Source organism: Bacillus sp. BC05(2025), from assembly GCF_056725905.1.
In genome coordinates, this window is the sequence record NZ_JBWYRA010000003.1 from 115,344 (window position 1) to 173,014 (window position 57,671).

At 36.0% G+C, this 57,671-nt stretch carries 59 protein-coding genes, 1 tRNA gene, 1 pseudogene and 2 riboswitches (2 of these 63 cut by a window edge); of the genes and pseudogenes, 46 read left to right on the forward strand and 15 right to left on the reverse strand.

Translation table 11 applies throughout. From position 1 onward, the window contains the following. The 14 genes from ACZ76X_RS11235 to ACZ76X_RS11300 form a co-directional block, all read left to right on the forward strand. Window positions 1-624: the 3' portion of an HD family phosphohydrolase gene (locus ACZ76X_RS11235; protein ID WP_078417920.1), read on the forward strand. 1,521 nt of this gene lie to the left of the window's left edge; 624 of the gene's 2,145 nt are visible here — the last part of the coding sequence; its start codon lies off the left edge, out of view; its stop codon occupies window positions 622-624. Next, a complete protein-coding gene (gene ybeY / locus ACZ76X_RS11240; RefSeq protein ID WP_098667272.1) occupies window positions 621-1,091 on the forward strand; it encodes an rRNA maturation RNase YbeY in 471 nt (156 codons plus the stop codon). Before ACZ76X_RS11235 ends, ybeY begins: the two co-directional genes overlap by 4 nt. Then, window positions 1,088-1,441 (forward strand): diacylglycerol kinase family protein, encoded by a 354-nt coding sequence (locus ACZ76X_RS11245; protein WP_479850502.1) that lies wholly within the window; start codon window positions 1,088-1,090, stop codon window positions 1,439-1,441. Before ybeY ends, ACZ76X_RS11245 begins: the two co-directional genes overlap by 4 nt. A gap of 98 nt (window positions 1,442-1,539) precedes the next feature. Continuing rightward, window positions 1,540-1,938, forward strand: coding sequence for a cytidine deaminase (locus ACZ76X_RS11250; RefSeq protein ID WP_098127816.1), 399 nt, complete (start codon window positions 1,540-1,542; stop codon window positions 1,936-1,938). After that, complete coding sequence (gene era / locus ACZ76X_RS11255) at window positions 1,931-2,836, forward strand: GTPase Era (protein ID WP_001080241.1); 906 nt, start codon at window positions 1,931-1,933, stop codon at window positions 2,834-2,836. Before ACZ76X_RS11250 ends, era begins: the two co-directional genes overlap by 8 nt. Before the next feature lie 176 nt (window positions 2,837-3,012). Next, complete coding sequence (locus tag ACZ76X_RS11260; RefSeq protein WP_000883923.1) at window positions 3,013-3,156, forward strand: YqzL family protein; 144 nt, start codon at window positions 3,013-3,015, stop codon at window positions 3,154-3,156. 33 nt (window positions 3,157-3,189) lie between these two features. Next, on the forward strand, window positions 3,190-3,936 hold the full coding sequence (recO, locus tag ACZ76X_RS11265; RefSeq protein WP_000487010.1) for a DNA repair protein RecO: 747 nt from the start codon (window positions 3,190-3,192) through the stop codon (window positions 3,934-3,936). Between the two features lie 107 nt (window positions 3,937-4,043). Further along, window positions 4,044-4,676: a transcriptional regulator CcpN gene (gene ccpN / locus ACZ76X_RS11270; RefSeq protein WP_000583759.1), complete on the forward strand. Its 633-nt coding sequence runs from the start codon at window positions 4,044-4,046 to the stop codon at window positions 4,674-4,676. A 29-nt stretch (window positions 4,677-4,705) separates the two neighbouring features. Beyond that, window positions 4,706-5,518 carry a pyruvate, water dikinase regulatory protein gene (locus ACZ76X_RS11275; RefSeq protein WP_000368943.1) on the forward strand — a complete coding sequence of 271 codons (813 nt, stop codon included), beginning with the start codon at window positions 4,706-4,708 and terminating at the stop codon, window positions 5,516-5,518. 853 nt (window positions 5,519-6,371) lie between these two features. Then, window positions 6,372-8,168, forward strand: a complete 1,797-nt coding sequence (gene dnaG / locus ACZ76X_RS11280) for a DNA primase (RefSeq protein ID WP_479850503.1) — start codon at window positions 6,372-6,374, stop codon at window positions 8,166-8,168. A 59-nt stretch (window positions 8,169-8,227) separates the two neighbouring features. Further along, a complete protein-coding gene (gene rpoD / locus ACZ76X_RS11285) occupies window positions 8,228-9,355 on the forward strand; it encodes an RNA polymerase sigma factor RpoD (RefSeq protein ID WP_000764060.1) in 1,128 nt (375 codons plus the stop codon). A gap of 385 nt (window positions 9,356-9,740) precedes the next feature. Beyond that, window positions 9,741-10,097, forward strand: a complete 357-nt coding sequence (cccA, locus tag ACZ76X_RS11290) for a cytochrome c550 (protein ID WP_000828145.1) — start codon at window positions 9,741-9,743, stop codon at window positions 10,095-10,097. Between the two features lie 165 nt (window positions 10,098-10,262). Beyond that, complete coding sequence (locus ACZ76X_RS11295; protein ID WP_479850504.1) at window positions 10,263-10,970, forward strand: tRNA (adenine(22)-N(1))-methyltransferase; 708 nt, start codon at window positions 10,263-10,265, stop codon at window positions 10,968-10,970. Further along, the gene (locus tag ACZ76X_RS11300; protein WP_479850505.1) at window positions 10,967-12,088 is read left to right on the forward strand and encodes a Nif3-like dinuclear metal center hexameric protein; all 1,122 of its coding nucleotides are present in this window, start codon (window positions 10,967-10,969) and stop codon (window positions 12,086-12,088) included. Before ACZ76X_RS11295 ends, ACZ76X_RS11300 begins: the two co-directional genes overlap by 4 nt. Before the next feature lie 40 nt (window positions 12,089-12,128). On the opposite strand, the gene ACZ76X_RS11305 is transcribed toward ACZ76X_RS11300, so the two are convergent. Together ACZ76X_RS11305 and vrrA are read right to left on the reverse strand one after the other, a co-directional pair. Next, complete coding sequence (locus ACZ76X_RS11305) at window positions 12,129-13,079, reverse strand: 4-hydroxy-3-methylbut-2-enyl diphosphate reductase (RefSeq protein WP_000706669.1); 951 nt, start codon at window positions 13,077-13,079, stop codon at window positions 12,129-12,131. 89 nt (window positions 13,080-13,168) lie between these two features. Further along, window positions 13,169-13,918 carry a VrrA/YqfQ family protein gene (gene vrrA, locus ACZ76X_RS11310; RefSeq protein WP_479850742.1) on the reverse strand — a complete coding sequence of 250 codons (750 nt, stop codon included), beginning with the start codon at window positions 13,916-13,918 and terminating at the stop codon, window positions 13,169-13,171. A 180-nt stretch (window positions 13,919-14,098) separates the two neighbouring features. Here vrrA and ACZ76X_RS11315 point away from each other — a divergent pair, with 180 nt between their 5' ends. Then, window positions 14,099-15,409 carry a DEAD/DEAH box helicase gene (locus ACZ76X_RS11315; RefSeq protein WP_098667278.1) on the forward strand — a complete coding sequence of 437 codons (1,311 nt, stop codon included), beginning with the start codon at window positions 14,099-14,101 and terminating at the stop codon, window positions 15,407-15,409. Window positions 15,410-15,543: 134 nt separating this feature from the next. Continuing rightward, window positions 15,544-16,440, forward strand: coding sequence for a deoxyribonuclease IV (locus ACZ76X_RS11320; protein ID WP_098667279.1), 897 nt, complete (start codon window positions 15,544-15,546; stop codon window positions 16,438-16,440). A 26-nt stretch (window positions 16,441-16,466) separates the two neighbouring features. Here the strand turns inward: ACZ76X_RS11320 and ACZ76X_RS11325 are convergent, their stop codons facing one another. Continuing rightward, complete coding sequence (locus ACZ76X_RS11325; RefSeq protein WP_001048963.1) at window positions 16,467-16,721, reverse strand: DUF2624 domain-containing protein; 255 nt, start codon at window positions 16,719-16,721, stop codon at window positions 16,467-16,469. A gap of 150 nt (window positions 16,722-16,871) precedes the next feature. Between ACZ76X_RS11325 and ACZ76X_RS11330 the strand changes: the two genes are divergently transcribed. From ACZ76X_RS11330 to ACZ76X_RS11345, 4 genes are all read left to right on the forward strand, one after another. Further along, window positions 16,872-17,750 (forward strand): YitT family protein, encoded by an 879-nt coding sequence (locus tag ACZ76X_RS11330; RefSeq protein ID WP_000435958.1) that lies wholly within the window; start codon window positions 16,872-16,874, stop codon window positions 17,748-17,750. A gap of 241 nt (window positions 17,751-17,991) precedes the next feature. Continuing rightward, the gene (locus ACZ76X_RS11335; protein WP_001059655.1) at window positions 17,992-18,762 is read left to right on the forward strand and encodes a metal ABC transporter ATP-binding protein; all 771 of its coding nucleotides are present in this window, start codon (window positions 17,992-17,994) and stop codon (window positions 18,760-18,762) included. Continuing rightward, on the forward strand, window positions 18,762-19,595 hold the full coding sequence (locus ACZ76X_RS11340; protein ID WP_098667280.1) for a metal ABC transporter permease: 834 nt from the start codon (window positions 18,762-18,764) through the stop codon (window positions 19,593-19,595). Before ACZ76X_RS11335 ends, ACZ76X_RS11340 begins: the two co-directional genes overlap by 1 nt. A 13-nt stretch (window positions 19,596-19,608) precedes the next feature. After that, window positions 19,609-20,022 carry a Fur family transcriptional regulator gene (locus ACZ76X_RS11345; RefSeq protein ID WP_001054512.1) on the forward strand — a complete coding sequence of 138 codons (414 nt, stop codon included), beginning with the start codon at window positions 19,609-19,611 and terminating at the stop codon, window positions 20,020-20,022. A 79-nt stretch (window positions 20,023-20,101) separates the two neighbouring features. Here the strand turns inward: ACZ76X_RS11345 and ispG are convergent, their stop codons facing one another. The 3 genes from ispG to ACZ76X_RS11360 all read right to left on the reverse strand — a co-directional run bounded on the left by ispG (window position 20,102) and on the right by ACZ76X_RS11360 (window position 22,553). Further along, window positions 20,102-21,205: a flavodoxin-dependent (E)-4-hydroxy-3-methylbut-2-enyl-diphosphate synthase gene (gene ispG, locus ACZ76X_RS11350; RefSeq protein ID WP_011040674.1), complete on the reverse strand. Its 1,104-nt coding sequence runs from the start codon at window positions 21,203-21,205 to the stop codon at window positions 20,102-20,104. 164 nt (window positions 21,206-21,369) lie between these two features. Beyond that, window positions 21,370-21,735, reverse strand: a complete 366-nt coding sequence (locus ACZ76X_RS11355; RefSeq protein WP_098667281.1) for a hypothetical protein — start codon at window positions 21,733-21,735, stop codon at window positions 21,370-21,372. Window positions 21,736-21,788: 53 nt separating this feature from the next. Continuing rightward, window positions 21,789-22,553, reverse strand: a complete 765-nt coding sequence (locus ACZ76X_RS11360; protein ID WP_000021903.1) for a DUF1189 domain-containing protein — start codon at window positions 22,551-22,553, stop codon at window positions 21,789-21,791. A gap of 242 nt (window positions 22,554-22,795) precedes the next feature. Between ACZ76X_RS11360 and ACZ76X_RS11365 the strand changes: the two genes are divergently transcribed. The 14 genes from ACZ76X_RS11365 (at window position 22,796) to glcK (ending at window position 37,010) form a co-directional block, all read left to right on the forward strand. After that, a tRNA-Ile gene (locus tag ACZ76X_RS11365) sits at window positions 22,796-22,869 on the forward strand. A 221-nt stretch (window positions 22,870-23,090) separates the two neighbouring features. Next, window positions 23,091-23,702 (forward strand): superoxide dismutase [Mn], encoded by a 612-nt coding sequence (sodA, locus tag ACZ76X_RS11370; RefSeq protein WP_001052031.1) that lies wholly within the window; start codon window positions 23,091-23,093, stop codon window positions 23,700-23,702. A gap of 116 nt (window positions 23,703-23,818) precedes the next feature. Further along, the gene (locus tag ACZ76X_RS11375; RefSeq protein WP_306183958.1) at window positions 23,819-25,096 is read left to right on the forward strand and encodes an MFS transporter; all 1,278 of its coding nucleotides are present in this window, start codon (window positions 23,819-23,821) and stop codon (window positions 25,094-25,096) included. 109 nt (window positions 25,097-25,205) lie between these two features. Continuing rightward, a complete protein-coding gene (locus ACZ76X_RS11380; RefSeq protein ID WP_479850506.1) occupies window positions 25,206-27,332 on the forward strand; it encodes a peptidoglycan D,D-transpeptidase FtsI family protein in 2,127 nt (708 codons plus the stop codon). 332 nt (window positions 27,333-27,664) lie between these two features. Then, window positions 27,665-28,582, forward strand: a complete 918-nt coding sequence (gene phoX / locus ACZ76X_RS11385) for a phosphate ABC transporter substrate-binding protein PhoX (protein WP_479850507.1) — start codon at window positions 27,665-27,667, stop codon at window positions 28,580-28,582. Window positions 28,583-28,609: 27 nt separating this feature from the next. Continuing rightward, window positions 28,610-29,560: a phosphate ABC transporter permease subunit PstC gene (gene pstC / locus ACZ76X_RS11390; RefSeq protein ID WP_479850508.1), complete on the forward strand. Its 951-nt coding sequence runs from the start codon at window positions 28,610-28,612 to the stop codon at window positions 29,558-29,560. Window position 29,561: 1 nt separating this feature from the next. Continuing rightward, on the forward strand, window positions 29,562-30,428 hold the full coding sequence (gene pstA / locus ACZ76X_RS11395; protein WP_098298818.1) for a phosphate ABC transporter permease PstA: 867 nt from the start codon (window positions 29,562-29,564) through the stop codon (window positions 30,426-30,428). A 28-nt stretch (window positions 30,429-30,456) separates the two neighbouring features. Next, the gene (gene pstB / locus ACZ76X_RS11400) at window positions 30,457-31,272 is read left to right on the forward strand and encodes a phosphate ABC transporter ATP-binding protein (protein WP_098667288.1); all 816 of its coding nucleotides are present in this window, start codon (window positions 30,457-30,459) and stop codon (window positions 31,270-31,272) included. A gap of 160 nt (window positions 31,273-31,432) precedes the next feature. Next, on the forward strand, window positions 31,433-32,089 hold the full coding sequence (gene phoU, locus ACZ76X_RS11405) for a phosphate signaling complex protein PhoU (protein ID WP_098667526.1): 657 nt from the start codon (window positions 31,433-31,435) through the stop codon (window positions 32,087-32,089). A gap of 357 nt (window positions 32,090-32,446) precedes the next feature. Then, on the forward strand, window positions 32,447-34,801 hold the full coding sequence (locus ACZ76X_RS11410; RefSeq protein WP_479850509.1) for a sugar phosphate nucleotidyltransferase: 2,355 nt from the start codon (window positions 32,447-32,449) through the stop codon (window positions 34,799-34,801). A 69-nt stretch (window positions 34,802-34,870) separates the two neighbouring features. Beyond that, window positions 34,871-35,020 (forward strand): 50S ribosomal protein L33, encoded by a 150-nt coding sequence (gene rpmG / locus ACZ76X_RS11415; RefSeq protein ID WP_001265616.1) that lies wholly within the window; start codon window positions 34,871-34,873, stop codon window positions 35,018-35,020. A 104-nt stretch (window positions 35,021-35,124) separates the two neighbouring features. Further along, window positions 35,125-35,703 (forward strand): 5-formyltetrahydrofolate cyclo-ligase, encoded by a 579-nt coding sequence (locus ACZ76X_RS11420; RefSeq protein WP_479850510.1) that lies wholly within the window; start codon window positions 35,125-35,127, stop codon window positions 35,701-35,703. A 103-nt stretch (window positions 35,704-35,806) separates the two neighbouring features. Next, a complete protein-coding gene (locus ACZ76X_RS11425) occupies window positions 35,807-36,007 on the forward strand; it encodes a YqgQ family protein (protein ID WP_000253699.1) in 201 nt (66 codons plus the stop codon). Window positions 36,008-36,026: 19 nt separating this feature from the next. Further along, window positions 36,027-37,010, forward strand: coding sequence for a glucokinase (gene glcK / locus ACZ76X_RS11430; RefSeq protein WP_000391706.1), 984 nt, complete (start codon window positions 36,027-36,029; stop codon window positions 37,008-37,010). 80 nt (window positions 37,011-37,090) lie between these two features. Here the strand turns inward: glcK and ACZ76X_RS11435 are convergent, their stop codons facing one another. Then, window positions 37,091-37,264 carry a DUF2759 domain-containing protein gene (locus ACZ76X_RS11435; protein WP_000524846.1) on the reverse strand — a complete coding sequence of 58 codons (174 nt, stop codon included), beginning with the start codon at window positions 37,262-37,264 and terminating at the stop codon, window positions 37,091-37,093. A 170-nt stretch (window positions 37,265-37,434) separates the two neighbouring features. Between ACZ76X_RS11435 and ACZ76X_RS11440 the strand changes: the two genes are divergently transcribed. Continuing rightward, window positions 37,435-38,064 (forward strand): MBL fold metallo-hydrolase, encoded by a 630-nt coding sequence (locus tag ACZ76X_RS11440; RefSeq protein WP_479850511.1) that lies wholly within the window; start codon window positions 37,435-37,437, stop codon window positions 38,062-38,064. Window positions 38,065-38,073: 9 nt separating this feature from the next. Beyond that, window positions 38,074-39,186 (forward strand): class I SAM-dependent methyltransferase, encoded by a 1,113-nt coding sequence (locus ACZ76X_RS11445; RefSeq protein ID WP_479850512.1) that lies wholly within the window; start codon window positions 38,074-38,076, stop codon window positions 39,184-39,186. A 151-nt stretch (window positions 39,187-39,337) separates the two neighbouring features. Here the strand turns inward: ACZ76X_RS11445 and ACZ76X_RS11450 are convergent, their stop codons facing one another. The 4 genes and pseudogenes from ACZ76X_RS11450 to metI all read right to left on the reverse strand — a co-directional run bounded on the left by ACZ76X_RS11450 (window position 39,338) and on the right by metI (window position 42,989). After that, entirely contained in the window at window positions 39,338-39,628 is a 291-nt protein-coding gene (locus tag ACZ76X_RS11450) for an ArsR/SmtB family transcription factor (protein ID WP_000894375.1), read from the reverse strand. 433 nt (window positions 39,629-40,061) lie between these two features. Further along, window positions 40,062-40,576 (reverse strand): annotated as a pseudogene (locus ACZ76X_RS11455) (cysteine hydrolase family protein). Window positions 40,577-40,716: 140 nt separating this feature from the next. Beyond that, window positions 40,717-41,880 (reverse strand): cystathionine beta-lyase, encoded by a 1,164-nt coding sequence (metC, locus tag ACZ76X_RS11460; protein ID WP_479850513.1) that lies wholly within the window; start codon window positions 41,878-41,880, stop codon window positions 40,717-40,719. Continuing rightward, window positions 41,877-42,989 (reverse strand): cystathionine gamma-synthase/O-acetylhomoserine thiolyase, encoded by a 1,113-nt coding sequence (gene metI / locus ACZ76X_RS11465; protein WP_342715742.1) that lies wholly within the window; start codon window positions 42,987-42,989, stop codon window positions 41,877-41,879. The genes metC and metI overlap by 4 nt, the downstream gene beginning before the upstream one ends. Before the next feature lie 241 nt (window positions 42,990-43,230). Next, window positions 43,231-43,340: riboswitch (SAM riboswitch) on the reverse strand. A 203-nt stretch (window positions 43,341-43,543) separates the two neighbouring features. Then, a riboswitch (SAM riboswitch) is annotated at window positions 43,544-43,653 on the forward strand. A gap of 70 nt (window positions 43,654-43,723) precedes the next feature. Between metI and ACZ76X_RS11470 the strand changes: the two genes are divergently transcribed. The 6 genes from ACZ76X_RS11470 to ACZ76X_RS11495 all read left to right on the forward strand — a co-directional run bounded on the left by ACZ76X_RS11470 (window position 43,724) and on the right by ACZ76X_RS11495 (window position 51,577). Next, a complete protein-coding gene (locus ACZ76X_RS11470) occupies window positions 43,724-45,559 on the forward strand; it encodes a bifunctional homocysteine S-methyltransferase/methylenetetrahydrofolate reductase (protein WP_479850514.1) in 1,836 nt (611 codons plus the stop codon). Continuing rightward, window positions 45,556-48,954, forward strand: a complete 3,399-nt coding sequence (gene metH, locus ACZ76X_RS11475; protein WP_479850515.1) for a methionine synthase — start codon at window positions 45,556-45,558, stop codon at window positions 48,952-48,954. Before ACZ76X_RS11470 ends, metH begins: the two co-directional genes overlap by 4 nt. Before the next feature lie 18 nt (window positions 48,955-48,972). After that, window positions 48,973-50,031, forward strand: a complete 1,059-nt coding sequence (gene murG / locus ACZ76X_RS11480) for an undecaprenyldiphospho-muramoylpentapeptide beta-N-acetylglucosaminyltransferase (RefSeq protein ID WP_479850516.1) — start codon at window positions 48,973-48,975, stop codon at window positions 50,029-50,031. Between the two features lie 246 nt (window positions 50,032-50,277). Next, window positions 50,278-50,538: a DUF3966 domain-containing protein gene (locus ACZ76X_RS11485; protein WP_000817964.1), complete on the forward strand. Its 261-nt coding sequence runs from the start codon at window positions 50,278-50,280 to the stop codon at window positions 50,536-50,538. 96 nt (window positions 50,539-50,634) lie between these two features. After that, window positions 50,635-51,009 (forward strand): nucleoside 2-deoxyribosyltransferase, encoded by a 375-nt coding sequence (locus ACZ76X_RS11490; protein WP_479850517.1) that lies wholly within the window; start codon window positions 50,635-50,637, stop codon window positions 51,007-51,009. Between the two features lie 79 nt (window positions 51,010-51,088). After that, a complete protein-coding gene (locus ACZ76X_RS11495; protein ID WP_479850518.1) occupies window positions 51,089-51,577 on the forward strand; it encodes a hypothetical protein in 489 nt (162 codons plus the stop codon). Window positions 51,578-51,613: 36 nt separating this feature from the next. Here the strand turns inward: ACZ76X_RS11495 and ACZ76X_RS11500 are convergent, their stop codons facing one another. Continuing rightward, window positions 51,614-51,925 (reverse strand): hypothetical protein, encoded by a 312-nt coding sequence (locus tag ACZ76X_RS11500; RefSeq protein WP_001093241.1) that lies wholly within the window; start codon window positions 51,923-51,925, stop codon window positions 51,614-51,616. A 252-nt stretch (window positions 51,926-52,177) separates the two neighbouring features. Here ACZ76X_RS11500 and ACZ76X_RS11505 point away from each other — a divergent pair, with 252 nt between their 5' ends. Next, window positions 52,178-52,393 carry a DUF3912 family protein gene (locus ACZ76X_RS11505; protein WP_479850519.1) on the forward strand — a complete coding sequence of 72 codons (216 nt, stop codon included), beginning with the start codon at window positions 52,178-52,180 and terminating at the stop codon, window positions 52,391-52,393. An 87-nt stretch (window positions 52,394-52,480) separates the two neighbouring features. Next, a complete protein-coding gene (locus ACZ76X_RS11510) occupies window positions 52,481-52,888 on the forward strand; it encodes a hypothetical protein (RefSeq protein WP_479850520.1) in 408 nt (135 codons plus the stop codon). A gap of 231 nt (window positions 52,889-53,119) precedes the next feature. Here ACZ76X_RS11510 and ACZ76X_RS11515 read toward each other — a convergent pair whose 3' ends face one another. From ACZ76X_RS11515 to ACZ76X_RS11525, 3 genes are all read right to left on the reverse strand, one after another. Beyond that, window positions 53,120-54,514, reverse strand: a complete 1,395-nt coding sequence (locus tag ACZ76X_RS11515) for an L-cystine transporter (protein ID WP_001094339.1) — start codon at window positions 54,512-54,514, stop codon at window positions 53,120-53,122. 107 nt (window positions 54,515-54,621) lie between these two features. Next, the gene (locus ACZ76X_RS11520; protein ID WP_000440714.1) at window positions 54,622-54,864 is read right to left on the reverse strand and encodes a DUF2626 domain-containing protein; all 243 of its coding nucleotides are present in this window, start codon (window positions 54,862-54,864) and stop codon (window positions 54,622-54,624) included. Between the two features lie 125 nt (window positions 54,865-54,989). After that, window positions 54,990-55,685 carry a helix-turn-helix transcriptional regulator gene (locus tag ACZ76X_RS11525; RefSeq protein WP_479850521.1) on the reverse strand — a complete coding sequence of 232 codons (696 nt, stop codon included), beginning with the start codon at window positions 55,683-55,685 and terminating at the stop codon, window positions 54,990-54,992. Window positions 55,686-55,890: 205 nt separating this feature from the next. Here ACZ76X_RS11525 and comGA point away from each other — a divergent pair, with 205 nt between their 5' ends. Both comGA and comGB read left to right on the forward strand, forming a co-directional pair. Then, on the forward strand, window positions 55,891-56,934 hold the full coding sequence (gene comGA, locus ACZ76X_RS11530; protein WP_098667305.1) for a competence protein ComGA: 1,044 nt from the start codon (window positions 55,891-55,893) through the stop codon (window positions 56,932-56,934). Further along, window positions 56,927-57,671, forward strand: the 5' portion of a protein-coding gene (comGB, locus tag ACZ76X_RS11535) for a competence type IV pilus assembly protein ComGB (protein WP_479850522.1). It continues 287 nt past the right edge of the window; the window shows 745 of its 1,032 coding nt (coding positions 1-745); it begins with the start codon at window positions 56,927-56,929; the stop codon falls past the right edge of the window. The genes comGA and comGB overlap by 8 nt, the downstream gene beginning before the upstream one ends.

Consider the following 57,671-nt stretch of genomic DNA (forward strand, 5'->3'; position numbering starts at 1 on the left):
GTAGCGAATCTCTCTGAGGCGGCTTGTGAAGCTGTTGGAGCAAATGGTGTATTAGCACGTGTAGGGGCATATTATCATGACGTAGGAAAAACAGTACAACCGCAATTCTTTATTGAAAACCAGATGGGAATTGAAAATCCGCATGATAAATTAGATCCTGTGACGAGTAAAGATATTATCATTGCTCATGTAACAGATGGAGTGAAAATGCTCGAAGAATACCATATACCGCAAGAAATTATTGATATTGCTGGACAACACCATGGTACAACGCTCCTTAAATATTTTTATTATAAAGCGATTAAAGAAGATAAAGAAAAATATACAGAAGAGATGTTCCGATATCCGGGATCAAAAGCAACTTCTAAAGAATCGGCAATCGTTGGTATTGCTGATAGTGTTGAAGCGGCGGTACGTTCTATGAATCACCCAACGCCAGACCAAATTAATAATTTAGTACAAAGTATTATTAAAGATCGCCTGCAAGATGGGCAATTTAGTGAATGTGATTTGACATTTAAGGAACTACAAATCGTTGGAAAAACGTTATGTGAAACGTTAAATGGTATTTTCCATTCGCGTATTACATATCCGGAACTACCGGAAGAAAAGGAGAAAGAATGAGTTTATTAATTGATTTCATTGATGAAACAGAAGAAGTGAAAGAAGAATATGTGAATTTAATTCGTGAGATATTAGGAAAAGCAGCTCAAATGGAAAAAATAGAGGATGGTGCGGAGGTATCAGTGACATTTGTAGATAATGAACGGATTCGCGAGATTAATCGTGATTACCGAGATAAAGATCAGCCTACTGATGTCATTTCCTTTGCTATGGAAGAAATGGGAGAAGGGGAAATGGAAATTGTGGGCGCAGAAATGCCACGTATGTTAGGTGACCTTATTATTTCTATTCCGAGAGCGAAAGAACAAGCTGAAGAGTATGGACATTCTTTTGATCGTGAACTTGGCTTTTTAGCGTTACATGGCTTTTTACATTTGCTTGGTTATGACCACATGACAGAAGAGGATGAAAAAGAAATGTTTGGAAGACAAAAAGAAATTTTAGAAGCATTTGGATTAGGACGATGAAAAAAGGAAAACTTATAGATAGTTTTGGATATGCTATAGCAGGTGTATTCTTTTGTCTTCGTCATGAACGAAATATGAAAATTCATTATGTAGCCGCAGTCATTGTTATATGCTGCGGCTTTTATTTCCATATTACGAAGGTAGAGTGGATGGTGCTACTTGTTGTAATAGGAATTGTAATGAGTTTAGAGATGGTAAATACGGCTGTGGAAAAAACAGTAGATTTAGCGACTACCGATATACATCCGTTTGCGAAAATTGCAAAGGATGTCGCAGCGGGAGCGGTTTTATTGTTTGCGATAATAGCTGTTATAATTGGTGCTATTATCTTTTTACCGTATGTGGTATAGTTGCATTCCAAAGCTTTATTAAGCTTTGGAAGTGCCGTAAAGGCCTTTTATGAGAGAGTGTATCTATTCACATTTGTGAACAGGAAGGATGCGGGAATATGAATAGTAAACAATTAATTCAAGAAGCAATCGAAGCGCGTAAACAAGCGTACGTACCATATTCTAAATTTCAAGTAGGCGCAGCATTATTAACACAGGATGGAAAAGTATATCGTGGATGTAATGTTGAGAATGCATCATATGGTTTATGTAACTGTGCAGAAAGAACAGCTTTATTTAAGGCGGTTTCTGAAGGAGATAAAGAGTTTGCAGCTATCGCAATTGTGGCGGATACAAAACGTCCAGTACCTCCTTGTGGAGCATGTCGACAAGTTATGGTAGAATTATGTAAACAGGATACGAAAGTATACCTATCAAATTTACATGGTGACGTTCAAGAGACAACAGTCGGAGAATTGTTACCAGGAGCATTTTTAGCGGAGGATTTACATGAATAGAAAAGGTTATAAATCAGGTTTTGTCTCTATTATTGGCAGACCGAATGTTGGGAAATCTACATTTTTAAATCGTATTATCGGCCAAAAGATTGCTATTATGAGTGATAAGCCACAAACAACTCGTAATAAAATTCAAGGCGTATATACAGAAAATGATTCACAAGTAATTTTCATCGATACACCAGGAATACATAAACCGAAACATAAACTAGGCGACTTTATGGTGAAGATGGCGCAAACGACATTAAAAGAAGTTGATATCGTTCTGTTTATGGTGAATGCGGTCGAAGGATTTGGTCGTGGTGAGGAATTCATCATTGAGAAGTTAAAAGAAACGAAACAACCAGTATTTTTAGTTATTAATAAAATTGACCAAGTTCACCCAGAACAATTATTAGAGTTAATCGATCAATATCGCAAATTACATGATTTTGCAGAGATTGTACCAATTTCTGCATTAGACGGTAATAACGTGGAAGCTCTAATTGGAACAATTAAAAAGTATTTACCAGAAGGACCACAATACTACCCAGATAATCAAGTAACGGATCATCCGGAGAGATTTATTATTGCAGAGCTTATTCGTGAGAAAGTACTACATTTAACACGTGAAGAAGTGCCGCATTCTGTGGCTGTTGTTATCGATGCAATTCAAAAACGCGAAGGCGGGGCAGTTTATATCAATGCAACGATTGTTGTGGAACGTCCGTCGCAAAAAGGGATTATTATCGGAAAACAAGGGAAGATGTTAAAAGAAGTCGGTAAGCGAGCGCGTTTTGATATTGAAGCATTACTTGGTTCTAAAGTATTTTTAGAAGTATGGGTAAAAGTGCAAAAAGATTGGCGAAATAAAATGTCTCAGCTTCGTGACCTTGGTTTCCGCGAAGACGAGTATTAAAATAGAGTAAAGCTGTAATCAGCGGATGTTTTGTTCATCCGCTGATTATTGGTTTTTATGAGTTTTGATAAATTAGGAAAAATTTTTCTCACATGAAAATGGACAAAATGGGTCAATTTAATAACAACAAAGGAAATTGGTTTATAGGCTACGCTTATTGAGAAAGGTGGATTCTTATGCTAGATTTTACCTGGAAGTTTTTCTCCAAAACAGGAAGCATTGAGACGTATTTGCTTTTGAAAGAAATGGAAAAAGACGTAAACGATGAGATGGATCAACATGACGAGGAGCTAGCGCATCTAGACTCTCCAATTTCTTGACCCGTTTTGTTCAAACCTTGGATGGTGACGAACATGTTTCAAAAAGTTGAGGGCATCGTTATCCGTACGACAGATTACGGAGAAACGAACAAGATTGTTACAATATTCTCAAGAGAATTGGGTAAGGTAAGTGCGATGGCAAGAGGGGCGAAAAAACCGAAAAGCCGGTTAGCATCTGTTTCGCAACTTATGACACATGGGCATTTTCTTATTCAAATGGGATCTGGACTTGGAACTTTGCAACAAGGCGAGATTATTTCAACTATGAAAGAAATTCGCGAGGATATATTTTTAACTGCTTATGCATCATTTATTGTTGAGTTAACTGATAAAGCAACAGAAGATAAAAAACATAATCCATATTTATTTGAAATGTTATATCAAACGTTGCATTATATGTGTGAGGGTGTTGATCCAGAAGTATTATCATTAATTTATCAAACGAAAATGCTTCCAGTATTAGGGATGCGCCCGTACTTTGATACATGTGCGATTTGTCATCAAGAAACAGATTTTGTCGCCTTCTCTGTCAGAGAAGGCGGTTTTCTGTGCTCGCGTCATGCTGAACAAGACCAGTATCGTATACCAGTGGGGGAAGCCGTTCATAAATTATTACGTCTTTTCTACCACTTCGATTTACATAGACTTGGCAATGTATCAGTGAAGGATAGTACAAAAAAACAAATGCGTTTAGTATTGAATACATATTATGATGAATATTGCGGAATTTATTTGAAATCAAGGCGTTTCTTAGAACAACTTGATAAGTTTCAAATATAATTTGGGACCGTATACGGTCCTTTTTACATCCTTTCTTTTTCGAATAGCATATTTAGTATATAATATTTAAGAGATAGTATAACTTTTTTCGTTGTGCATTAAAGGTGGTGATTATCATAGAGCTGAATAAAAGACAAGAACATATCATTCAGATTGTAAAAGATCACGGTCCTATTACAGGGGAGTCAATTGCTGCGCAATTGGGATTAACACGTGCCACGCTAAGACCAGACTTAGCAATTTTAACGATGGCTGGTTATTTAGAAGCACGTCCACGCGTAGGTTATTTTTATACGGGTAAAACTGGGGGACAGCTATTATCTGAAGCTGTTAAGAAAATTAAAGTACAAGATTATCAATCTAGACCAGTTGTAATTGATAAAAATGTATCAGTATACGATGCGATTTGTACTATGTTTTTAGAGGATGTAGGTACATTATTCGTTGTAGATCAATCGACTCTATTAGTTGGCGTTGTATCTCGTAAAGATTTATTACGAGCTAGCTTAGGAAAGCAGGATTTAACCTCTCTTCCGGTTAATATTATCATGACAAGGATGCCAAACATTGCAATGTGTCGTAGAGAAGATTCTTTATATGATATTGCGATGGAATTAATAGAAAGACAGATTGATGCGATGCCAGTTGTAAAAGATACGAAACAAGGTTTAGAAGTGGTTGGACGAATTACAAAAACAAATATTACACGTGCGTTTGTAAACTTAGTAAATAACGAATAAGTGTAATTTGTTTAAAGTGAGGTAATGTAATGGATAATAAAATCGTATATGTCGTATCTGACTCTGTAGGAGAAACGGCTGATTTGGTTGTTCGAGCAGCAATGGGTCAATTCCCATTTGCTCCTGATATTAGACGTGTACCGTATGTAGAAGATACAGGGACGTTAAAAGAAGTGATTTCGATTGCTAAGAGCAATCAAGCGCTTATTTGTTTTACGTTAGTAAAACCTGACATGCGCCAGTATTTAGTGACAGAGGCTGCAAAAGAAGGTGTAGAGGCATATGATATTATCGGGCCTCTGATCGATCAAATTGAAGAAATTACAGGGCAAGTGCCGAGATATGAGCCAGGTGTTGTTCGTAGATTAGATGAAGAATACTTTAAAAAGATTGAAGCGATTGAGTTTGCGGTAAAATATGATGATGGTAGAGATGCACGTGGTATTTTGAAAGCAGATATCGTGCTAATTGGGATTTCGCGTACATCAAAAACGCCACTTTCTCAATATTTAGCTCATAACAAACGTTTGAAAGTTGCCAATGTACCACTCGTACCAGAAGTAGATCCGCCTGAAGAATTATATCAAGTGGCTAAAGAAAAATGCTTTGGTTTGAAAATTACACCAGAAAAGTTGAATCATATTCGAAAAGAGCGATTGAAATCACTTGGACTAAGTGACGGTGCAACATATGCCAATATTAATCGTATTAAAGAAGAAATTGATCACTTTGAGAATGTAGTTAGTAAAATAAATTGTCAAGTAATTGATGTATCGAACAAAGCGATTGAAGAAACAGCTAACATTATTGTGAATGCAGTGCAAAACCAAAAAATGTTTTAGCACATTTACCAAAGGTGAATGTGCTTTTTTCGCTCGTGAGAAAAGCAGTGCCTGCTGATTTCGTAATAGATGATAGCGGAGTGGTTATACTTATATTCTTCCCTCTTTTTATTATGTTACAGGCAGGGTTTCGTTATCCTAAAATAGAAGATGAAAAAATAAAGGGATATGTAGCGTAGTTGAAGAAAATATATTATAATAAAAAATTGTGATAAAAACCTATATTTTACGTTTAGACTTTAATTTTTCAGAATAAACTAGGGATAGGATTTACGAAAAGACATGTAATTACGTTAAATCGACAAAATCTATACAAGAAAACGCACATTATGGAAGGATTCGCAGAAGGGATGTAGAATACAGAAATATGCAAAACATCAATATGGTATTAGTTGATGCAAATGCACATACTGTGAATGCTGAAAATTGTGCAAGTTGGGACGAAATTTCATGTCGAAATTTTGTTTGTCACATCATATGCTCATCGTTTAAGGAAGCGGCAAGGGAATTTGGATCTATGTAGATGCTGAAAAAGTGCAAGATGACATTTATAAATGTATCAACATGTAAAAGAAACAGATCTCGTGATCACATAGGATAGGGCGCTTGCTAGTCTTCTTGTGAAAAGGTGCATATGTATTGTCTCAAAGAAGATGCATTTGTAACAGATGAGCAAATGGATACAATTTTATATAGTAGGTACGTATCTGCGAAGTTACGCAGAAAAGGTCTGAAAAATCGCTTGATAACGTGATCGGCAACACTTTCTAATAAGTTTAGAAAAAATATTGTCGAATTATAAAGGAATTTTTTAATTTATATCGAATACAAAATACGACACGGAGATGGATTTATGGGGAACAGAATTCCCGAAGAAGTTGTTGAACAGATTCGGACGTCATCCGATATTGTCGAAGTAATTGGTGAATACGTTCAACTTAGAAAACAGGGGCGTAACTATTTCGGCCTTTGTCCGTTTCATGGTGAGAATTCTCCTTCATTTTCTGTTTCATCTGATAAGCAAATTTTTCATTGCTTCGGATGTGGAGAAGGTGGAAATGTATTTTCTTTTCTAATGAAAATGGAAGGACTGGCTTTTACCGAGGCTGTTCAAAAGCTAGGTGAAAGAAATGGAATTGCGGTTGCAGGGTATACATCAGGGCAAGGACAACAAGAAGACATATCTGATGACACTGTCATCATGCAACAGGCTCATGAACTTTTGAAAAAGTATTATCACCATTTATTAGTAAATACAGAAGAAGGAAATGAAGCACTTTTGTATTTGTTAAAACGTGGTATTACAAAAGAGATGATTGAGAAGTTTGAAATTGGTTATGCATCACCTGCTTGGGATGCAGCGACGAAAATTTTACAAAAAAGAGGTTTATCGCTGTCTAGTATGGAACAAGCTGGTCTTCTCATAAGAAGCGAGAAAGATGGTAGTCATTATGATCGCTTCCGTGGAAGAGTTATGTTTCCGATCTATACGTTACAAGGTAAAGTGATAGCGTTTAGTGGAAGGGCATTAGGAGACGATACTCCGAAATATTTAAATAGCCCAGAAACACCAATTTTTCACAAAAGTAAATTGTTGTATAACTTCCACCAAGCAAGGCCGTTTATTAGAAAACGTGGACAAGTGGTTCTTTTTGAAGGATATGCTGACGTACTAGCTGCGGTGAAAAGTGGTGTGGAAGAAGCTGTTGCGACAATGGGGACAGCTTTAACTGAAGAACAAGCAAAACTTCTGCGACGTAACGTTGAAACTGTTGTTCTTTGCTATGATGGTGATAAAGCAGGGCGAGAAGCAACGATGAAAGCTGGGCAATTATTGTTGCAAGTTGGTTGCCAAGTGAAAGTTACATCCTTGCCAGATAAGCTTGATCCTGATGAATATGTGCAACAATATGGGACAACTGCTTTTGAAAATCTTGTGAAATCAAGTATAAGTTTTGTTGGTTTTAAAATAAATTATTTGCGTTTAGGGAAAAATTTGCAAGATGAGTCTGGCAAAGAAGAGTATGTGAAAAGTGTTTTAAAAGAGTTATCGTTGTTACAAGATGCGATGCAGGCAGAATCATATTTGAAGTCATTATCGCAAGAATTTTCGTATTCAATGGAAACACTTTTGAATCAATTGCACCAATATCGCAAAGAACAAAAGGTACAGCAAAAACAAGTAAAGCAGGTTTCTAAGCCGTCTCAAATTGTTCAAACAAAACCAAAGTTAACAGGTTTTGAAAGGGCAGAAAGAGAAATTATTTACCATATGTTGCAAAGTCCAGAAGTGGCCGTTCGTATGGAATCACACATAGAAGATTTTCATACAGAAGAACATAAAGGGATTTTATATGAACTATACGCATATTATGAAAAGGGAAATGAACCTTCAGTCGGAACATTTTTAAGTTGGCTCTCTGATGAAAAGTTGAAAAATATTATTACTGATATTTCGACGGATGAATTTATTAATCCAGAATACACAGAAGAAGTGTTACAAGGCCATTTGGAGACGCTTAGACGTCATCAAGAAAAACTTGAAAAGATGGAAATCATCTTCAAGATAAAACAAATGGAAAAAACAGATCCTGTAGAGGCTGCTAAATATTATGTAGCATATTTACAAAATCAAAAAGCGAGAAAATAGCTTTTTTGATAAATTTTTAGTATAATGAATGTTTGTATCTCGCGTAAGGAGGGGAACAGATGGCTGACAAACCAGCTCGTTCTAAACAAATTGAAACTGAAATGACCCTTGAGCAAGTGAAAGAACAACTCACTGAGCTCGGAAAAAAACGTGGCGTTCTTACATATGAAGAGATTGCAGAACGCATGAATGGATTTGAAATTGAATCCGATCAAATGGATGAATACTATGAATATTTAGGTGAACAAGGGATTGACTTAGTTGGCGACAATGACAACGACGAAGGCCCTAATAATCGCCAAATAGCAAAATCGGAAGAAGAATTCGACCTCAATGATTTAAGTGTACCACCAGGGGTTAAAATCAACGATCCCGTTCGTATGTATTTAAAAGAAATTGGTCGTGTAGATTTACTATCTGCAGAAGAAGAAATTCGACTTGCAACGCGTATTGAAGAAGGCGATGAAGAAGCGAAACGTCGTCTTGCAGAAGCAAACTTACGTCTTGTAGTAAGTATTGCAAAGCGCTACGTGGGCCGTGGTATGCTTTTCTTAGACTTAATCCAAGAAGGGAATATGGGTCTAATTAAAGCGGTTGAAAAGTTCGACTATCGTAAAGGTTTCAAATTTAGTACGTATGCAACTTGGTGGATTCGCCAAGCAATTACACGTGCGATTGCAGACCAAGCAAGAACAATTCGTATCCCAGTTCATATGGTTGAAACGATTAATAAGTTAATTCGTGTACAACGTCAATTATTACAAGATTTAGGACGCGAACCATCTCCTGAAGAGATTGGTGAAGAAATGGATCTTGCTCCAGAAAAAGTACGCGAAATCTTAAAAATTGCACAGGAGCCAGTTTCTCTTGAAACACCAATTGGTGAAGAAGATGACTCCCATTTAGGTGATTTCATTGAAGACCAAGAAGCAACATCGCCTGCGGACCATGCAGCGTATGAATTGCTAAAAGAACAGTTAGAAGATGTGTTAGATACACTAACAGATCGTGAAGAAAATGTTCTACGTCTTCGTTTTGGTTTAGATGATGGACGAACTCGTACGCTTGAAGAAGTTGGGAAAGTATTCGGCGTAACGAGAGAACGTATCCGTCAAATTGAAGCAAAAGCACTTCGTAAATTAAGACATCCAAGCCGTAGTAAGCGTCTTAAGGATTTCTTAGAATAGGCTACCTTTAAGTTTACTTCACCTTTGTGAAGTAAACTTTTTTATTTTGTTAATTTTTGTTAAACTTTAGCTGTCGGCAACGATTACAATTTCTTGTAATTTATTTTACAGAATTGTCTTTTGATTTGCAAATGCTCATTTTTCGATTTTTCGATTAATTTTGTTTATTCTATACAAAAATATATGTAGAAAAGTGAAAAATATGATGAGAAACGTTAATAATTATCGAAATAATAAGCAATATGACAATAAAAAACAATAAACTGAATTTATGGAATATTTTTAACGATTAGTAGTTTACTCTTTTCTGATAGAGCGTTTTCAAGTACAATGGAAATGACTGAATCATCTAACTATTTAGGGGTATAGAGGGGGGAGAAGAGATATGAAACGTAATCCGCTGATTCCGTTCGCTCTTATTGCAGCATTAGGTATTATCGTTATGTTTGTATTTTCATTTCAGGGGCTAAATAAATCTAAAGAGTTAGCTGATGCAAAAAATGGCGGGAAGCCAGCACAAACAGCATCAAAGCCAGAGGATATTGTGAAGCAAAGCTGTACGAGCTGCCACGGTGATCAATTACAAGGGGCAGTAGGGCCTAATTTGCAAAAAATTGGTGGGAAACTTTCAAAAGATGAAATTAAAGAAATTCTTTCGAAAGGTAAAGGCAATATGCCACCAAATATAGTTCCAGCTGATCAAGCTGCTAAAGTAGCTGATTGGTTATCGAAGAAAAAATAAAGTTCCGTATGACAAGCCTTTTGCTTAAGCAAAAGGCTTGTTTTTCTATATTTTCTAAAATACGATAAATGATAGAGAAGTGAATTGTTGTTATGGGCTTGCAACAACTACTATAAATTCATTATCATGGAGACAGACTGACAAGAGAAGGAGTAATGGAAATACATGAATGAAGTAAAGCTTTCAAGACGATTAGAAGAAGTTGTGCGTGAAATACCAGTAGGATCTACAGTTGCTGATATTGGATCAGATCATGCGTATTTACCGTGTTATACAATTATAAATAATATTGCTACAAAAGCAGTTGCAGGAGAGGTTGTAGAGGGGCCATTTCGCTCTGCACAAGCAACTGTAGCTGAAAGTGGCTTACAAGATAAAGTAGATGTGCGTAAAGGGAATGGATTAGCTGTTATCACGCCAGGAGAAGTAGATGTAATTACGGTTGCCGGAATGGGCGGAGCGTTAATTCGTGACATTTTAGAAAGTGGTAAAGAAAAGTTAGAAGGTGTAACGCGTTTAATTTTACAGCCGAATATTGCAGCACATCACATTCGTGAATGGTTTATTGAGAATGGATGGGAGCTTATCCATGAAAAAATCGTAAAAGAAGATGGGAAAATTTACGAGATTTTAGTAGGAGAGCGAGGAAACATCGCGTCGCCTTATTCTGAAAATAAACAAGCTGAATTGTTTATGGGACCATTTTTAATAAAAGAAAAAAGTGAAGCTTTCGTTGAAAAATGGGAAGGGGAATTGAAAAACTTCCAAAATATTTTAAAGCAGTTAGAACGTGCGACTGATTCTGAAGAAACAAAAGCGAAGCGTGCGGAAGTAGAAGCGAAAATGAAAATGATAGGGGAGGTTTTATCATGAGTAAAATTCCAAATGGCCATGAAATTATTTCTTTATTTGAAAGTATGTATCCAAAGCATTTGGCGATGGAAGGAGATAAGATTGGCCTGCAGATTGGGGCGCTTAATAAACCCGTGCAGCACGTATTAATTGCGTTGGATGTAACGGAAGAAGTGGTAGAGGAAGCAATTCAATTAGGAGCGAATGTCATTATTGCACATCACCCTTTAATTTTTAATCCGTTAAAAGCGATTCATACAGACAAGGCATATGGAAAAATTATTGAAAAGTGTATTAAAAATGATATTGCAATCTATGCAGCGCATACAAATGTGGATGTTGCTAAGGGCGGGGTAAATGATTTACTTGCTGAGGCGCTAGGATTGCAAAATACAGAAGTTTTGGCACCAACATATGCAGAAGAAATGAAAAAGGTTGTTGTGTTTGTGCCAAAAACGCATGCAGAAGAAGTACGAAAAGTATTAGGAGACGCAGGTGCTGGTCATATCGGCAATTATAGCCACTGTACGTTTAGTAGCGAGGGTACAGGTACGTTTGTACCTCAAGAGGGGACAAATCCTTATATCGGGGAAACTGGACAGTTAGAGCGCGTAGAAGAAGTGCGAATCGAAACGATTATTCCAGCTTCACTACAACGAAAAGTGATTAAAGCAATGGTAACAGCACATCCATATGAAGAAGTAGCCTATGATGTGTATCCACTTGATAACAAAGTTGAAACGTTAGGGCTTGGAAAAATAGGGTATTTACAAGAAGAAATGACACTTGGACAGTTTGCGGAACATGTAAAGCAATCATTAGATGTAAAGGGTGCGCGAGTTGTTGGGAAATTAGATGATAAAGTGCGCAAAGTAGCTGTACTTGGTGGCGATGGTAACAAATACATCAATCAAGCTAAATTTAAAGGTGCGGATGTATATGTAACAGGTGACATGTATTATCATGTTGCCCATGATGCGATGATGCTCGGTTTAAATATAGTTGACCCAGGACATAACGTTGAAAAGGTAATGAAGCAAGGTGTACAAAAGCAATTACAAGAAAAAGCAGATGCAAAGAAACTGAATGTACATATTCATGCTTCGCAATTACATACAGATCCATTTACATTTGTATAAGAAAAATAAAAACCGTTGCTCATGAAGGCAACGGTTTTTATTATTGTTCTTTTTTCACTTTTACACGAGGTAATATTTTTTGTAACGGTACTTTTCGAACTCTTTCCCATGTAGCAGGATTCATTGGGTCATATTGCTCTAAGAAAGCGATAACCTCTTTTGTAATTGGAGTTGGAGTAGAAGCACCTGCTGTAACAGCTACGTTTTCTACACCTTGTAGCCATTCTAATTTGATTTCACTTACGTCTGCAACGCGGTATGCTTTCGTACCAGCGATTTCTTGTGATACTTGTGCTAAACGGTTTGAGTTGTTACTTTTCGGATCACCGACAACAATTGTTAAGTCTGCAACATCAGCTTGCTTAGCAACGGCTTCTTGGCGAACTTGAGTTGCTAAACAAATTTCCTTATGGAATTCTGCTGTTGGGAATTTTTTCTGAATGTCCTCCATTAAATGTTGAACATCCCATTGGCTCATCGTTGTTTGATTTGTAACTAAAATTTTATCCGTTGGAATTTCTAATGTTTTTAAATCATCAGCTCTTTCAATTAGATGAACGATATCAGGTGCAATACCAACTGCGCCTTCTGGTTCTGGATGATTTTTTTTGCCGATATAAATGACATGGTAACCTTCAGCTTTCTTTGCCTCAATAAGGTCATGTGTTTTTGTGACATCTGGGCAAGTGGCATCGATTGTTGTTAAACCTTTTTCTTTTGCACGTTGTTTAACTTCTGGAGAAACACCGTGTGCAGTAAAAATAACAGTACCAGAATCGATTTTATCTAAAATGTCTAATCGACTTGGGCCGTCTAATGTGATGATACCATCTTCTTCGAATGCATCTGTTACATGTTTGTTGTGAACAATCATACCTAAAATATAAATAGGTCTTGGTAATGATGTATCTAATGCGGCGTTACGTGCAATAACCATCGCGTCCACAACACCGTAGCAATAACCACGAGGGGAAATTTTAACAATTTTCATATGAGTAATCCTCTCCTTCTAAACAAGGGATACTTTTGTGCATAGTCTTTTACATTATAAAGGAGGAGTGAATAGAAAACAAAGGATTGTTACACATATAGTTTTGGTTTTGTTGCTATTTTTTGAACGGGCCCCTCTTGCACCTCTTTTTCTATGACCGGCTCGATCATTATTTTTTTTCTTTTTCTTTTTTTCGGAGAAGGAGGTGGAGTTGCTACCTCAACCTTCTCTGTTACGTCTTCAGTTTGATCTTCGGTTTGATCTTCTTCCGTACTTTTTCCAGAGGTGAGGATTTTAACAATGCTTGGTAGGTTACGCATAATGGGACCGTATTGTTCGACGACAGGGCTTACAGATTGAACGACTTGGGATACTTTTTCGATATTGTTTATCATATTAGTTGGATTCGAAATTAAATTTGAAATAAAGCTACCGATGCCGCTGCTTGATGCGGCTGTAGTTTCTGCACCACCTCGCGTTTCATTTGATTCATACATTTGAGGGGGGAACATTCGCTCTGGATGCTGCTGCATATAAGGTTGATATTGTGGTGAGTATTGTGGTGAGTATTGCTGTGAGTATTGTTGTTGGTATTGTGGTTGATATTGCTGTCGATACTGGGGCGGCGGTTGCTGGTGCATCATTGGCGGTCCTTCCATTTGTCGATAAGGCGGAACCATTTGCATGTAAGGTTCGGTTGGATCGTGTTTTTTAAAGAGTTTAGCAAGGAATCCTTTCTTTTTTTGTGCCATCGGTGGTAGTTGTGGAATTGGATATGGTGTATAAGGTTGCTGCCCTGGATTCGGATACATTTGCCTTGTAGGGGATTTTGGAAACATGTGACAAATCCTCCTTTCTTCAATTAGGTATATACACATACACTATGCAATAAGAGGCAAGAAGGTTAGTTTTTGAAGTAAAAACCTAAACTAAAGATGGATTTTACTTGTAGATTTCGATATAATGTAGACTTGACTGATTTGTGCGCGCAGTAGAAATTTAGAAAGAAGGTGTAACTTATGACACAACAAACTTTTACACAGTATGATTTTAAACCATTTTTAATAGATGCAGTTCGTGAACTACGCTTTACAGAGCCGACAGGAATTCAACAGAAAATTTTCCCGGTCGTGAAAAAAGGTGTAAGTGTAATTGGACAATCCCAAACAGGTTCTGGGAAAACACATGCATACTTACTTCCTACATTGAACAGAATTAATGCAAGTCGTGAAGAAGTACAACTTGTTATTACAGCGCCTACTCGTGAGTTAGCACAACAAATTTACGAAGAAATCGTGAAATTAACAAAGTTCTGTGCGGAAGATCAAATGATCACAGCACGTTGTTTAATTGGTGGAACTGATAAACAACGATCAATTGAAAAGTTGAAAAAACAACCTCATATTGTAGTTGGAACACCAGGACGTATTAAAGATTTAGTGGAAGAGCAAGCACTATTTGTTCATAAAGCAAATACTATTATTGTCGATGAAGCAGACTTAATGCTTGATATGGGATTCATTCATGATGTAGACAAAATTGCAGCACGCATGCCTAAAAACTTGCAAATGTTAGTTTTCTCTGCAACAATTCCTCAAAAACTAAAGCCGTTTCTGAAGAAATATATGGAGAATCCAGAGCATATTCATATCAATCCAAAACAAGTTGCGGCTGGAAATATTGAGCATTATTTAGTGCCTTCTAAACACCGTAACAAAATCGATTTAGTGAACAAAATGTTGCTACAATTTAAACCGTATTTAGCAGTTGTTTTCACGAATACGAAGAAGATGGCGGATCAGGTTGCTGACGGATTAATGGAACGTGGCTTAAAAGTTGGACGAATTCATGGAGATTTATCACCGCGTGACCGTAAAAAAATGATGAAACAAATTCGTGACCTTGAATTCCAATATATTGTTGCAACTGATTTAGCAGCACGTGGTATTGATATTGAAGGGATTAGTCATGTTATTAACTACGAACTTCCATCAGATTTAGATTTCTTCGTTCACCGTGTTGGAAGAACGGCACGTGCAGGGCATTCAGGTATTGCAGTGACGATTTACGATCCAGCGAACGAAGAAGCGTTAGATAGTTTAGAAAAACAACGTCATATTGAGTTCAAGCATGTAGATTTACGCGGAGATGAGTGGGCGGATTTAGGTGAACGCCGTCGTCGTAAGAGTCGTAAAAAACCAAATGATGAAATGGATGTTATGGCAACAAAAGTTGTTAAAAAGCCGAAAAAGGTAAAACCAAATTATAAACGTAAACTTGCAACAGAACGTGACAAAGTGAAAAGAAAATATAGCAATAAAAAAAGATAAGGGATTTCCCTTATCTTTTTTTATCCCGCTATTTATGGAGATAATAATCAGTGGAGAATGGAAAAAACAATTCACTACATATTTCTACAAATTATGCTATCATTATATCTATTGTATATTGAAGAGGTGATTGTATGTTAAAGATTGGATCTCATGTTTCCATGAGTGGTAAGAAAATGTTATTAGCAGCAAGTGAAGAGGCTGTTTCATACGGTGCAACAACGTTTATGATTTATACAGGTGCACCGCAAAATACAAGAAGAAAACCAATTGAGGAATTGAACATAGAAGCAGGAAGAAAACATATGGAACTAAACGGTATTGAGGAAATTATTGTACATGCGCCATATATTATTAATGTCGGAAATACGACGAAACCAGAAACATTCCAATTAGGTGTAGACTTCCTTCGCATGGAAATCGAAAGGACATCGGCATTAGGTGTAGCGAAACAAATCGTTCTTCACCCAGGTGCGCACGTTGGTGCAGGAGCAGATGCTGGTATTCAACAAATTATTAAAGGGCTGAATGAAGTATTAACGCCAGACCAGACGGTTAACATCGCGTTAGAAACGATGGCAGGTAAAGGGACAGAATGCGGCCGTAGCTTTGAAGAAATTGCAAAGATAATTGACGGTGTAACATATAATGAAAAACTATCCGTATGCTTTGACACGTGTCATACGCACGATGCAGGATACGATATCGTAAATGACTTTGACGGTGTATTAAATGAGTTTGATAAGACTGTTGGTATTGATCGCTTACAAGTACTTCATATTAATGATAGTAAAAATGTACGCGGCGCAGGAAAGGACCGTCATGAAAATATCGGTTTCGGTCATATCGGTTATAAAGCGTTGCATTATATTGTGCATCATCCGCAATTAATGCACGTACCAAAAATTCTGGAAACGCCATATGTAGGTGAAGATAAAAAGGACAAGAAGCCGCCATATAAATTAGAAATCGAAATGCTGAAAAATGGTACTTTTGATGAAGGACTTCTTGAGAAAATTAAAGCGCAATAAGAAATAAGGAGGGGAAAATCCCCTCCTTATTTTAGTAGTTGCTGAAATAAAGTATTTACTTGTTGAGCAGTAGCGGGCGAGGTTACTTGGGCTATTTGTTTTAAGAGCGCTAGTCGTTCGTCATTATCGTAAATGTTAATATTCTTTCCTTTCATAAGTCCAACAATTTGATCAGCTTGTGCAGTCGTAATTGGAACGTCATATTCTTTACTATATTTCAATAATTCCTTTGTAGAAATATGATTTAACTTTTTATTTACAAGTTGTTTAATGAGGTTCATCGAGTTATCCTCCTTCACACGTTCTTCTATCGAAATATATGAGTACGTAGCTTGTACATATTCGTATAGAGCTTCTTTTTTCATGAGAAAAAGAAGCGTATGTTATAATATAAGGACAAAACTATAGAAAAAGAGTATAAGGGAGGACTTATGGAGCAGAAGCAACATCGAAAAGAAAGTGTTATCCATCTTATTTATCGTTTAGTTATGATTATTTTTGGGGCAGCATGCGCAGCGGTAGCAATTGAACTATTCTTAATGCCAAATAAAATTATTGATGGTGGAATTATTGGTATTTCTCTTATATTAGATTATCTTACTCCTAATATTTGGTGGTTAAGTTTTTCTACCTTAGTCGTTATCCTCAATATCCCATTTATGTATTCGGGTTATAAGCAAATCGGAAAAACATTCATGTTATCTTCGGCATTCGGTATTGTAGCTTTAGCGTTTATTGAATCAACGTTACATGCTGTTCCGCCATTTACAACAGAGCCGATTTTAGCGACAGTGTTTGGTGGTCTTATTTTAGGTCTTGGTGTAGGGCTCGTTATTCGTCACGGTGGATCAATGGACGGAACAGAAATTATGGGTATTTTATTAACGAAGAAATTACCTTTCTCCGTTGGCGAATTTGTAATGTTTGTGAACTTATTTATTTTTGCATGGGCAGCATTTGTATTTGGTGTGGAACAAGCTATGTATTCTGTCATGACGTACTATATCGCATTCAAAACCATTGATACAGTCATTCAAGGTTTAGATGAAACGAAAGCAGTTTTAATTGTATCAGATCAATATGAGGAAGTATCAAATGCGATTTTGCATCGTCTTGGCCGTGGAACTACAAAACTTGTAGCGAAAGGCGGTTACACGGATAAGGAAAAAGAAGTGATTTATGCAGTTGTAACGCGTCTGGAAGTGACAAAGTTAAAATCAATTGTGTATGAAATTGATGCGAATGCGTTTGTTACAATTATGAGTACACAAGAGACAAATGGTGGTAAGTTTAAATCGGCTATTCACTAAAAATATATCGAGTAATAGCTCTCGCCAATTGGAAATGGGATGGACTCATTTAATTAAACTTCCACTTTATAGAGATATTTTTTGAAAGCAGAGAATTTTTCTCTGCTTTTTGTTATAATAATAAGGTTTCTTGAAAAAGTAGATATATTTTAGGCAGATTGGTTTACAACTATAATAAGCTATACTATAATTCAAATAGATATAAATCGGAATCATTCTGAATTAAAATAGGTGAGATGCTATGAATAATATATTAGAAATAGAAGGACTGTCATTTCGATATGAAGATCGAAATGTGTTAGAAGATATTAATTTGCAAGTTCCGAAGGGAGCTTTTTTAGGTTTAGTTGGACCAAATGGTTCTGGGAAATCAACGTTGCTAAAATGCTTATTAGGCGTTTTAAAGCCAAAACAGGGAAGTATTCGTTTGTTTGGTGTTGATAGTAAGAAGTTTAAAGAATGGAACAAAGTTGGTTATGTGTCGCAAAAGGCAAATAGCTTTAATTCTGGTTTTCCGGCAACTGTGTTTGAAGTTGTGTCAATGGGACTCGTTTCGAAAAAAGGGCTATTTCGCTTTTTCACGAAAAGCGATAAGGAAAAGGTAGAAAAAGCGATTGCTGATGTAGGAATGAGTGAGTTTCAAGGGCGCAATATCGGAGAACTTTCTGGTGGACAACAACAGCGTGTATTTATTGCTCGTGCGCTCGTTAGTGATCCTGAATTACTTATTTTGGACGAGCCTACTGTTGGAATCGATGTGAAGAATGTAGAAAGTTTTTATGAGATATTAGAGGATTTAAACAAGAGGTTAGGAATCACATTAATTCTCGTTACGCATGATATGGGAGCTGTTACCGAGAAAGTAACACATGTTGCATGCCTAAACCAACATTTACATTTCCATGGAAATGTAGAGAAGTTCCGAGAGTTAGAAGATGCGGAAATGTCCGTCTTATATGGACATCATGTTCATCGTTTAGAACACGAGCATGAGCATCACGGGAGGATATAATGATACAAGATTTTTTACAATATGACTTTTTACGTAACTCTTTATATGCAGGGATTTTAATAGGACTTGTTGCGCCACTTATCGGTGTATTTGTTGTCATTCGCCGTATGTCGCTTATTGCAGATGCATTAAGCCACGTAACATTATCGGGTATTGCTGCAAGTTTACTACTAGAAAAAACAATTTTCACAGGGGGATTTTTAAATCCGTTATATATGGGAATGATTTTTTCTATTGGTGGAGCGTTACTTATTGAAAAATTACGTACTGTATATAAACATTATCAAGAATTAGCAATTCCGATTATTCTTTCAGCAGGAATGGGGATTGGCGTTATTTTTATTTCACTTGCAAATGGATTTAACACAGATTTATTTAGTTACTTATTTGGTAGTGTAAGTGCTGTAACAAGTACGGATTTAATAATCATTGGTATTGTAGCAATTGCTGTTATTGTAACGATTACTTTATTATACAAAGAGTTATTTTTACTATCGTTTGATGAGGAGTACGCTGTATCAACTGGTTTGAGTGCAAAGTGGATTCACTTTATTTTCATTATATTGGTTGCGCTTGTCATTGCGGTATCAATGCGTGTAGTAGGGGTTCTTCTCGTATCATCATTAATGACGTTACCAGTTGCAGCAAGTATTCGTATTGCGAATGGATTTAAACAAACAATTTTCTTCTCCATTTTATTTGGTGAAATTGCAGTAATTGGTGGAATGTTTGCTTCGTATCAACTTGATTTAGCACCAGGTGGTACAATTGTTATGATAGCGGTTCTTATTTTAATTGGTGCGATTTTATGGAAAAAGAAAAAAACTGCATAAAGTAGGGATAGATATGAATCTAACAGAAGCTTTACGCCTAATGAAAGATAAAGGATACAAACATACTGGGAAAAGAGAAGAGATGCTTAGGTTATTTGCAGCTCACAATCGTTATTTAACGGCGAAAGACGTTTTAGAGCATATGAAGGATGATTATCCAGGTCTTAGCTTTGACACGATTTATCGTAACTTAACGGTGTTTGCTGAAATCGGTGTTTTAGAACAGACGGAATTAAACGGTGAAAAACATTTTCGTTTTACATGTTCTATTATGGAACATCATCATCATTTTATTTGTTTAGATTGCGGAGGGACGAAAGAGATTACTTCTTGCCCGATGGATTTTATGAATAAAGATTTTAACGGTTATGAAGTAACTGGTCATAAGTTTGAAATATACGGCCGTTGTCCAAAATGTGCAAAGTAAAAGCTCGTCAGTTATGTAACTGACGAGCTTTTTTACGTAGAAAAGAAGGTTGCTCACAAATATTGTGGCAACCTTCTTTTTATTGTTCTTGTGTTTCTTTTTCTTTTTCTCGTTCAGCAGCCATTTCAGCAGCAATTACGTCGATTTCTTTTTTCAGTTCTTCTACCATTATTTCTTCTGGTACTTTACGAACGACTTGCCCTTTACGGAATAATAGTCCTTCTCCACGTGCGCCGGCAATGCCGATATCAGCTTCACGAGCTTCACCAGGACCATTTACAGCGCAGCCAAGTACTGCAACTTTAATTGGTACTTGTAGTGTAGAGATATATTCTTCCACTTCATTAGCGATACTAATTAAATCAATTTCAATACGACCGCAAGTTGGACAAGAAATAAGTGTTGCTGCATTAGATGCAAGGCCGAATGACTTTAATAGTTCACGCGCAACTTTTACTTCTTCAACTGGATCAGCACTTAATGAAATACGTAGTGTATTTCCGATGCCTTTACTTAAGATTGCTCCAAGACCAGCGGCACTTTTTACAGTTCCAGCAAATAACGTTCCAGATTCTGTAATACCTAAATGTAATGGGTAATCAAAAGCACGTGCAGCTTTTTCGTATGCTTCAATTGCTAAGTTAACATCAGAGGCTTTCATAGATACGATAATATCATGGAAATCTAAGTCCTCTAAAATTTTAATGTGATGTAGGGCGCTCTCAACCATACCATCTGCAGTTGGGTATCCGTACTTTTCTAAAATGTGACGCTCTAATGAACCTGCGTTTACACCGATACGGATTGGAATACCGCGTTCTTTTGCTGCATTTACAACAGCTTCTACTTTATGGCGACGACCAATGTTACCTGGATTGATACGTACTTTATCAATGCCACCTTCAATTGCTTTTAAAGCAAGGCGATAATCAAAATGAATATCAGCAACAAGTGGAATGTTGATTTGTTTTTTAATATCAGCAATAGCATTTGCTGCGCGTTCGTCTGGAACAGCAACACGCACGACTTGACAGCCAGCTTCTTCTAAACGTTTAATTTCAGCAACTGTTGCCTCAACATCATGTGTTTTTGTTGTTGTCATACTTTGTATAATTAATTCATTATTACCGCCAATTGTTAAATTACCGACTTTAACTGGACGTGTTTTTGTACGATGAGTCATTTCATTCACGAATAGATCGCTCTCCTTATAAAAGAAGTTTCTTATTTAGTCCCTTATATCAATGAAAGTATACGTGATACAGGGCTATAGAAACCGAAGTGCTCGGTTTCACTTTTACTATTGTATCAGCGCCTTTATGTAATTGACAAGGATTAAGTGATTGCTTATTGATATAACGGGAATTTATAAGACTTTCCAAGTTGTATTTTTGTAGCGGATGTATTTTTATTTAATTGTTTAAAATCATCAATTACTTTTTCGATAGAAGGAATTTTCTTCTTATTAATTGCTTCTGTAATGGAAAGAACCGTATCACCTGTTTTGACTTCGATTGTTTTATAAGTGACATCTGTTTCTTTTTCCGCTTTGTTCTCTTTCTTTTGTTTCGTATCTGTACTTTCTTTTTTTATCGTTTCGGCCGCATTTGTCTTTTTATATGAACTTAACATCGGTAAAGTGCCGATTTTTATATCGTAATAAAATATATAACCAAGAACAAGCACGAATAAGAATATACCTAATCTTTTCATATTCTTCACTCCTTTGCTAGGAATATATGCTTGTCCAAAAAAAAAATGCCTATTTAGGCATTTTTTTCGTTCGGTTTTGGAACTTCTTTAATTGTTAAATATAGGACAATTAAAACAACTGCGATATAAATGAATGTTGAACCAGGTACAACGATTTTGAATAAATCCATAATCATAAAGAAGATTGTTGGAATTGTGTAGCTGTAAGCAGTTAACGTCCATACTTGCTTATAAGATAATTTACGTTGACCACTCATAGCAGAACCGATAAACGCAAGTAAAGTAATTCCTAAGAAAGTAATAAACAGTTGGAATAGGTATACTAACACGCCAATAACTGCTAATAAAATTGGATAAATACTATCGAATACAGAAATAAAATCTTGCAAATCTTTCTTCTCAAGAGATGTCCCTAATAAATCATTGTAGGAGTATGTTTGTGTTTGACCATTTCCTATAGAAACTACTTTATCTTTTAAAATAAATAAACCAGTTTTATTCTGATATTTTTCTATATCTGTTGTGTTTGGGTCAAATACGAAAAGGGCATCTCCCTCTTCTTTTTGAATAGGTTGCTCAATATCAGCTTTTAGTTCACCATTTTCGATTTTAAAATCAGGTAAATCTTTTTCAATTGCTTGATTTACCATAGTAACACTATCTTGGATAAAGCTACCGTAAAAGAATGTTCTTGGAATAGTAGTGATTAGACAAAGTAGCATAATATACAAAATTGTTTTTCCGATTTTTTGAAAACGGAATAACGCCATATCTTTAGGCGAATATACGCTTTTGGCTAATTGGGTAAATATGGACATAGATTCACTTCCTTTATGTATGTATAAAATCATTGTAACGTAGGAATCTAAGGAATCTCAAGATATATTATATTTACATATAGTGGAGATAACTAAATTTCTTTTTATTAATTTTCTTCTTTTAAACGAGAAAAATACAATTGACACTTTTCTTTTTTATATGGTAAATTTATCTTACATTTCTTAAAGAATATATCCGATAGGAATTCCTTTATTTGATGTATTGTTACATACATAATTGTGGACCCTTAGCTCAGCTGGTTAGAGCAGACGGCTCATAACCGTCCGGTCGTAGGTTCGAGTCCTACAGGGTCCATATCCATTTCACATGTTTATTATGTCAGCAGGAAGCTTCCTTGTAGAAGGGAGCTTTTTTTACGGAATATATGAGCATTTTAATTGAAAAGAAGTGGGAATTTTGCTACTTTAATGATAGCAAGACAATGTGATTTATTTGTTTGCACCCTATGGCAATTAGGGTAGAATGAAGTTGTATGTCACTTAAGTGGCAATACATAAACTGGGAGGAATATAACAATGGCAAAACACGAATTACCAAATTTACCTTATGCGTATGATGCTTTAGAGCCTCACTTTGACAAAGAAACAATGAACATCCATCATACAAAACATCATAACACGTACATCACAAACTTAAACGCTGCTTTAGAAGGTCATGCAGAATTAGCTGACAAAAGCGTAGAAGAATTAGTTGCAAACTTAAACGAAGTACCAGAAGCAATCCGTACAGCAGTACGTAACAATGGTGGCGGACATGCTAACCATACATTCTTCTGGACAATCTTATCTCCAAACGGCGGCGGACAACCAGTAGGCGAACTTGCAACTGCAATTGAAGCGAAATTCGGTAGCTTCGATGCATTCAAAGAAGAATTCGCAAAAGCTGGCGCAACTCGTTTCGGTTCTGGTTGGGCTTGGTTAGTAGTAAATAATGGTGAGTTAGAAGTAACAAGCACACCAAACCAAGATTCTCCTCTAACTGAAGGTAAAACTCCAGTTATCGGTTTAGATGTTTGGGAGCATGCTTACTACTTAAATTACCAAAACCGTCGTCCAGACTACATCGGTGCATTCTGGAACGTTGTAGATTGGAACGCTGCTGAAAAACGTTACCAAGAAGCAAAATAATTGTAATAACGATAGAAAAAGCTAGGAGAATGCTCCTAGCTTTTTTCTGTACTTTCCTTTTACATAATTGGGCTTGTCTTTGGAAGACTAGAACATGAAGTAAAGGAGAGTTGTGTATGAAGTGGAAACATGTAATTGGTGACGTTGAAGTGAATCGGGATTTAGTGTTATTACTCCTTATCGGAGGTTTATACACGCTCGCAATTTCTTTATCGAATACGTTTGTTAACATTTATTTATGGAAACAAACACAAAATTATGTGAATCTTGGCTTGTATAATTTGGCCAGCGTTGTATTGCAGCCTCTCACATTTCTTGTAGGTGGGAAATTAGCGAAGCGTATTGATCGCTCAATCTTGTTACGAATAGGTGTAGGCACGCTCGCGATTTTTTTTATCGTTGTTTTAGTAGCGGGGAAAAGCGCTTCTCACTATATTTTATTGATGGGGGCTCTTTTAGGAGTCGGATATGGTTTTTACTGGCTCGCGTTTAACTTATTAACATTTGAGATTACAGAACCAGAAACAAGAGATTTCTTTAACGGATTTCTTGGGCTTCTTACATCCTTCTCTGGCATGATTGGACCGATAGCAGCTGGATACACAATTTCACGTATGGAAAAGTGGAGTGGTTATACGGTTATATTCTTTCTTTCGTTACTGTTATTTGCAATTGCTGTCATTTTAAGCTTTTTTGTATCTAAGAGAGAATGTGAAGGACGATATGAAATTGTACAAGTATTGAAAGAGCGGCAAATTGATAAAAATTGGGGAAGAATTACACGTGCTCATTTTTTCCAAGGGTTGCGAGAGGGAACGTTTATTTTTGTTATTTCAGTGTACGTGTATTTAGCAACTGATAGCGAGCTTGCATTAGGGAAATATAGCTTAGTAAATTCGGCAGTATCATTTGTGTGTTACTATTTAGTCACTCGTATGTTAAAGAAGGAATGGCGGAAAAAAGCAATTTTGCTTGGAGGCATTATTTTATATGCTGTCGTATTTTTAGTTATATTCAACGTTACATACACAAAATTACTTATTTATGCAGCGTGTATCGCGATTGCATACCCCATATTACTCGTTCCGTACGGATCCATGACATATGATGTAATTGGTAGAGCGAAAAATGCGAGAGAGTGGCGAGTTGAGTATGTAGTTGTTCGGGAATTGTGGTTAAATGCAGGAAGAATTTGCTCGATTTTAAGTTTTTTATGTGCTGTACTATTCTTCCCTCCTGAAAAAAGTTTGCCGTACTTATTATGTATTTTAGGTGCAGGACATTTTCTTATTTATTTTGCAGTTAAAAATGTCAAATATAATGAGGGAAATGCGAGTAAAACAAGTGTTGTAACGCAAGGGACCACGCAGAATCAAACAGAACCAGAAGGTTAACTTCTCGGTTGTTTTATGCTAGAATAGAAAAAGATGTAAGACAGCAGTGAGGACACCTGTATGAAGGTGTCCCTTTCACATTACATAGCTGTTGGTAGAGGGGGTTTGTATGGGCAAGAAGCAGAAACAACAAAAGAAAAAGACTCACGTTCCTTTTCGGTTAAACGTGCTGTTTTTCTGCGTGTTTTTAATGTTCTCCGCGGTTATTGTAAGGCTTGGTTATGTACAAATTGTTCGCGGTGAGGAATATAAGAATGAAGTGGAGAGGAAAGAAAACTCGACGATAAGTAATCCTGTACCACGTGGGAAAATATTTGACCGTTATGGGCGAGCTGTAGTAGATAATGCAGCTGTACGTACGATTACATTTACAAAAATGAAAGGATCAACTGCAGAGGCTCGCTTAGAAACAGCGAAAAGGCTAGCAGATTTGATTGAGGTACCGACAGATAAATTAACAGATCGCGATAAAAAAGATTATTGGCTTGCTATTCATAAAGAGGAAGCGAAAGAAAAAATTACGAATAAAGATCGTCAAGATTTTAAAGATAAAAAAATTGACGATAAAGAATTAGATGAGCGTCAACGAAATCGCGTGACAGAAGAAGAAGTGAATCAATTATCCGCAAAAGATTTAGAAGTACTAGCGATTAAAAGCAAAATGGACGGCGGATATGCAATGACACCACAAGTCATTAAGAAGGATGCTACAGAACAGGAATATGCGATTATTAGTGAAAATCTAGCAACATTACCGGGTGTAGATACGAATGTTGATTGGGATCGAAAATACGTTTATGATGATTTGTTCCGAAGTGTACTTGGCGGGGTGTCAACGTCTGATGAAGGTTTACCGAGAGAAAGACTAGATTACTATCTTGTTCGTGATTATAATCGAAATGACCGCGTAGGGAAAAGTTATCTTGAGCAGCAATATGAAGATAGTTTGCACGGTAATAAAGCGGAAGTGAGAAATATTACAGATAAAAACGGTAATATTTTAGAAACGATTAATGTATCAAAAGGACAAAGTGGTAACGATCTAAATTTAACAATTGATATGGAATTACAAAAGCGTGTAGAAGAAATTATCACGAAAAATTTATTGAGATATAAAGGGGGACAACCTCTTTTAGATCGTGCATTCGTTGTAATGATGAATCCAAAAAATGGTGAAGTTTTATCTATGGCAGGGAAACAGTTAGTGGAAGAAAATGGCGAAACGAAAGTGCAAGATTTCGCATTAGGAACGATGACAAGCTCTTATCCGATGGGATCAACTGTAAAAGGTGCGACAGTACTTACAGGATATCAAACAGGTGCAATTCAACCGGGTTCAGTTCAACTTGACGAACCAATTAGATTAAAGGGAACGCCACAAAAATCTTCTTGGAAGACGATGGGATATATTAATGATTTAACAGCATTAAAAATGTCTTCTAACGTATATATGTTTAAAACAGCGATGAATCTCGCAGGTGTTCAATACGTAAGGGGTGGTACGTTAGATATACCACAAAAAGCATTTGATACGATGCGTTATTATTTCGGACAGTTTGGACTTGGTGTAAAAACAGGTATTGATTTACCAAATGAATCTGCGGGTCAAACAGGCAGAGGGAATCAGCCAGGTTTCCTATTAGATTTATCAATTGGACAGTATGATACGTATACACCACTTCAATTAGCACAGTATGTTTCAACAATTGCAAATGGTGGTTACCGTATGCAACCGCAAGTTGTAAAGGAAATTCGTCAACCGTCAGTGAAACCAGAAGAAACTGGAAAAGTTGTTCATTCAATGGAACCAAAAGTACTAAACCGTATCGATATGCCTGAATCACAAATTAAACGTGTTCAGGAAGGATTTAGACAAGTATTTAATGAGTCTGGTGGTACAGCTGCGAAATACTTTACAGGCGCACAATATAAAGCTGCTGGTAAGACAGGTACAGCTCAAACTGTGTATGGCGGAGATAAAGAGATTGGTAGAAAAGCAAACGGTGAGCGTAAAGAAACATATAACTTAACATTAGTAGGTTATGCGCCACTTGAAGACCCTGAAGTAGCATTTTCTGTTGTTGTACCTTGGGTAGATGATAAATCAGGTATTAACGGATATATTAGCCGTGACATTATGGACGCGTACTTTGATTTGAAAAAAATAGAAAATGGTGAAGCTACAAAAGAAGAAATAGATAATAAAAAGAAAAATAAAGAGCAAGATGATGAATAAAAAAGTTGTAAAAAAAGCACACTATCTGAAAAGATAGTGTGCTTTTTTTTATGGTTCATGCATACGTTTTAATAAAGTGGACAAGCATATCATATCGGGAAATTAAGGGGCCTTGTAAGTGATACGTATGCATTTCTCTATGGGAGATAACGATTTTATGGACTAATTATTAGTGAAGATGAATGGTGGTTACGGATTAGAATTTCACCTAATGTTGATTCTTGTGGAACTTTACAAAACTTTTACAAACAATTAAAACCGAATTAATAGTTTAGCAGTATTCTTATATCTGTAATCCTGTTATTTTCGGTTACTTCTAGGAGGAAGAACACGTGAAATGGATAAGTGCATCAATTAAAGTTTTCATACTGTCGACATGTTTCCTTTATGTTGGCACGTCTACTGCATTTGCTGTGAATGAAATGGGAGAAGTGAGAGTTGATGGATCCTCAACGGTTTTTCCTATTATAGAAGCGGTAGCGGAGGAATATACAAAGGTGCATCCAAACGTGAAAATTTCCATTAGTGTTTCTGGAACAGGAGGAGGATTTAATCGTTTCAGTAAAGGAGAAGTGGATATAAATAATGCTTCGAGAGTAATGAAACAAGTGGAAGAAAATGAAATGAAGAAAAACTTCATTCAGTTTACACCGTTTGAAGTTGCTTACGATGGTCTTACGATCGTTGTGAATCGCCAAAATACTTGGGTAGATAATATGACGGTAGACGAGTTACGTCTATTATGGAGTGAAGATGGAAACGAAAAGCGATGGTCACAAATTCATTCTTCATGGCCACGCGAACAGGTGAAATTTTATGCGCCAGGTGTAGACTCTGGCACGTATGATTATTTTCAAAACGTCATCTTACAAAATAATCGCATTGTAAAAAAAGTCTCTTTGTCTGAAGATGATCAAGTTATTATGCAAGGGGTAATGAATGATAAAAATGCTATTGCTTTTGTAGGATATGCTTATTATATGGCCAATCAAGATAAGGTGAGAGCAATAAAAGTGAATGATGTACTTCCAACGAAAGATACGATTCAATTAGGTGAATATAAGCCATTATCTAGGTCGCTATTTGCTTATGTAAATAATGCATCTATCCGAAATAAAATGACTGTAGCAAATTATGTTGAGTTTATGATTCAACATGTTGGTAATCTTGCTGAAGAAGTTGGGTATGTAAAATTACCAAAAGAAAAATACAATGAACAGCTGCGGATGTTAACAGAAATAAAAAGGTAATGTCAGGGTGGAAAGGGGTTTTCATCTTTGGCTCATAATGACAAAAGTCAAATTACATTTTCTGTACAACATTTGATTGAAAGAAATACAAAACAAAGAAAAAAAACGCAGCGAATCAATCGAATCGTTCCATTATTACTAAAAATAATTGCTAGCGTGTCTATTGTGACGACACTTGGAATTATTTTCACATTGGCAAATGAAACAATGATGTTTTTCCGAAAAATACCATTGCTCTCCTTTTTGACAGAGAAAGAATGGTTACCTTTTTTTGAAGATCCTAAATTCGGTATATTACCACTTATATGTGGAACGTTCCTTGTAACAACAATTGCTATGTTCGTAGCAATTCCTATCGGTTTAGCGTGTGCCGTATTTTTAAGCGAATATGCTTCAAACGGTACAAGAAAAGTATTAAAACCGATGTTAGAACTATTAGCAGGTATCCCGACGATTGTATATGGTTTTTTTGCATTAACAGTTGTCACACCGCTTTTACAGCGGATTATACCAGATTTACAGTTTTTTAATGCGATTAGTCCAGGTATTGTTATTGGCTTTATGATGATACCTACAATTGCATCTTTGTCTGAAGATGCAATGAGAGCTGTAGCGAAAGGGACGAAAGAAGCTTCGTTAGCACTTGGAGCAACTCGGTTTGAAATGGTAAAACAAGTCGTGTTTCCTTCGGCTTTTACAGGGATTATGGCAGCGATTATACTAGCGGCTTCTAGGGCAATTGGTGAAACGATGATTGTTGTAATTGCAGCGGGATCCACGCCGAACGTATCGCTCGATCCGACACACTCTATTCAAACGCTAACAGCTTATATTGTGCAAGTGAGTTTAGGTGATGCTCCGCATGGAACAATTACGTATTACAGCATGTACGCTGTAGGCGCAACGTTATTCTTGTTTACTTTTATCATGAATATCATTTCGCAGTTTATTATGCGCCGCTTTAGGAGGGTGACATAATATGCGAATGTTGAATCATAAAAAAATACAAGAAAATATGGCATCGCGGTTTTTAAAAGATCGAGTTTACAAAATGTTATTTTATATAGCCATCTTGTTTTCAATAGTAATACTGCTTGTTTTGCTTTTTCAAATTTTTGAAAAAGGTATAAGTTATCTTTCATTAGATTTCTTTACAAGCTTTGCTTCGCGGAATCCGAAAGAAGCTGGAATTGCTGCAGCATTGTCAGGAACAATATTATTTATGAGTATTGTTATACCAGTCTCCTTTATATTTGGAGTTGGAACTGCTCTTTATTTAGAGCAATATGCGAAGGAATCTATATTTAAAAAGATGATAGAAATTAATAATCAAACGTTAGCAGGAGTACCTTCCGTCGTATTTGGATTACTCGGCTTAACTATTTTTGTATATGCTCTTCATTTAGGGGAGAGTATCATTGCGGCGGCACTGACGATGAGTTTACTCGTCTTACCTACAGTTGTTGTGGCAAGTCAAGAAGCGATACGATCTGTACCAAGTTCGTTATTAGAAGCTTCTTACGGGTTAGGTGCTACAAAGTGGCAAACGATGTATCAGATTGTATTGCCATATGCTTTCCCGGGAATTATAACGGGTTGCACGTTAGCGATATCAAGAGCGATTGGAGAAGCGGCACCGTTATTAGTTATTGGAGCACTTGCATTTGCAAATTATGTTCCATTTAGCATGTTTGATAGATTTACAGTTTTACCAATTCAAATTTTTAATTGGATGAGTAGACCGCAAGAAGAATTTCAGTATGTAGCAGCTGCTGGAATGATTGTTTTGTTAGGTTTGTTGCTCTTTATTAATATATTTGTCCTATGGTTACGAAATCGAAAATAAGTTGGAAATGGATGAAAGGGGAATTCAAATGGTAGCAACAGTAGTAAATGTACAGGTGAAAAATGAGGAGAAAATTGAGACTGCGCCAAAGAAAGTAGTATTTGATACGAAAAACTTAAATTTATGGTACGGAGAAGATCACGCTTTAAAAGATATTAACTTAAGCATTCATGAGAATGAAGTTACAGCAATTATCGGGCCAAGTGGTTGTGGTAAATCAACGTACTTAAAAACATTAAATCGTATGGTAGAGTTAGTACCAATCGTGAGAACTACAGGTGTAATTGAATATAGGGAGCGCAATATATTTGATAAATCATATCCAGTTGAAGAATTGCGAACACATGTAGGAATGGTGTTCCAAAAGCCAAATCCATTTCCAAAATCTATTTATGAAAATGTAGCATACGGTCCGAAAATTCATGGTATTAAGGACAAGAAAACGTTGGATGAAATTGTTGAAAAAAGTTTACGTGGAGCAGCAATTTGGGATGAGTTAAAAGATCGTTTGCACGATAATGCATACGGTTTATCCGGTGGGCAGCAACAGCGTCTATGTATCGCGCGTTGTTTAGCCATTGAACCAGACGTCATTTTAATGGATGAGCCAACATCGGCACTAGATCCAATTTCAACATTAAAAGTAGAAGAATTAATTCAAGAGTTAAAGAAAGACTTTAGTATTGTTATCGTAACTCATAATATGCAACAAGCAGCGCGTATTTCAGACAAAACAGCTTTCTTCTTAAGTGGAGAAGTTGTGGAATATACAGATACAAATAAATTATTTACGACACCTTCAGATAAGCGTACAGAAGATTATATTACAGGCCGATTCGGTTGATATCGCTAGCAAGGCTAAGAGCAAATACCCTCTTAACAGAGGGTATTTCTTGTTTTACTGAGAAGGAATACTTCTCCTATTTAAGGCTGATTACAGAGATAAGGGGCCTTACATAGCAGATTTATATATAATGGCACATAATATTGAGGGGGAAGAAATAATGGTAAGAGAACAATTTCAATGTGATTTAAAAACGTTACAGCAAAAGGTGATTGAGCTTGGAGAGCTTGCGAGAGAAGCTTTATTGCTTGCTATGGAAGGTCTTCATAAAAGGGATGTAGAGAAAGCGCTAGAGGTAATAGATGGTGATTATCGTATGGATAATTTAGAAGAAGAAATAAATGATCTTGCGCTTATGCTTATTACGAAGCAGCAACCTGTAGCAAGTGATTTAAGAAGGATTTTCATTTCAATTAAGACAGCGACAGATTTAGAACGTATTGCAGATCATGCTGTTAATATTGCGAAATCAACAATTCGTCTTGGGGAAAAAGAAGCGTCTGTTAGTTTGCACAATCTTGATGAAATGTTTGCGATTGCAAATAAGATGTTACAGTTAGCGTTAGATGCATATGAGCAAGAAAATTTAACTTTTGCGAAACAAATTGCTGAAATGGATGATTCAGTTGATGAAATATATGGGAAAGCGATTCGTGAATTTATATCTTCAGTCCCAGAACAACCAGAAGCAATTACACAAATTACACAATTATCGTTTGTAGCAAGATATATTGAGCGTGTAGCAGACCATATTACAAATATTGCTGAAAATGTTTTTTATTTAGTAAAAGGAAAGCATTACTTATTAAATGAATAAAGAAAAAAAGCAGGTGAAACATCACCTGCTTTTTTTAGTCAAAACATGACAAAAAAAGCTCGTTGTTTCCTTTAGTTTATGATGATAAGATGTATCATAATATAATGGAAAAAATAGGACATATATGTTGTTCACTTATTAAGGAATATTTTACCAAGTTAATAGTAAGCGCTTACTTTTTACTTTTAAAAGGTGCATGTATATAGGGAGTTTTACCATTTGTCAGCCATCAGCGGGAGATGAAAAAAATTCCTACTAAGTTAAAGTTTCATTTTATACTGCTAGTTACTGCGGGTTAGATAATATACATATCGTATATGAAGTTACTGAACATTATATAAGTGGAGGCTGAAGTATATGAAGGGGGTTATTTTAGCTGGAGGAAAGGGACGACGCCTTAGACCATTAACATGTAATACTCCAAAGCCGATGTTGCCATTATTAGAAAAGCCAGTTTTGGAATACAATATTGAATTATTACGTCAGCATGGTATTCGTGAGATTGCAATTACTGTTCAGTATATGAGTACGGCCATTAAACAATATTTTGGTGACGGTAGCAAATGGGACGTTAACTTGTACTACTTTGAAGACTCTCCTCCGCTTGGTACTGCAGGAAGTATTAAACAAGCGGAAAAATTTTTAGATGAAACGTTTGTTGTCATAAGTGGGGATGCTTTAACTGATTTTCAATTATCAGAAGGAATTATGTTTCATGAACAAAAGAAAAGAATGGTAACTATGTTTGTAAAGGAAGTAGAAAATCCACTCTCATTTGGTTTAGTTGTAATGAACAAAGAACAAGAGGTTACACGATATATTGAAAAACCGAGTTGGAATGAAGTGGTCTCTAATATTGTGAATACAGGTATATATATTATGGAGCCAGAAATTTTTTCTTACATACCACCCCGAGAATTTTTTGATTTCAGTCAAGATGTGTTTCCCCTATTAGCAAATAAGAAAGCATTATTTGCGTATTTGTCAGAAGGTTATTGGTTAGATATCGGTACATTTGATCAATATCGACAAGCACAATTTGATTTGTTAACGAAAAAATTACAAGTACCTATTCCGTATACGGAAGTATTACCGATGGTATGGATGGGAGAAGGGGTAACGATTGGAAAAGGAACGAAAATTCACGGCCCTTCTTTTATTGGTGAAGGAGCAAAAATTGGTGCTGGATCTGTAATTGAGCCGTACTCTATTATCGGGAAAAATAGTGTTGTTTCAAGTTATTCTCATCTTCAAAAGAGTATTATTTTTGCAAATGCGCAGATTGGGAAATATTGCGAGTTATTAGAAACGACAATAGGAGAACATACAATGGTGGAAGATGACGTTACATTGTTTCAAAAAAGCATTGTAGCGGACCATTGTCATATAGGGAAAAGTGCGGTAATTAAGCAAAAGGGAAAACTATGGCCATATAAGGCGATTGACAGTCATTCGGTAGTCGGATCGGCTGGTGTTCAAGAAAGTGAAAAGAGTGCAGGCTGGTTGCAAAAAAGCCGCATTGTAGGAAGAGGTAATGTGGAGATTACGCCTCAATTTATTGTAAAGGTTGCGATGGCGTACGGATCTCTTTTTGCCAAAGGGGAAAGTATATTAATTGGAAGTCAAGAACATATAGAAACGACCTCTTATAAAAATCTTTTTCTTCATGCAATTCATGGTATTGGAATTCATACGATGGAATGCAAAGAAATGAACGAATCACTTTTTCAGTACAGTATTCAAGATTTGCAATGTGCGGGCGGGGTTTTCATCCAAGTGGAAAAGGAAAAAGAGGTTGTTATAAAGTTGTATGGCAAGGATGGAGTACAATTAACGTATAAGCAGCAAAAAGCGATAGAACAAGTATATATATCTGAGTCGTTTTATTACGTATGTGAGAAGGAAATGGGGCGGAATAAGCTAGTACACGTTTCTTTACATGATTATATAGAGGCTGTGTTAGAGCGCATTGATATTGAGAAAATACAAAAACAGAAGTTCCATCTTCTTATTAATAAGAGAAATGATATGTTACAACATTTGCTTATGCTCTTTTTGCAAAGGCTCGGATGCACAGTTACGTGGATTTATGCGGGCGAACAAAAGGATCATGTGAAAGCTTTGATGAAATCAAGTAAAGCAAATATGGCGCTTATGTTTTCAGAGCAAGGAAATTACTTCGAGTTATATGATAACCATAGTAATATTTACCAAGGGACAGATTTTGAAGAGATTGATATTCCAGATTTATTACTTGAATCGACAGGTAATATTTACCCCATGTCTTTGAAATTAGGAGAATGTTATCTTCTATTTTATACGCAGGATGAAAAAAAGTCGTTTCAAGCGAGATGGAAGCGAGATATTTTATATCGAATTGGAAAATTATTCGAGTTAATAGCATTGCAGGGAAAAACCTTTCTCAGCATAGTAGAGCAATCGCCGCCGCTTTATTTACTTTGTGATGAAGTTGTATGTTCGTGGAATGAAAAAGGGAAAGTAATGAGGAAATTATTGGCTGATATGGAAAGAAAGGAAGAAGGTATATTTGAAGGAGTACAGTTCAAATATACCGAAAAAGAGTGGTCTTATATCGTTTCTGACACAAAACAACCGAAATTTTTAGTGTATTCACATGCTAGAAACCCAGTAATAGCAAGGGAAAACATGAAAAATCTTATAGAAAAAATTAGACAATATCAAAAGGTGTAGAATTTTTATTTCAAAAGTGGTATTATAGTATAGTCTGATTTAAGTTATTAGTACTGGAGGGAAATAAGAATGCGTGTGAATATTACTCTAGCATGTACAGAATGCGGAGATCGTAACTATATCTCAAAGAAAAACAAACGTAACAACGCTGAGCGTATCGAGCTTAAAAAGTATTGCAAGCGTGACAAGAAGTCTACGTTACACCGTGAAACAAAGTAAGCAGTAGGAATATTTTCCTACTGTTTCTTTTTTTATTCGATTCCTCTGTTAAAAATGATACACTATCATCGTAGAGCAAAGTATCACTGTGAGGGGGAAAATGTGTGAGAGAAGAGAAAGTACGTTTACGTAAACAAATAATAGAGCACATGAATTCTTTATCGGAAGAACGGTATACAACTTTATCAGAACAAATTGCATTTTCGTTGTATGCACAAAAAGAGTGGGCTGAAGCTAAAACAATTGGAATCACCCTTTCAATGGAAAATGAAGTAAATACATATCCTATTATCGAAAAAGCTTGGGAAGAAGGAAAGAAAGTTGTTGTTCCGAAGTGTAATAAAGAAACACGAACAATGTCCTTTAGGAAAATAAGTAATTTTGATCAATTAGAAACAGTGTATATGAACTTACGTGAACCAATTCCAGCGCTTACGGAAGAAGTGAATGCAGATGAAATTGATCTTCAAATCGTGCCAGGCGTAGCTTATACAGAGCGAGGAGAACGGATTGGATATGGCGGCGGCTATTATGATCGTTATCTCGTACATTACAAAGGGAAAACGCTATCATTAGCCTATAGTTTTCAAATGGTAGACCATATTCCACTAGAGCCGTTTGATAAAAATATAGAAAAAATTATTACAGAAAAAGGAACAATGGTTAAAAATGGGCTTGTATAGACAAATAAAAATTGACGAGACTTTTTCTTCTTGATTATAATAAAATATGTGAACGTTTTCTTATTATAATTTTTTATAGTAAGTGAGCATAGAGGGTGATGAAATGGTATCTATTTATGATATTCAGCAGTTACTAAAGAAATTTGGTACGATTATTTATACGGGTGATCGAATTGCAGATTTACAATTAATGCAAGATGAATTGCGTGAATTAAATCAATCACAGCTAATCGATCCACAAGACTATCAAACAGCTTTATTTTTATTGAAGCAAGAAATTCAAAAAGAGCTAAATAAGAATTAGATAAAGGTAGGTAAGCAACATGGAAGAGAAATGGTTAGTTGGTGTTGACCTTGGTGGTACAACTATTAAATTAGCATTTATTAATGTGTACGGTGAAATTTTACATAAGTGGGAAATCCCTACGAATACAAATGAGCAGGGAAAGCATATTACACTTGATGTAGCGAAAGCTATTGATAAAAAGTTAGAAGAGTTAGGCGAATTAAAAAGTAAGTTAATCGGTATTGGTATGGGAGCTCCTGGTCCTGTACACGTGGCGTCTGGAATGATTTATGAAGCGGTTAACTTAGGATGGAAAAACTATCCGTTAAAAGATTTATTAGAAGTAGAAACAGGATTACCTGTTGTTATTGATAATGATGCGAACTTAGCAGCGCTTGGTGAAATGTGGAAAGGTGCTGGTGAAGGAGCAAAAGATTTAATTTGTATGACGCTTGGCACTGGTGTTGGTGGCGGTGTAATTGCCAATGGAGAGATTGTACACGGCGTAAGCGGTGCTGCTGGTGAAATCGGACACATTACAGTCGTTACAGAGAATGCTTTCCCATGTAATTGCGGGAAGTCTGGTTGCCTAGAAACTGTAGCATCTGCAACAGGTATTGTGCGTGTTGCTATGCAAAAAATACAAGAAACTGATAAAGAAAGTATTCTACGTTCTATGTTAGCAGAAGAAGGACGTATCACATCAAAAGACGTATTTGAAGCACATGGACAAGGTGATGAACTAGCAGGCGAAGTAGTAGAAAAGGTAGCTTCTTATTTAGGATTAGCTGTAGCGAACCTTTCTAGCACGTTGAACCCAGAGAAAATCGTTATTGGCGGAGGCGTTTCTAAAGCTGGAGATGCACTATTAGAACCAATTCAACGCTATTTTGAGCAATATGCTTTCTCACGTGCTGTAAAGAGCACGAAGTTAGCGATTGCAACACTTGGTAATGATGCAGGTGTTATCGGAGGAGCTTGGCTTGTAAAAAAGCACAAATACGAAGCGAAGATGATATAAGTTGTGAAGTATGAAAAGAGGAAGGGGAACCCCTTCCTCTTTTTGTGTGAGATCTTGATGAAGAATAAAATGTAAATGAATTAAGCTGCTGGTGGGTACCCGTTATATAGAACAGTCATAATTGTAAACCATCCGAAAACGAGTACAGTTGCAATTGCAAAGCCGCCTGCGAAAAAGTTCTTTTCACGAAGTGTTCTAAGCGTAGCAAATACAGCTAACAGAGTGACTAGTGCAAAAATAATAACAAGGCCCATACAATATCCTCCTCTGTCTACCCATTCCTAAATATGAGTTTTTAGAATATTAACTCTTTTATATTGTACATGTTTTAAAAATGATTGTCGAGATAGCATCCTTTCTTTTCCTAAGAGAAAAAAATGTTGTATCATTGAAAGTAAGTTTAATAATTGGAGGAGATTTTCATATGAAATGGATACAAATGCCGTTAGGCCCATTACAAACAAATGCTTATATTTTAACGAATGAGCAAAATGAGTGTATTATCTTTGATCCTGGTCACGAAGGAGAGAAGCTCGTTACATATTTACAAGAAGAAAAATTAAAGCCACTGGCTGTTTTATTAACACATGCTCACTTTGATCATATTGGTGCTGTTGATGCGGTAAGAGACGCTTTTCATATTCCTGTGTATGTACATAAAGAAGAAGCAGATTGGTTAGGCGATGCAACTGTAAACGGTTCTCAAATTTTTATGATGAATCGCAGCATTACAGCAAAACCAGCAGATCATATTATTGATGCAGAAGGTGCATTAGCAATTGGTTCATTTAACTTTGAAATTTTTGAGACACCAGGACATTCTCCAGGCAGTATTTCTTATTACTGTAAAGAGGCGAATGCTGTATTTTCTGGAGATGTATTGTTCCAAATGAGTATTGGAAGAACAGATTTACCTGGTGGAAGTTTTGCAGAATTGATTGGAAGTATTGAAGAGAAATTATTTGTATTACCTGATGAAACAGCGGTGTTATGCGGACATGGTCCAGAAACAAGCATTGGTTTTGAAAAAGAAAATAATCCATTTTTACAGTAAGGAGCTAGTATGGAGATGGAGCTCATTTTAAAAGAATGGATGGAAAAAGAAAAGGATTATTCAATTTCATACAGTACATATATGAACCTCGCATTATATGCAGAGGAACATGGATACTATATGAAAGAACGTGAAAAAATCGGAAGACAAGGGGATTTTTTTACAAGTAGTAATGTATCCTCTGTGTTTGCAAAAACTTTTGCTAAGTTTTTTATTCGTCTTGTTGAAAATGGTGAAGTTGCTCCACATATTTGTGAGATTGGTGGGGGAACTGGGAAGTTTGCCTATGATGTTTTACAAGAATGGAAGCAATTATCACCGAAAACCTTTATTGATTTAAACTATTCAATGATTGAAATGAGCCCTTTTCATAGAAAATTACAGCAGAAAAATCTTTGTTCATTTTCTAATGTGTCATATTATACATCGCATAATGAAATAGGGGAATCGTTCGAAGGAATTCTTTTTTCGAATGAGTTATTTGATGCATTTCCTGTTGAAGTAATTGAGAAGAGGAATGGAATATTGTATGAAGTACGTGTTACGTACACAGAGGAAGGGAAGCTTGCGGAAGTATGTAGACCGTTACATAAACGAATTGGTCGATACTTATTGAAATATAATATTCATCTTGCTGAAGGCCAACGTTTTGAAGTGCCGATTGCAATGGAAGAATATATAAAAGAAATTGCGAAATGGTTTCAACGAGGTGTATGTATTACAGTTGATTATGGATATACAAAAGAAGAATGGATGCTTCCTGCACATAAAGAAGGAAGTTTACGAGGCTATTACGAGCATAAGTTAATTCGTAATCCTTTAGCGTATCCAGGTGAAATGGACCTTACTACTCATATTCATTGGGACGAACTGAAAGAGATGTTTAGCCTGCAAGGTATGCATACAGTATGGCATAAGAAGCAATCTGAGTTTTTGTTAGCAGCAGGAATATTAGAGCAACTTACGAATCATCAAGATCGGGATCCTTTTTCTGAAACTCAAAAACAAAATCGCGCAGTGCGTTCAATGATTTTGGGCGGGGGATTAGGGAGTACATTTGATGTTGCTATACATACGAAACATATGCAACAGCTACACTTAGATCGGTATTTGAAAATATAAAAAAACAAGACACAGCATATTTCTGTGTCTTGTTTTTTAATACGACTTTTTAATTATGTAGCATCATATATTTCCTCTCATGATATATATTTATATTAAAGATATGAGATAAAAAATATAAAATACGTCCTTTTTCTCTTTTTATGAATCCCTAACCTAATAATACGCGAACGAGTTGAATAATTGTCTCGTTTTCTACTTTGTAATAAATTTCCAATCCTTTTCTTTCACTTGAAACGATTTTAGCGCTTTTTAACTTTGCTAAATGCTGTGAAATTGTAGATTGTGGCATGTTTAAGCCAGTGTACATTGTAGAAACGTTGCTTGGACCACGTTCAATTAATCCTTTTACAATACATAAGCGAACAGGATGAGCAAGTACTTTCAATAATTCTGCATTGCTTTCATATAGTTCAATTTCTTTTTGAAAGGTTTCTAACATGTTCTTTTCCACCTCCGTGTGAGCTGTTATACCATATTATACATACCAAAAAATTAAAGAAAAGGAAACAGTTGTTGCAGAAAAAAAGTCCTAAAGTAAAGAAATTGTAAGAAAAGAGACCCTGATGTAAATAAAGTAGATGAATTAGCACGGTTTTGTAAAATGACATTTTTGGGTGAAAATTTCGATGCGTTTTAAAAATTGAAAGATATAGATATATTTGTAACACAATTTTATCACGATTTTCTTATTCTTTCAAATGAATATACAAAATTTTTAAAATAATATGACAAAGGAATTATAATGTTATATATAGAATATAAAACAGGTTAAAAGAAAAGAAGCTGAATGTAATCAGCTTCTTTATGGTGAAAATGAAATGTTCGAATATAGCTGATAAATCTTAGAATTACCAAGACATTAGTTATGTATTCTAGATTTCATTATTTATCAATTTTAAAAATCTGTTGTTCCATATATTCTCATAAAAGTTAATTGTCTCTTTTGCGGACATAAATGGATTATTTAGTGTAGAGGTTGCTTTCTGGACCATGAAGTTTTCGTATATCCTAGTCCATGAGCGAATTTAATCGTAGCATCCATACAATACTCTGTTTGGGCACCACAAAATTCAATACGATGGACAGATAATTGATCTAAAACCTCTTTTAAGTTTGTCTTATAAAATGAATTGGCATGTGTTTTTCTTACAAAAAAATCTCGTTCTTGAACATCTAAATCACCATGAATAGCCCAAAGTTCTTTTTCAGGTACTAAATCATCATCACAATGTTGAACGAAAAGAATTGGTTTATTTGATTCTCTGTATGAAGAAATTCTTTTATTTACTTTTGTAAGTAAGTTTTGTAAGTCAAATAAATGTTCTTCGCTATAACATACTCCATTTTGTAAATCGATAACGATTAAGACATCTGCACAAGTATCCATTATTTTTGCCCCTTTTTATTTTTTAATATATCAATTAATTTATTGCTTGAAAATAGATGGTGCTCTTTTGTTTTTTTATGAACTATACGAAACAGCATAAAAAAAGATATGAAAGCTTCATTTCATATCTTCTTTTCTCTCTATGCATTTACAGGTTCTTCTACATAAGAAAGGGCATTTTCAAAATCGGATATTAAATCGCCAACATTTTCAAGGCCGACGGATAACCGAAGTAATGAATTCGAAATCCCTCTTTCATCACGAGCTTCTTGCGATAGTGCTGCATGTGACATTTTAGCTGGGTAGGAAAGGATTGATTCGACAGCTCCTAAACTAACTGCAAAGACAGGTAATTTAACTTTTGATAAAAATTGGCGGAGTGCGTCTTCTGATTGTAAAGTGAAAGATAGGACAGCTCCGGCTGATGTAGCTTGAGATTGTTGAATATTAAATCCCAGATGTGTTTGTAAGCCAGGATAATAGACGTTTTGAACTTTATTGTGCTCTTGTAAATAGTGTGCAATTTTATTGGCGTTAGTAGCTGAGTGCTCAAGACGTACATGCAATGTTTTTAGACCGCGAAGTACGAGAGAACAATCTTGCGGACCTAAAATAGCGCCGAATGCATTTTGTAAAAATCCAAGTTTTTGAGCGAGTTCGGCATCTTTTACAACCGCTAATCCTGCAGTAACATCACTATGACCGGCAATGAATTTTGTGGCACTATGAAGAACGACATCGGCGCCAAGGTCAAGTGGTTTCTGGAATAGTGGTGTCAAAAATGTATTATCAACAAAAGTAAGGGCGTCAATAGATTTTGCAAGTTTAGAAACAGCACGAATATCTGTCACTTTTAAAAGTGGGTTAGAGGGTGTTTCCACATAAAAAAGCTTTGTATTTGGCTTAATGTTTTGTTTTATTTCTTCTAAATTGGTCATATCAACAAATGTATGTGACACACCGTAACGAGAGAGAACTTCAGTTATCATTCGATAAGTCCCTCCGTATACGTCTTCTGAAATGAGTACGTGATCACCTTGTGAAAGGAGGAGGAATGCAGTAGAAATCGCTGCAATTCCTGATGCGAATGCAAACCCTTTTGTTCCGCCTTCTAATAAAGCGATAATATCTTCAAGCGCTTCGCGAGTTGGATTACCAGATCGACTATAGTCATATTTCCCGAACGTATCTACATCAAATTGGTGGAATGTTGATGTATTATAAATGGGAACGTTAACAGCTCCTGTTTGTGAGTCATGTTTATATTGGTTGTGTAGTAAAAGTGTATCTATAGAATAACTCATATTCTTACACCTTCTTTCACAAGTTTAATGGCTTGCTGTAAGTCTTGAATTAAATCGTTACTATTTTCAATACCGACAGAAAATCGAAGAAGACGATTACATACACCGTTTGCTGTTCTAATTTCTTCAGGAATATCAGCGTGTGTTTGTGTTGCCGGATATGTCATTAAACTTTCAACACCACCGAGACTTTCAGCAAATGTAATTAAGGATAAAGATTGTAGGAATGGATTAATCCACGTTTCATCTTTTAGACGAAATGAGATCATGCCGCCTCTTCCAGGGTAAAATACATCTGTCACACCGTCTTCATCATTTAAATAAGCGACAACTGCTTTTGCATTTTCTTCATGTTGTCTCATGCGAAGCGCTAACGTTTTCATACCACGAATTAATAGCCATGAATCAAATGGGCTTAATACCGCGCCTGATGCATTATGATAATGAGCGATTTCCTCACAAAGTTCCTTTCCCTTTGCAACGACAAGTCCGCTTAGTACATCGTTATGTCCTCCTAAATATTTCGTTGCGCTATGAATTACAATGTCCGCGCCTTCTGTTAATGGCTGCTGTATATAAGGCGTGTAGAATGTGTTGTCTACGATAAGAAGTAGTCCGTGTCTTTTCGCTACAGTTGCGACAGCAGCAATATCAGTAACTTGCATTAATGGATTAGTTGGAGTTTCTATGAAAATAGCTTTCGTTTCAGTTGTGATAGCTTGCTCAATTTGTTTAATAGACTGTGTATTTACGTATCTACATCGAACGTTCCACTTTTTTTCGTGCTCAGAAAATAATCGATAAGTGCCCCCGTATAAATCTTCGGATACAATAAGTTCGTCTCCAGAACGGAATAGGGACAGGACGAGGAGAACAGCTGCCATCCCTGAACTACAGGCATATCCTTGTTCACCGTGTTCTAAGTCTGCAATTGCCTGCTCTAACAGGCCGCGAGTTGGATTGCCAGTTCGTGAATAGTCAAAGCCAGTCGATTTACCAATTCCTTCGTGACGATAAGCAGTTGAAAAATAAACAGGTGGATTAACAGTCCCTGTTGTAGTTTCGCTTCGGTTTCCGATTTGTGCTAGTTTTGTTTCAATAGTTGACATGTGAAAATTCCTCCTTTTTAAATTAACAATTAAGTGAATGTAAAGTGAAACTTTAATCAGTGAGGGATTCATCCCCACTGATTATCAGCTCTCACCAATCGGGCTTTTACGGGCAGTTGATCCCCACCTAACTTCTTTGTTCCAGCTGAATTTTGAGTTGGGAATCTTACTGCCCTCAAATAGCGGGGTAAAATAAAAAAAGCCTTCTAAGAAGAAGGCTTTCGGTTTGAATAGAGTCTTCTTCTCATCTGTCAAATCTTTCACAATTTGCTGGAATTAGCACCTTATTAACAAATGTTAATGGTTGCTGAGGCGTCATAGGGCCAGTCCCTCTACCTCTCTAGATAAGAATGTTTGTATGAAATTTTATTATGTTTTTAACTTTACAACAAAAGATAATTGAATTGCAACTTTATTTTAAATAATTTTTATTTTTCCGCAAGTGTCATTGACTTTTGCATTTGTGCGTGCTAAATTTATTAAAAAATTAACAAACATTGTTAAAAGGGGAACGCATTTCCTTTTAGCTACATAAATAAAATAATAAAGACAAACTCTTATTGAGAGCGGTGGAGGGAAAGGCCCTGTGAAACCCGGCAACCTTCAAACGAAATGTTTGAAACGGTGCTAATACCTGCAAAACGAGTGTTTTGCATAATAAGAGGAGGATCGATTATGTCCCCCTCTTCAAAGTGAAGAGGGGGTTTTTATATTGATAGAAATGAGGGAGATTGGTGAAATTACTAGATTTATTATCAAAAGGAATTGTAATAGGTGATGGTGCGGTTGGAACGTTATTACATTCACATGGCTTGCAAAGTAGTTTTGAAGAATTGAATATATCTGATCCAGATTTAATTATATCGATTCATAAGCAATATGTAGCTGCTGGGGCAGATGTAATTCAAACAAATACGTACGGAGCAAATGAAGCGAAATTACGTATGTATGGTTTAGAAAATCAAGTTACTGAAATTAATAGAGCGGCAGTCAAACTGGCGAAAGCATCTGTTACAGACAGAAATGCCATTTTAGGAACAATCGGTGGTATGAAACATATCGGAGCTGTTACGACAACTGATATGGAAAGAGAATTTATGCTACTTGAGCAGGCAAGTGCTTTACTAGAAGAACAGGTTGATGGATTACTATTAGAGACTTTCTATGATGAGTTTGAATTACTTCATGCTGTTCAGGTGTTACGAAAACAAACGAATATTCCAATTGTAGCTCAATTAGCGTTACATGAGGCAGGTACGACTCAAAATGGAAATGATGTAAATGAAATATTAAAACAGCTTTTAGATTATGGTGCAAATGTTGTTGGATTGAACTGTCAACTAGGGCCACTTCATATGACGGAAGCTTTTAAAATGATATCGATCCCGCAAAATGGTTATTTGTCAGCATATCCCAATGCAGGTCTCCCGAATTATGTGGAGGGACGTTACGTATATGAGGGAAGTCCAGCTTATTTCGAAGCGATGACACCGAAATTTATTGAACAAGGTATTCGATTATTAGGTGGTTGTTGTGGCACTACACCAGAACATATTGAAAGTATGAAACGTGCTGCTTTACACGTTACGCCTGTAATAGAGAAGGATACAATTCAAAGACCGAAAGTAGTTCATACACATGAGAAACGTTCAAAAGCGCATGTTACTTTAGCAGAGAAAGCAAAAAAACAAACGACAGTAGTAGTGGAATTAGATCCACCGAAAACGTTAGATACACAGCGTTTTTTTGAAGGCGCAAGGGCATTGAAAAGAGCTGGAGCAGATGCTATTACTCTAGCAGATAATTCATTAGCATCGCCTCGCGTTTCGAATATGGCAATGGGTGCATTATTAACGAAACACGATATTCCGGTATTGACGCACTTAACGTGTAGAGACCATAACGTCATCGGATTACAATCTCATTTACTAGGATTATCAGCGTTAGGCATGGAAGAAGTGTTAGCTTTAACTGGTGATCCAGCACGCGTTGGTGATTTTCCAGGTGCCACTTCTGTATATGATTTGTCCTCTATTGAGCTCATTAAAATGATTAAAGAAATGAACGATGGGCGCTCCATTTTAGGGAAATCAATAGGTCCAGCAACAAGGTTTTCAGTAGGAGGTGCGTTTAATCCGCATGTAAGACATTTAAAAGCAGCGGTTAAGCGAATGGAACGGAAAATAGATGCTGGAGCAGAATATTTCTTAACGCAGCCAATTTATGATATTGCGTTAATTGAAGAAGTGTATGAAGCGACGAAGCATTTGGAACAACCTATTTTTATTGGGATTATGCCATTAATAAGTAAACGGAATGCAGATTTTCTTCATTTTGAGGTGCCAGGTATTACTTTACCTGAAGCGATAAGAGAGAGAATGGATGGACATGAAACGAAAGAAGCGGCAATTGAGGAAGGGATTCGCATTTCTCAAGAGTTGATTGATGCGGCGATGAAATATTTTAACGGCATTTATCTTATTACACCATTTCTAAAATATGAAATTACAGAACACCTCGTTAAATATGTGAGAGAAAAGCAAGAAGTGAAAGAAGGTATTAATGGATGAAAAGTATAGAGGAAAAATTACAAAATAACATCTTAATATTAGATGGTGCAATGGGAACAATGATCCAGCAAGAGGACTTAACTGCGGAAGATTTCGGAGGGGAAGAGTACGAAGGCTGTAATGAATATTTAGTAGAAACAAGGCCTGATGTCATTTTGAAGATTCATAAAGCTTATATTGAAGCTGGGGCGGATGTTATTGAAACAAATACATTTGGGGCGACAAATATTGTATTAAGTGATTATGATTTGTCCCATTTAGATGAAGAACTAAATGAGAAGGCAGCACGTTTAGCGAAGCAAGCGGTCCGAGAAAGCGGGAAGGAAGTATACGTTGCGGGAGCGATGGGGCCGACAACGAAAGCGATTAGTGTTACTGGTGGTGTAACATTTGAAGAATTAATTGAAGCCTATACACGGCAGGCAAGAGGATTGTTGAAGGGAGAAGTTGATGTATTACTCGTTGAGACGAGTCAAGATATGCGTAACGTGAAGGCTGCTTATATTGGAATTCAAGCAGCTTTTGAAGAATTAAATACAATTGTACCTATCATGATTTCGGGAACAATTGAACCGATGGGAACGACTCTGGCTGGGCAAACAATTGAGGCTTTTTACTTATCGGTAGAACATATGAAGCCATTATCTGTTGGGTTAAACTGTGCGACTGGTCCAGAGTTTATGAGAGATCATATTCGTTCCCTATCTGATTTGTCGGAGTGTTACATTTCTTGTTATCCAAATGCAGGTCTTCCTGATGAAGATGGACATTATCATGAATCGCCATCTTCTCTAGCTGAAAAAGTGAAGCGATTTGCTGAAGAAGGATGGGTTAATATTATCGGTGGTTGTTGTGGTACAACGCCAGAACATATAAAAGCAATGAAATCTGCATTAGCGTCTCTTAATCCGCGTGAACATCACGAGAGAGCTGGGCACGGTGTTAGTGGATTAGAGGCACTACAATATGATGACTCTATGAGACCATTATTTGTTGGTGAAAGAACAAACGTTATTGGGTCACGTAAATTTAAACGATTAGTAGCAGAAGGGAAATTTGAAGAGGCTGCGGAAGTCGCAAGAGCGCAAGTGAAGAAAAATGCTCATGTTATTGATATTTGTATGGCAGACCCGGACCGGGATGAAATAGAAGATATGGAAAACTTCTTGGCAGAAGTTACGAAAGTGTTAAAAGTACCGATTATGATTGACTCAACAGATGAAAATGTGATGGAGCGAGCTCTTACTTATATTCAAGGAAAAGCTGTTATTAATTCAATTAATTTAGAAGATGGGGAAGAACGATTTAAAAAAGTGACACCGCTTCTGCGTAAATATGGTGCGGCAATTGTAGTTGGAACAATCGATGAAGACGGTATGGCGGTTAGTGCAGAACGAAAACTCGAAATTGCGAAAAGAAGTTATGAGTTATTGACGACGAAATATGGCATACGCCCGTCAGATATTATTTTTGATGCACTTGTATTTCCTGTAGGTACAGGTGATGAAGAATATATTGGCTCGGCGGCAGCGACGATAGAAGGTATTCGTCTTATTAAAGAAGCGTTACCAGAGTGTTTAACGATTTTAGGTGTAAGTAACATATCATTTGGTTTACCACCAGCTGGACGTGAAGTATTAAATTCCGTCTTTTTATATCATGCAACGAAAGCAGGATTAGATTACGCGATTGTGAATACGGAAAAATTAGAGCGATATGCGTCAATTCCTGAGGAAGAAAAACGTCTTGCAGATGCATTACTTTTTGAAACGACGCAAGAGACGTTAGAAGAATTTACAAACTTTTATCGCGCGGCAAAAAAGAAAGATATCGTTATCCAAGAAACTTTAACTCTTGATGAAAGGCTAGCAAATTACATTGTAGAAGGTACAAAACAAGGGTTACAAGAAGATTTAAGCCTTGCGCTTACAGAAGGAAGAAAGCCTTTGGATATTATTAATGGCCCACTTATGACAGGAATGGATGAGGTCGGACGATTATTTAATAATAACGAGTTGATCGTTGCTGAAGTATTGCAAAGTGCTGAGAGTATGAAAGCTGCCGTAAGCTATTTAGAGCCACATATGGAATCTAGCGATAGTGCGAAAAAAGGGAAGGTGTTACTAGCAACTGTTAAAGGTGACGTACATGATATTGGGAAAAATCTCGTTGAAATTATTTTAGCGAATAACGGCTATGAGATTATTAATTTAGGAATCAATGTTCGCTCGGATCGAATTGTGCAAGAAGTACAAGAAAAGAAGCCTGATATTATTGGGCTTTCTGGTTTATTAGTAAAATCAGCGCAACAGATGGTAACGACTGCTGAAGATTTAAAAGCAGCGGATATTGATATTCCAATTGTTGTAGGCGGGGCAGCGTTAACAAGAAAGTTTACAGATAATCGTATTTCGCCATCCTATAAAGGGCTCGTATGTTATGCAAGTGATGCGATGACGGGGCTTGACATTATTAATAAGCTTCAAAAAGAAGAAGAGAGAGAGAAGATGAAACAAGATAAGAAAGAACGTCATCTTCATATTGTAACAAAAGAAGAGAAGAAAGTAGAAATTCCAGCATTCATTGAACCATTACCGAAGGCCGAGGTAATGATACCTGATTCAACAAAACGAATCGTATTACGCGATATTCCAGCCCTTCATCTCGCTCCATTTTTAAATAGACAAATGCTACTTGGACATCACCTTGGATTAAAAGGAAGTGTGAAGAAGCTTTTGCGAGAGGGAGATAAAAGAGCACATGAATTAAATGATTTAATAGACGAATTATTGCAGGAAGGACAATCTTGGTTAAAACCGAAAGCGGTGTATCAATTTTTCCCAGCGCAAAGTGACGGACAAAATATTGTAATATATGATCCAGAAGATCATACGCGTGTTATAGAACGTTTCACATTCCCAAGACAAGGAAAAGCACCATATCGTACTTTAGGTGATTATTTACGCCCAGTTGGAGATGAAATGGACTATGTTGCTTTCCTATCTGTTACAGTTGGGGAAGGCGTTCGGGACATTGCTGAAGAGTGGAAAGCGAAGGGGGATTACTTACGCAGTCATGCCATTCAATCGTTAGCACTTGAACTAGCAGAAGGACTTGCTGAAAAAACACATATGCTTATTCGGGATCGCTGGGGTATTCCAGATTCACCAGAACTGACAATGGAAGAACGTTTCCGCACGAAATATAGAGGAATACGCGTGTCCTTCGGTTATCCAGCATGTCCAGAACTCGCGGATCAAGAAAAATTATTTCGACTTATTCATCCAGAAGAAATAGGTATTTCATTAACGGAAGGATTTATGATGGAGCCAGAAGCATCTGTAACGGCTATGGTATTTTCTCACCCTGAGGCAAGATATTTTAGTGTATTATAGTGTAGAAGGGGGAGACGTATGAAAAAAATAGTCTTTACAGGTGGCGGTTCGGCAGGACATGTAACACCTAATTTAGCCATCATTCCGCATTTACAAGAACAGAATTGGGATATTTCTTATATTGGTTCTCATCAAGGAATTGAGAAAACAATTATAGAAAAGGAAGGCATTCCGTACTATAGTATTGCAAGCGGAAAGCTACGCCGTTATTTTGATTTGAAAAATATAAAAGATCCTTTTCTTGTAATGAAAGGTGTTATGGATGCGTATGTAAGGATTCGAAAACTAAAACCGGATGTGATTTTTTCAAAAGGTGGTTTCGTATCTGTACCAGTCGTAATTGGAGGATGGTTAAATAGAGTACCAGTCTTATTACATGAATCTGATATGACGCCAGGACTAGCAAATAAAATTGCGCTCCGTTTTGCTTCGAAAATATTTGTTACATTTGAAGAAGCTGCGAAACATTTACCGAAAGAAAAAGTAATCTATACAGGATCGCCTGTACGTGAAGACGTGCTAAAGGGAAATCGTGAAAAAGGTTTAGCATTTTTAGGTTTTTCACGTAAAAAGCCAGTTATTACAATTATGGGAGGAAGCTTGGGCGCAAAGAAAATTAATGAAACGGTTCGAGAAGCGTTACCAGAACTTCTGAAAAAGTATCAAATTGTTCATCTTTGCGGAAAAGGTAATCTTGATAAAAGCTTACAAAATAAAGAAGGATATAGACAATTTGAATATATACATGGAGAACTGCCAGACATATTAGCGATAACAGATTTTGTTATTTCACGTGCGGGCTCTAATGCCATTTTTGAGTTTTTAACATTGCAAAAGCCGATGCTTTTAATTCCGCTATCCAAATTTGCAAGTCGTGGAGATCAAATACTAAATGCAGAGTCTTTTGAGAGACAAGGATATGCTTCCGTATTGTATGAAGAAGATGTGAATGTAAATTCTCTTATAAAGCATGTTGAAGAGTTATCTCATAATAATGAGGCATATAAAACCGCATTAAAAAAATATAATGGAAAAGAAGCAATTCAAACAATCATTCACCATATTTCAGAGGCATGATGAAACAATCATGCCTCTTTTAGTAGGATGAAAGATTCCAAGAAACGGTGTTTTTATGTTACAATAAAGTGAAACTTTAATCAGTGGGGAGGGGTTAATCCCCCACTGATTATTAGTTGAACCAATCGGGCTTTTACGGGCAGTTAATCCCACACCTAACTTCTTTATTTTGCTGAATTTTGAGGTGTGGGTTTTACTGCCCGTTAATGCGGGGTAGCAAATGGATTAGTAGGGAAATTCCAATTAATGAAGCGTGAAAATACGAATGGATTAGGAGTGACTGTGTTGGAGCTAAGTCTCTATGAAAATACTGCACTTATTATATGCTTTGTGTTGTACGTTGGTAGTGTTATTGTTTATATTTCAAGGAAGTTTTCGCAAGAAAGGGAGCTTGAAAAATCAGAAATAACAGCTGAACTAGAAATGTTAGCTGATGAAAGTTATAAAAAACAAAAAATAAAAGAAGACCATGAGGCATCCCATCATTTAAACGCAAATAAGTTTTAAAGATGGGGATTTTTTTTGAAGTTGTTCTTTATTATGTTTATAGCAAATAACGCTAAAATGGAGTTTCCCCCTTATATAATGAAGGAGTGTATATAAATGAATTTTTATATCGCCTCAGGATTCCAAAATAAACAACTTGTACGTTCTATAGCAAATGAACTGAAACATGCAGGATGGAACCATACATATGATTGGACTAAAAACGAAAGAGCAGTGAATCAAGAACAATTAAGAGAAATTGGTCAGGCAGAAAAGAATGCTATTAAAGAAGCGGATGTATTTTTACTTATATTAGATGGTGGGAACGGGAGCCATACAGAGTTTGGAATGGCGATTGCGCTAGAGAAAAAGATACATGTATATCATGAAAGAAATCCGCTTCAAACAACGTTCTATCATTTGCCAGAAATAAATATTTTTGAAGGAGATGCAACTGAATTTGCATCTTATGTTATGAATCATGTGAAATAATAGTAACTACTTAAAAGGTTATAAAAGGGATCTTTTGGGTACAGTGATGATAAGAAACATATATAAAGGAGTACATAATATGAAATTAGAAAATGGATGGGAAACGAGCTTTTTAGAAGTCGTACAAAATAGTGAATTTAAGAAAAATGCACAGCTTAGTCAATTGCTTTGTGAGGATAGTGAAGAAGTTGAGGAGCTTGTTGATGATTATGGTTATGAAGAAATCATTAATCGCGAACATGATGATGAATTAGCTGATATTTTAGGAGAAGAGCTTTTTAGTGAAATGGAACGACACGTATTCTTATCTGCACAGCCAGAAGAAAAACTTATTTCATTTGTAAATGGATTAGGTTTTCATGTGTTAGATTGGATCGTTCTTCTTGAAACAGAATTTGGCATTGATAGTGCAAACTTTACGTCAGACGCCGTGAAAACGTTAGAAAAGCGTTTTAGACAATTTCCATACATAGAGGACAAGACAATTTTTGATATGACATTTGGAGAAGCAATGGATGTATTAGAGTCCATTACGGGATTACAACTGAAGGAAAAGATGAACGTATAATGTAAAAAAAGAACGTGAGGTAATCACGTTCTTTTTTTACATTATAATAATTTTGTCATCTAGTTTTGTTTGCCCGCTAAGAAGTGCGTTTAAATATTCTACTTTTCTTATACAAGCCTGTATATGTCTTTCAACCTCTTGCAACTCTGCTTGGTGATGTGTTTCAATCGGATGAATTTGTACGTTGAATTTTTCAAATTGACTACTATATGTTATTTCTGCATAGCCGCTCATAATATCCATTTCGTTATGAAATAAAAATTGTTTCGTTTTGTCACAGAATGATACATTCTGAAAGCCATATACTTTTAATGCTTCAATTACTTTTTTAATCATTTTTGTATTCATTTTTTAACCCTCTTTACGAAGTTCTACTTATACATTATACCATAAAAAATTACAAGGAAAGCGCTTCCAAGTGTATTTTATTATAAACTTTACGTTTCAATCACAAAAATGAAACAAAGAAAAAATAATTGTAAAGAAGGGAGGACCCTTTTATTGTTTCGTCATATATATAGAGAAATAGTGCAATGAAAGGAAATTTTCCGAGGTGGAGATCGTATTTCCAATTTGAGCGCAGTAAAAGAGGTGAAAATCTTGAACTTTGATATTGTAGGACAAAAAGCATATATAAAAGATGGACCGCATCGGAACCGAATTGGAATTGTACAGAAAAACGAGACAAAATTAGAATCGCAGTTTGCTATTGTAATTGGAGAACAAATCATTGATGTAGAGCTAAAAGATATCGTGTTAGTTGGGGTAGACGTAGGACAATTTCATAAATGGTGCGAACGAAATGGTTATTTGTGAAAAGGACGGGCTGTGAGATAATGAAATATATTTGAGAAAAGAGAATATGTTATTGTATTCTCTTTTTCTATGTGTAAGGAGATGGAAATGAAGTATAAAGAACGAGATTTTACATTGGAGTTAAAAGAGAAGATTCAATGCATGGAGAAGGAAATAGAGAGAATATCATTTAAACTTTTTAAAGATTATTCACATTTGTACATAGAAAAAAACATGGAATTATTTATAGAACTCATCAGAGATAAAGAAAATCCTTTTGAAACAGGATATTCTTCATCAATTTCGATAGCTGTATTAGATGAAGAAGGAAAGATGATTGAATTTTATACAGTTCCTATCTGGGAATGTTGTAGTTATTTTTTAGGAGTACCGCTTCAAATAAGGTTTTGGGGAAGTAAGTTAAGTGGTGAACTTGTTGATGAATCTTATTGTGAGATAGAGGAGGAGTTAAAGGAGCAGTTGGAAGAGTTTTTACAGTTTGCAGATGAGGAATAATAGTTAGTCTTTAGTTTATAATTAATAGTTATTAAAAAAATGAAAAATGGTATATTTCCTTTATATCAATACATGATAATATACAGGTGTTGTTCTACATGGCTGAAGTAATTGATAGAGCTTTATACATAGTGTTTGAAACAATATGCTATGCCTTATATATAAAAGATAAAGAGGAAGATGAAAAGAACTAAAAAAGGGCGCTAACAGTTTCTGTTAGCGTCCTTTTCATTATGAAGCAATTTCACCAGTTTTTGTATCATCTTGATTGTACGTATCTTGATCTAATTCACCAAGCCATTTACTAGAAATAAGACCTGCTGTCATAGAACCACTTACGTTAAGAGCTGTACGCCCCATATCGATTAATGGTTCAACTGAGATAACAAGAGCGACAATACCGATTGGTAAGTTCATTGTAGATAGTACGATTAACGCTGCAAATGTTGCGCCGCCACCAACACCGGCAACGCCGAATGAGCTAATTGCAACGACAGCGATTAAAGTTAAAATAAATTGTGGTTGTAATGGATCAATTCCTACAGTTGGAGCGACCATCATTGCAAGCATTGCTGGATAAATACCTGCGCAACCGTTTTGTCCGATAGATACTCCAAATGATGCTGCGAAGTTGGCAATCCCTTCAGAAATACCAAGCTTTTCTTTTTGTGCTTCAATATTTAATGGCATTGCACCAGCACTAGAGCGAGATGTGAATGCAAATGTTAATACAGGGAATACCTTTTTCAAATATTGAATTGGATTTAAACCAGATAGAGCAATTAATAATAAGTGGATAACGAACATTACGATAAGTGCTACGTAAGACGCTAACACGAAGTTACCAAGTTTTAAAATAGCGTTTATATCGCTACCAGCAACTGTTTTTGCCATAAGAGCTAATACGCCGTATGGAGTAAGACGTAAAATTAATGTTACCATACGCATTACGATTGCATATACAGCATCAAGCATTTTCTTAAATAGTTCTGCTTGTTCTGGATATTTTCGTTTTACACCGATAAAGGCGATACCGATAAAGGCTGCAAATATTACAACCGAAATTGTTGACGTTGGACGAGCACCTGTTAAATCAAGAAACGGATTTGTAGGCAATAGTTCTAATAATTTATCTGGAATTGTTGTTTTTTCAATAGAAGTAAATCTTTCTTCAACTAGCTTCAGACGAGCAGATTCTGCATCACCTTGTTGCAGACCTGTTGCAGATACATCAAATCCTGCACTTGCAGCGATACCGACAGCTGCAGCGATTCCTGTAGTAAGAATTAAAATTCCGATAATAAGACCACTAATTTTACCAAGGTTTTTCGTTAACTGTAATTTTGTAAATGCTGAAATAATAGATACTAAAATAAGTGGCATAACGATCATTTGAAGTAATTTCACATAACCGTTACCGATTAAGCCAAACCAAGTATTTGATTCAATAATTACTTTAGAAGTTGGTTCATAAATAAATTGTAATATAAGACCGAATATAATTCCGACTCCTAAAGCAGTAAATACACGTTTATTAAAAGATACATGCTTACGTTGCATATAATATAATACGCCAACTAAGATGAGCATGACTGCAACGTTAATTCCGACAAGCAGTGTATTCATGTTGATTCCCCCTAATTCCAATCTGTTATATAGAATATAAGGTAATAAAACCTATAAGTCAACTAGGAAATTGCGGATTTAAAAAAAAGATGGCAAAATGCCATCTTTTAATGTCCAGCCCCAGGGACAAGTAAAAACGTCGTGTAGTATGTAAATCCTATGAAGAAAACAGTTAAATATGCCCCAAATACGTATATATACATACGCTCTGTTAAATTTAAATAGCTTAAAAGTACGAAGAATCCTGTTTGTCCTAAAAATAGTAGTGCGGTCGAGTGCATATCCCCTACGTAAAACATAACCGAGAAAATTCCAGTCCAAAAGCCGAGAACGCGAAACATGCGCTCCATGCCATCTCCCTCCTTTTCTAAAAAAAGTAAACCTCACTTCATTATAGTTTATTTTTCTTACTATTGTAAATATTCGTTCATATAAAAAGAAGCCAATTATAATTGGCTTCTTTTTATATGAGAAATTAAATTGTTAGTTTATAATTACAAGATTTACATCCATCTAGTAAACTATCGTTTCGTGTTAATTCCATGTTAGGGAATAGGATTTCAAAAATCCCTTTCATCATATCTCCGTGCATATTACAAATTTCAGTTGGATGATGAACGGCAACTTCTTTAAATGGACAATTGTGTACATCATAGAAAATTTTCGTTCCATCTGCACTTAATTCAAATGCAGGTGATAAGCCAGCTGTTGAGAAAGCTTCTTTTGCAATTTGAACTTTTTGTTCCACTGTTAAAGCATCTTCACTCACATTTAAACGCAGCATATGTTGTTGCATTAATTCGGTCCCGAATTGTTTTCCAGTTTCGTATAGCACTTTTTCACCAGCAGCGCCAAGGCTAAGTAAAGAATTAAATGCGATTCTTGCTAACAATTGATAATCACGGAATGGAAATTGTAATTGGATAACATCTTCAGATAATACATACAATCTGCTTGGCCTTCCGCCTTTTCCAGTTTTCTTCGTTTCCGATTTCAGCATATGAACATCTTCTAATTTAGATAAATGTAAACGCGCTACGTTTGGATGAATGTCAAACTCATCTGCAATTTCTTGTACCGTTACGTAACTATGTTTTTGAGAAATATATTTATAAATGTAATAACGAGTTGGATCAGATAATACACCTGTAATTTTTAAAGCTTGTTCCATGAGGATCTCCACCTTTATCACTTTATCCAAGATAATAACATTATAATACAGATAAACTTCCATATAGGTAATTTCAGACAATAATTCAGAAATTGTTCATAATTTCACAAACATATTTTCCCTTTTCGCTCTAGTGAAAATACAAAAGTAGTAATTTTTCTTATGAACTTTTTCATGCTATATACATAGTGGGGAGGGAAAAATGATGAATGGAATTGAAAGCTTTGCGAATACGATTTTGAAAGAAGCGTGCAGGGTACAAGCTTCGGATTTACATATTGTACCCCGGAAGAAGGATGTAGCGGTTCAACTGCGTATAGGAAAAGATTTAATGACGAAACAATACATTGAAAAGGAATTTGGAGAAAAACTTGTTTCACATTTTAAATTTTTAGCATCCATGGATATAGGGGAGAGGCGGAAGCCACAAAATGGTTCCCTGTATTTACAAATGGATGGACAAGAAGTATATTTACGCCTTTCCACGCTACCAACTGTATATCAAGAAAGTCTCGTTATCCGTCTTCATTTACAGGCATCTATTCAGCCGTTATCTCATCTTTCGTTATTTCCAAGTACAGCGAAGAAACTACTTTCTTTTTTACATTATTCCCATGGGTTACTTGTATTTACTGGACCGACTGGTTCGGGAAAGACAACAACAATGTATGCGTTATTAGAGGTAATTAGAAAAAAGAAAACACGTCGCATCGTTACACTAGAAGATCCAGTTGAAAAAAGAAATGACGATGTATTACAAATTCAAATAAATGAAAAAGCAGGTATCACATATGAGGCGGGACTAAAGGCTATTTTACGTCATGATCCAGATGTTATTTTAGTCGGTGAAATTCGTGATGAAGAAACAGCAAAAATTGCTATAAGAGCAAGTTTGACTGGCCATTTAGTAATGACAACACTGCATACGAATGATGCGAAAGGGGCAATACTTAGATTTATGGATTTTGGCATAACGAGGCAAGAGATTGAACAATCTTTATTGGCTATAGCTGCACAGCGACTTGTCGAATTGAAGTGTCCGTTTTGCAAAAGAAAGTGCTCAACTTTATGTAAATCAATGAGGAAAGTAAGACAAGCGAGTATTTATGAGTTGTTATATGGATATGAGTTAAAACAAGCGGTTAAAGAAGCAAATGGGGAATGTGTCACTTATAAGCACGAAACATTACAATCTTCGATACGAAAAGGGTACGCTTTAGGTTTCTTAGAAGAGGATGTGTATGTTTAAGAAAATATGGAGTTTAAGTGATCAAGTAATATTATTGAAACGATTAGGAGAACTATTAGAAAAAGGATACTCCCTTTTGCAGGCTTTAGAATTTTTACGGTTTCAATTACCTGTAGAAAAGAAAGTGCAATTGCAGCACATGATCGATGGATTAAAAGATGGAAAAAGTCTACACGATTCTTTTTATCAATTAAAGTTTCATCAGGAGATGTTAAGCTATTTATTTTATGCTGAGCAACATGGTGATATTTCTTTTGCATTGCAACAAGGGAGCGCACTTCTTTATAAAAAGGATAAGTATAGAAAAGATATGATAAAAATAATGCAGTATCCTATGTTTTTGGCGTTCTTTTTAATAATCATGATTTTAATTTTTAATCGCATTTTATTACCGCAGGTTAATATGGTATATAGTTCGTTTGGTTCTACAGTACCTTTATTTACAGAACAAATATTAAGTGTAATTAAGCTACTACCCTATCTTATTTTTAGCACTATTTGTCTAGTCATAATTGGCTGTAGTATATATTTTTTTTACTTTCGGAAACTCCCTCATATGAAGCAGGTAAACATTATACTTCGTATCCCCCTCGTAAAAACATTTCTTATTTTAAAGCATTCACATTATTTTGCTAATCAATTGAGCAGTTTATTACATGGCGGACTATCCGTACTTGAGGCTCTAACAATAATGATGGAGCAAAAATATCATCCGTTCTTTCAGTATGAAGCGGGCC

Coding starts and splice junctions, on each gene's coding strand:
- ybeY (WP_098667272.1), top strand. CDS start 621: ATGAGTTTATTAATTGATTTCATTGATGAAACAGAAGAAGTGAAAGAA.
- ACZ76X_RS11245 (WP_479850502.1), top strand. CDS start 1,088: ATGAAAAAAGGAAAACTTATAGATAGTTTTGGATATGCTATAGCAGGT.
- ACZ76X_RS11250 (WP_098127816.1), top strand. CDS start 1,540: ATGAATAGTAAACAATTAATTCAAGAAGCAATCGAAGCGCGTAAACAA.
- era (WP_001080241.1), top strand. CDS start 1,931: ATGAATAGAAAAGGTTATAAATCAGGTTTTGTCTCTATTATTGGCAGA.
- ACZ76X_RS11260 (WP_000883923.1), top strand. CDS start 3,013: ATGCTAGATTTTACCTGGAAGTTTTTCTCCAAAACAGGAAGCATTGAG.
- recO (WP_000487010.1), top strand. CDS start 3,190: ATGTTTCAAAAAGTTGAGGGCATCGTTATCCGTACGACAGATTACGGA.
- ACZ76X_RS11275 (WP_000368943.1), top strand. CDS start 4,706: ATGGATAATAAAATCGTATATGTCGTATCTGACTCTGTAGGAGAAACG.
- dnaG (WP_479850503.1), top strand. CDS start 6,372: ATGGGGAACAGAATTCCCGAAGAAGTTGTTGAACAGATTCGGACGTCA.
- rpoD (WP_000764060.1), top strand. CDS start 8,228: ATGGCTGACAAACCAGCTCGTTCTAAACAAATTGAAACTGAAATGACC.
- cccA (WP_000828145.1), top strand. CDS start 9,741: ATGAAACGTAATCCGCTGATTCCGTTCGCTCTTATTGCAGCATTAGGT.
- ACZ76X_RS11295 (WP_479850504.1), top strand. CDS start 10,263: ATGAATGAAGTAAAGCTTTCAAGACGATTAGAAGAAGTTGTGCGTGAA.
- ACZ76X_RS11300 (WP_479850505.1), top strand. CDS start 10,967: ATGAGTAAAATTCCAAATGGCCATGAAATTATTTCTTTATTTGAAAGT.
- ACZ76X_RS11305 (WP_000706669.1), bottom strand. CDS start 13,079: ATGAAAATTGTTAAAATTTCCCCTCGTGGTTATTGCTACGGTGTTGTG.
- vrrA (WP_479850742.1), bottom strand. CDS start 13,918: ATGTTTCCAAAATCCCCTACAAGGCAAATGTATCCGAATCCAGGGCAG.
- ACZ76X_RS11315 (WP_098667278.1), top strand. CDS start 14,099: ATGACACAACAAACTTTTACACAGTATGATTTTAAACCATTTTTAATA.
- ACZ76X_RS11320 (WP_098667279.1), top strand. CDS start 15,544: ATGTTAAAGATTGGATCTCATGTTTCCATGAGTGGTAAGAAAATGTTA.
- ACZ76X_RS11325 (WP_001048963.1), bottom strand. CDS start 16,721: ATGAACCTCATTAAACAACTTGTAAATAAAAAGTTAAATCATATTTCT.
- ACZ76X_RS11330 (WP_000435958.1), top strand. CDS start 16,872: ATGGAGCAGAAGCAACATCGAAAAGAAAGTGTTATCCATCTTATTTAT.
- ACZ76X_RS11335 (WP_001059655.1), top strand. CDS start 17,992: ATGAATAATATATTAGAAATAGAAGGACTGTCATTTCGATATGAAGAT.
- ACZ76X_RS11340 (WP_098667280.1), top strand. CDS start 18,762: ATGATACAAGATTTTTTACAATATGACTTTTTACGTAACTCTTTATAT.
- ACZ76X_RS11345 (WP_001054512.1), top strand. CDS start 19,609: ATGAATCTAACAGAAGCTTTACGCCTAATGAAAGATAAAGGATACAAA.
- ispG (WP_011040674.1), bottom strand. CDS start 21,205: ATGACTCATCGTACAAAAACACGTCCAGTTAAAGTCGGTAATTTAACA.
- ACZ76X_RS11355 (WP_098667281.1), bottom strand. CDS start 21,735: ATGAAAAGATTAGGTATATTCTTATTCGTGCTTGTTCTTGGTTATATA.
- ACZ76X_RS11360 (WP_000021903.1), bottom strand. CDS start 22,553: ATGTCCATATTTACCCAATTAGCCAAAAGCGTATATTCGCCTAAAGAT.
- sodA (WP_001052031.1), top strand. CDS start 23,091: ATGGCAAAACACGAATTACCAAATTTACCTTATGCGTATGATGCTTTA.
- ACZ76X_RS11375 (WP_306183958.1), top strand. CDS start 23,819: ATGAAGTGGAAACATGTAATTGGTGACGTTGAAGTGAATCGGGATTTA.
- ACZ76X_RS11380 (WP_479850506.1), top strand. CDS start 25,206: ATGGGCAAGAAGCAGAAACAACAAAAGAAAAAGACTCACGTTCCTTTT.
- pstA (WP_098298818.1), top strand. CDS start 29,562: ATGCGAATGTTGAATCATAAAAAAATACAAGAAAATATGGCATCGCGG.
- pstB (WP_098667288.1), top strand. CDS start 30,457: ATGGTAGCAACAGTAGTAAATGTACAGGTGAAAAATGAGGAGAAAATT.
- phoU (WP_098667526.1), top strand. CDS start 31,433: ATGGTAAGAGAACAATTTCAATGTGATTTAAAAACGTTACAGCAAAAG.
- ACZ76X_RS11410 (WP_479850509.1), top strand. CDS start 32,447: ATGAAGGGGGTTATTTTAGCTGGAGGAAAGGGACGACGCCTTAGACCA.
- rpmG (WP_001265616.1), top strand. CDS start 34,871: ATGCGTGTGAATATTACTCTAGCATGTACAGAATGCGGAGATCGTAAC.
- ACZ76X_RS11425 (WP_000253699.1), top strand. CDS start 35,807: ATGGTATCTATTTATGATATTCAGCAGTTACTAAAGAAATTTGGTACG.
- glcK (WP_000391706.1), top strand. CDS start 36,027: ATGGAAGAGAAATGGTTAGTTGGTGTTGACCTTGGTGGTACAACTATT.
- ACZ76X_RS11435 (WP_000524846.1), bottom strand. CDS start 37,264: ATGGGCCTTGTTATTATTTTTGCACTAGTCACTCTGTTAGCTGTATTT.
- ACZ76X_RS11440 (WP_479850511.1), top strand. CDS start 37,435: ATGAAATGGATACAAATGCCGTTAGGCCCATTACAAACAAATGCTTAT.
- ACZ76X_RS11445 (WP_479850512.1), top strand. CDS start 38,074: ATGGAGATGGAGCTCATTTTAAAAGAATGGATGGAAAAAGAAAAGGAT.
- ACZ76X_RS11450 (WP_000894375.1), bottom strand. CDS start 39,628: ATGTTAGAAACCTTTCAAAAAGAAATTGAACTATATGAAAGCAATGCA.
- metC (WP_479850513.1), bottom strand. CDS start 41,880: ATGAGTTATTCTATAGATACACTTTTACTACACAACCAATATAAACAT.
- metI (WP_342715742.1), bottom strand. CDS start 42,989: ATGTCAACTATTGAAACAAAACTAGCACAAATCGGAAACCGAAGCGAA.
- metH (WP_479850515.1), top strand. CDS start 45,556: ATGAAAAGTATAGAGGAAAAATTACAAAATAACATCTTAATATTAGAT.
- murG (WP_479850516.1), top strand. CDS start 48,973: ATGAAAAAAATAGTCTTTACAGGTGGCGGTTCGGCAGGACATGTAACA.
- ACZ76X_RS11485 (WP_000817964.1), top strand. CDS start 50,278: ATGAAGCGTGAAAATACGAATGGATTAGGAGTGACTGTGTTGGAGCTA.
- ACZ76X_RS11490 (WP_479850517.1), top strand. CDS start 50,635: ATGAATTTTTATATCGCCTCAGGATTCCAAAATAAACAACTTGTACGT.
- ACZ76X_RS11495 (WP_479850518.1), top strand. CDS start 51,089: ATGAAATTAGAAAATGGATGGGAAACGAGCTTTTTAGAAGTCGTACAA.
- ACZ76X_RS11500 (WP_001093241.1), bottom strand. CDS start 51,925: ATGAATACAAAAATGATTAAAAAAGTAATTGAAGCATTAAAAGTATAT.
- ACZ76X_RS11510 (WP_479850520.1), top strand. CDS start 52,481: ATGAAGTATAAAGAACGAGATTTTACATTGGAGTTAAAAGAGAAGATT.
- ACZ76X_RS11515 (WP_001094339.1), bottom strand. CDS start 54,514: ATGAATACACTGCTTGTCGGAATTAACGTTGCAGTCATGCTCATCTTA.
- ACZ76X_RS11520 (WP_000440714.1), bottom strand. CDS start 54,864: ATGGAGCGCATGTTTCGCGTTCTCGGCTTTTGGACTGGAATTTTCTCG.
- ACZ76X_RS11525 (WP_479850521.1), bottom strand. CDS start 55,685: ATGGAACAAGCTTTAAAAATTACAGGTGTATTATCTGATCCAACTCGT.
- comGA (WP_098667305.1), top strand. CDS start 55,891: ATGAATGGAATTGAAAGCTTTGCGAATACGATTTTGAAAGAAGCGTGC.